Raw genomic sequence first — 57,671 nt, forward strand, 5'->3', positions numbered from 1 at the left:
GCCCGAAGGTCCCCTCCTTTCCCCCGTAGGGCGTATGCGGTATTAGCCATCGTTTCCAATGGTTGTCCCCCTCGACTAGGTAGCTTCCCAAGCATTACTCACCCGTCCGCCGCTCGACGCCAGAGTAGCAAGCTACTCTTCGTTTCCGCTCGACTTGCATGTGTTAGGCCTGCCGCCAGCGTTCAATCTGAGCCATGATCAAACTCTTCAATTAAAATTTGATTTTTTACGTTACTTCTCATTACAAGAAGAAACGACTCAATGAATTTACTGTCATTATGTAGACATTAAATCATGAGTAAGATACTCAATCTTCAAATGCCCACACAGTTTATTTGAATACTAATTTTTAAAGAACGTTTTATCTCAATCACCTTTTGGTGAGAGAACCGCTTCAAAGCGCTGTGCTTCGTTGCGTTAGGGCTGCGCATTCTACGCATTCCCGATTCGAAGTCAACAACTAATTCTAAATAATTTTTAAAACGTTGTTTTGTTCTCTAACCTGCGTCACATCTTCGTTTTAGAAGCTACTCCGCCGTGTCAGTGGATGCGCATTATAGAGATCCAATTTAACTTGGCAAGGGCTTTTTTCGAAAAATTCCAACTAATAATTCACATGTATTTTTTTTAGACTTTAATGTTAAATTACTTGGCGTAATGTTGCTAAGTTAGTACCAAATGATGATTATTGTTTAAAATTCCATGATCTGTTTCATCGCTATTTTTTGTGCAAAGCAATTTAGATTGCTTTATACTCAATGGAATCGGTTAGTTTTGTCGTTCACCAATTTTTAACCATCTTTATTTAGTCGAGCGTTAACATGAAATTCTTCGTTGCCATATTATTATTAGGTTGTGCCTTTACCGCACAAGCCAAAGATATATATCGTTGGACAGATAGCAATGGTGTCACTCATTATAGTTATAAGGCTCCGAATAATGTTCCGGCTGATAAGGTGAAGAAGATCGATATGACCAAACAAGGCCAATATGTTCAAGACAGTAAAAGTAAAACTAACAAGAATCTAAGTAAACAAGAGCAAGAACTAGATCGCATCGCTAAAAAGAATTGCGATATCGCCACCAAGAATATTCAAATCCTCACAACTTTTAATAACATTCAACAAAAAGACGCTGACGGTAATCTAAAAACACTTACCAAAAAAGATAAAGCACAACAACTAAGCCTAGCGAAAAAACAAGCTGAAATGTTTTGTAAAAAAGAACAGCAAAAATAATATTAGAAAGAAGGAAAATGATTACTCATCTTCCTTCTTTAATAGCGACCTATCGTTTAGTAAACACAAAATCCTCATCGACATAACTCACTTCAACACTATCTTTAGCGCCAAAGTTACCCGATAAAATATGTTCAGCTAAAGGATTCTCTAATCCTTGAATAGCACGTTTTAATGGGCGAGCACCGTATACTGGATCGAATCCAATATCTGCTAATGCATTTAGAGCCGATTCATCAATCGATAATTCGATATCCTGCCCTTCTAGTCGTTCAATCAAGTAATGGAGTTGGTATTTAGCAATGTTCTTTATGTTGTCTTTGGTCAACGCATGGAACACAACATTCTCGTCAAGACGATTAATAAATTCTGGTTTAAAGTGCTTCTTAACAACTTCCATGACCATTGAAGTCATATCAGCTTGCTCTAATACACCACCATGCTCCTGTATAAGATCAGAGCCAATATTCGAGGTTAGAATAATTAAGGTATTTCTAAAATCAACTGTGCGCCCTTGACCGTCAGTTAAGCGGCCATCATCCAACACCTGTAATAGGATATTAAATACGTCACTATGAGCTTTTTCAATTTCGTCTAGTAGTAGCACACTATATGGCTTACGACGCACAGCTTCGGTTAGGTAACCACCTTCTTCGTAACCAACATATCCCGGAGGTGCGCCAATAAGTCTAGCTACCGAATGCTTTTCCATAAACTCAGACATATCGATACGAACCATGGCATCGACATTATTAAATAGATAATCAGCGAGTGCTTTACACAATTCTGTTTTACCGACACCTGTTGGGCCTAAGAATAAGAAAGAGCCAATCGGCTTGTTAGGATCGGATAATCCTGCACGTGAACGTCTAATAGCATTAGACACTGCCGTCACCGCTTTGCTTTGACCAACAACTTGCTTTTGGAGATGGCTCTCCATATTTAACAATTTGGTTTTCTCGCCATCGAGCATCTTACTCACTGGGATCCCAGTGGCACGAGAAACAACTTCTGCAATTTCATCGCTGGTTACTTTGTGCTTGAGCAATGTCATTTCTTGCATATCGGCTTGCGAGGCTAAATCAAGTTGACGCTCTAACTCAGGAATTCTGCCGTATTGAAGCTCTGACATGCGATTTAGATCACTGGCTCGGCGGGCAACATCGAGATCTTGTCTAGCTTGGTCTAAAGCTGATTTAATATTTTGAGCGCCAGAAAGCGATGCTTTCTCTGCATTCCATACTTCATCGAGCTCTTTAAACTCTTTTTCAAAATTAGCTAAATCGACTTGCAGCTTATCTAAACGTTTCTTAGAGCCATCGTCTTCTTCATTTGCTAGGGCTTGTTGTTCTAATTTAAGTTGAATTATCTTGCGTTCGAGACGATCTAAGGTTTCAGGCTTAGAATCAATTGCCATCCGAATAGCCGCTGCTGCCTCATCGATTAAATCAATTGCTTTGTCTGGTAACTGGCGATCGGTAATGTAGCGGTGTGATAGCACTGCCGCAGCAACGATACCTGGATCAGTAATTTCTACGGCGTGATGCAATTCATAACGCTCTTTTAGACCACGTAAAATAGCAATGGTGTCTTCAACCGATGGCTGATCGACTTGTACCTTTTGAAAACGACGCTCTAGTGCCGCGTCTTTTTCAACATATTGGCGATATTCATCAAGGGTCGTTGCGCCGACACAATGTAATTCGCCACGAGCCAATGCGGGCTTTAACATATTCCCAGCATCCATAGCACCATCTGACTTACCAGCACCAACCATGGTATGAAGCTCATCAATAAATAGGATCACCTGCCCTTCTTCTTTTGCCAGCTCATTCAGCACCGCTTTTAAACGCTCTTCAAATTCACCGCGATATTTAGCGCCAGCAAGTAATGCCCCCATATCAAGTGACAATACACGTTTATTTTTAATGCCGTCAGGCACTTCACCGTTTACGATACGCTGTGCCAAGCCTTCAACGATAGCAGTTTTACCAACACCAGGCTCACCAATAAGCACAGGATTATTTTTAGTACGGCGCTGCAACACTTGAATAGTGCGACGAATTTCATCATCGCGGCCGATAACTGGGTCGAGTTTCCCTTGTTCAGCGCGCTCAGTTAGATCAACGGTATATTTATCGAGTGCTTGGCGCTGATCTTCTGCGTTTTGATCTTCCACTTGCTGCCCGCCGCGAATTTTTTCTATTGCGTCAGAGACTTTTTTGTCCGTTAAATCAGCCTTGCGCAGGATCTCACCTAACGCCCCTTTGTCGTTAAGCGCCGCAAGAATAAAGAGTTCGCTCGATATATATCTATCTTTACGTTTTTGAGCAAGCTTGTCACAAACATTAAGCAGGTTAACCATGGCGTTAGAGAGCTGAATATCACCATGCACTCCTTCAACTTGCGCCAAACGATCAAGTGATTGCGAGATGCGGCTGCGAATCGTCGAGATATCACATTGACATTCAACGAGCAGCGCACGAGTACTACCGCTCTCTTGATTTAGTAGCGCTGAAAATAAGTGAATAGGTTCAATATATTGATGATCCCTACCAAGAGCGATTGACTGGGCATCGGAGATTGCTAGTTGAAACTTACTGGTGAGACGGTCTAAGCGCATATTCTTCCTCAATATTAACTCACTATACTAGTTAATTGATGGGAACGAATTTTTAGAAAACAAGCGCCAATTGCAAATAAAATGAATAAATAATCGCCGAATTGATTGCGATCAATCTTCAATCCAAATAACTGTTGCCATGCGGCCAGTTTGGCCATCTCGGCGATAAGAAAAGAACTTATCGTCTTGCGTCACAGTACAATAATCGCCACCGCTAATTTGTGTAACACCACAGCGATTAAGCGTGTTCCGAGCAAGCTGATAAATATCGGCTAAGAATTTATCTCCTCGGGCTTTAAAACATTGGTGGTTGTCGGGGTGCTTACTAACAAAGATATCGACAACATCTTGCCCGACTTCAAATTGTTCAGGTCCGATAGCAGGCCCTAACCACACCATCAGTTCACTTGGCGACTCACTAAAATAGTTAAGTGAGTTTTCGACAATGCCATCGGCAAGGCCGCGCCAGCCACCGTGTATTGCAGCGACTTTGGAACCTGCTCGATTGGTGACGAGTAACGGCAGACAATCGGCGGTCATGACACAACAAGGAGTATTAGTTAACCTAGTAAAAGCAGCGTCGCCATCGCAGCTTTGTGGTGTATCGGGGTTTATGTCGACCACATCGATGCTATGCGTTTGATTAAGCCAGATAATATCGTGCGGTAAATATTGATTAATGGCTTGGCGATTAGCACTAACGGCAGCGATATCATCACCGACATGAGCGCCGAGATTATTAGTATCAAACGGCGCCTCACTCACCCCACCTGTTCGTAGGGTGGTAAATGCTTTTATGTGACTAGGTGCCGCCCAATTTGGAATAATCATTATTGTGGCTGATTGTCCAAGGTATCTTGACGAAGTAACTGCGTCATTTGCGCCATATCTTCTGGCACAGGTGCTTGCCAGCGCATTTCTTCACCAGTGATAGGATGTGCTAATTGCAACTTAATCGCGTGTAGCGCTTGGCGTTTAAAATCACGCATTGCATCTAACAGTTCAGGACTTGAGCCCTTAATTGGCTTAGGGCGACCACCGTAGACAGGATCACCTAATAGCGCGTGACGCATATATGACATGTGAACGCGAATTTGGTGCGTACGACCCGTTTCAAGACGCAGACGTAAACGAGTATGTGCTCTGAATTTTTCAGCGATACGGTAGCGCGTAATTGCTTCTTTACCGTCTGGGTCAACTGCCATATGAGTACGACGTGTGGCGTGACGGGCGATAGGCGCTTCAATTTTACCGCCCGCTGTCATTTGACCAATTGCAATAGCCTCGTATTCACGAGTGATATCGCGCTTTTGGATCATTTTCACTAATTTGGTTTGTGCAGGAATAGTCTTAGCAACCACCATTAATCCTGTCGTGTCTTTATCAAGACGATGAACGATACCCGCACGAGGTACATTATCTATTTCAGGGTGATGATGTAACAATGCATTTAATACGGTGCCATCAGGCTGACCAGCACCAGGATGAACAACTAAACCAGCTGGTTTGTTAATCACTAGGATGTGCTCATCTTCATATACAATGTTTAGTGGAATATCTTGTGGCTTATGACGTTCTTCAACTTCAATGAACGCGTCTATTTCGATAATTTCTTCACCCAACACCTTAACGCGTGCTTTAGTAACCACCTCACCATCAACTTTAACGTATCCCGCTAAAATCCATTCTTTTAAACGGCTGCGAGAATAATCACTAAAAAGTTCAGCAATAGCTTGGTCTAAACGTTGGTCACACTGCTCTATAGCCACTTTGGCCATTAAATTGATCGCTTGATTCATTTATATTTCTACATTAAGGGAACTAACGGGCATTGAGTTAATCAAAAAAACCCACGATTAGTCGCTATTGTAGCTTTTATTTTGCCTCAGCTTAATAGATACTTGTCGAATATGTGAGGATTATGAATAAAATGATGTATAAAAAACGTTCACTAGCAACAATTTCGTTAGTTTTAGCGCTTGGTTTAGCAGGATGTTCTAGCCAGCCAGACGAACCTCAAGTTCGTATTACTGCCCCAGAGCAAATGTACCAAAATGCACAAGAAGCATTAGATCAAGGTAATCTTATTAAAGCTACTCGCGTGTTAGAAGCACTAGAGTCGCGTTATCCGTTTGGTCCACAAGCAAATCAAGTTCAGCTTGATTTAATCTACGCCTACTACCGCCAAGGCAATAGTGATCAAGCACTTGCGACTATTGATAGGTTTTTGCGTTTAAATCCAACACACCCTGATATTGATTACGTGTTTTATATGCGTGGGTTGGCAAATATGGCGTCAGATGAAAACATGTTCCACGAATTGTTTAATATCGATCGCAGTGACCGTGACCCGCAGTTTGCTATCCAAGCGTTCCGCGATTTTAAGCAATTAATCGAAACACGCCCAGAGAGTCATTATGCACCTGATGCTCGCCAGCGTATGGTCGCTTTAAAGAATCAATTGGCTAAGCACAATATCGCCATTGCGCAATATTATTTGGATCGCGAAATCTATGTAGCAGCAATTAATCGCGCCAAAGAAGTGTTAACTAGTTATGGTAATACCGCTTCTACCAAACCAGCGCTTGAGATTATGAAACAATCTTATCAAGCACTAAAGCAAGAAGACTTAGCTCAGCGCACTCAACAAGTCATCGACTTGAACTTTCCGCAAGGTTAGCATTTAAAGCTCAACAAAAAAGCGCCACGTTAAAAAACGTGGCGCTTTTTTTATCCATCAATTTATTGTAATTAAATTGCTTCTTCATCTTCTTCGTTAGTACGAATACGAATTACGCGCTCGATATCAGTAACAAAAATCTTACCGTCACCAATTTTTCCAGTAAATGCAGCCCCTTGAATCACTTCAACGCAGCGATCAAGCATATCGTCGTTAATTACGATTTCTAATTTAACCTTAGGCAAGAAATCCACCATATACTCGGCACCGCGATACAACTCAGTATGGCCTTTTTGGCGTCCAAAACCTTTTACTTCAGATACTGTCATCCCTGTCACATCAATATCAGAAAGTGCTTCTCGAACATCGTCAAGTTTAAATGGTTTTATGATCGCTTCGATCTTCTTCATGGTGGATCCCTTAGAAATTTAATTATCTTGCTCAGTGGCTTTATTCTTACATAAATCGAGTGATGTTCAAAAGACATTATTTAATCTAAACTATCGACTTTTATTTCAATAAGAACAAAGACTATGCGCCGATTTATCGCCCTTACTTGTTGTTTACTTTTGTCAGCATTTAGCCATGCGAAAAAAGTAGACGATTTAACCTATGCCAATTACGACGATGTAAAAGTCAGTCACCTTTATTTAGACCTTGCCGTTGATTTTGAAAACAAAGCCCTCAAAGGGTTTGCCGATCTCGACCTAAATTGGGAATCAGCAGCAACGACACAAGTTGTATTAGACACTCGCGACCTGATCATCCACCGCACATTAGCTAAATCAAGCGATGGAAAATGGCACGAAATTAAATTTAACTTAGCACCACGTGACGATGTTATGGGTGCGAAGTTAACGGTCAAGCCGAGCTTCCAAGCGCAAACCCTTCGCGTCTATTACGAATCTACCGACAAGGCATCAGGGCTACAGTGGCTAACACCAGCGCAAACAGCCGGTAAAAAGCAGCCATTTATGTTTAGCCAAAACCAAGCTATCCATGCTCGCAGCTGGATCCCGATTCAAGACACACCAAGCGTACGCATGACTTATAGCGCGCGTATTTACACTGATGAATCAGTACTAGCAGTTATGAGTGCCAATAACGAACCAACAACTGAGCGCGATGGCGATTACTTTTTTGAGATGCCGCAAGCAATTCCGCCATACTTAATTGCCATTGCCGTTGGTGACTTAAAGTTCAAAGCGATGAGCGATATTACAGGTGTTTATGCCGAGCCGAGCATCCTAGATGCAGCAGTTGCTGAATTTGACGATACCCAAGCAATGATTGACGCCACCGAAAAGTTATTTGGTCCATACAGATGGGGTCGTTACGACTTGCTAATTCTCCCACCAAGCTTTCCATTTGGCGGCATGGAAAACCCTCGCCTGTCTTTTATCACACCAACTGTTATCGCTGGCGATAAGAGCTTAGTGAACTTGATTGCCCACGAACTTGCTCACTCTTGGTCTGGTAACTTGGTAACTAATGAAAGCTGGCGCGATCTATGGTTAAACGAAGGATTCACTTCTTACGTTGAAAATCGCATTATGGAAGAAGTGTTTGGCCGTAAACGCGCGGTGATGGAACAGGCACTAGACGCCCAAAATCTTAGAGCACTAGTTAAACGCATGCCAGCGAATGACACTGTGTTATATGTTGACTTACAAAGTCGCGATCCGGATGCGGCGTTCTCAAGTGTTCCTTACACTAAGGGACAATTATTCTTAGTTTATCTTGAACAAAAATTAGGCCGTGAAGTATTCGACAGTTTCATTAAAAATTACTTTAACGAGCACGCATTCGAAAGTATTGGTACTAATGCATTCTACAAATACTTCACAGACAACTTACTGCAAAAATACCCAAGTGTATTAGACAAAGCAGAAATCGAAGAGTGGATTTTTGCTGAAGGTTTACCAACCTTTACGCCAACGCCAACATCACCAGTTTTCGATATTATCGATGAGCAAATAGCGCAAATTAACGCAGGTAAACTAGCGGTTAATGAACTAAATACCAGTGATTGGACAGTTCATCAGTGGCTACATTTTATTAATAACTTACCACGCGATTTAAGTATTGAACTAATGACCGAGCTCGATAGCCAGTTCAAACTAACCACCAGCACCAACAACGAAATTGCTCATGCGTGGTACTTGTTGGCGCTAGGGAATGGTTACAAAGCTATATATGATGAACTCGATGATTACCTCATCGAAATTGGTCGTCGCAAGTTAATTGTTCCGCTATACAAGCAATTGGCAACTACCGAAGAAGGCAAAGCGTGGGCGCATAAAGTCTACCAAAAAGCGCGTCCAGGTTATCACCCGCTCGCACAAGGAACAGTAGATGCAATATTTGAAAAATAACAGAACTAGCAAGATCTGCATATTTTTTTAATTTTTCTACTACATTAAACCTAGTTAGAATAGATATAAGGCACTTTCCTACCAAGATCGTGCCTTATATTTTTGCTAAAATTAATGCTATATTATTAATTAACGCGGTAAATGGACAGCAAGTATATGATTAAGCAAAAGGGTGTCACCCTCATTGAACTCATTGTTGCCATGACGATTATTGTCATTACCTTATTCGTAGGTATTCCCAATTTACATCAATTGGTTAAAAACAATGAGCTAATAAACCAGTCAAATACGGTGGCTAGTTTAATTGCATTTGCTCGAAGTGAAGCGACCAAGCGTAAATCAGACGTTAGACTATGCCGTGGCACTGTTGAAGGTGACAATGCAACCTGCGCAGCCGATGGCAATCGATTGATTATTCTTAACAATGCCGACGCACTTATTCGCACCACTGAAATCAGCAGCAATATCTCAGTTTATTTTCAGAACTTAGCCTCAACAAGTATTACCTTTAACGCTTTGGGCTCACCTGATGACATTGGTGAAATCGTCTTTTGCGACGATCGCGGTGCAGCACATGCGAAAGGCGTTGCACTTAATATGGGTGGTCAGGTACGCTCATTAGTTGAATCAGAAATAAATAATATCTCTTGCTCATGAATACTTTTAGTAAAAAGCGCGGTTTTACATTATTAGAAGTGATGATTGCTATTGCGATATTAGCGATAGGAATGCTCGGTATTGCTGGTTTGCACATCGTATCGATGGAGCAAAATCACGCAGCCTATCTACGCTCACAGGCAATCAATATTAGCCAAGATATTATCGAGCGGATGCGTAATAACCCTGAAGCAGTTGCCGCAGGGGAATTTAACGATGTGAAAAGTGTCGGACAAACTATGCCATCGTCAGATTGTTTAACCGCAGATGAAGGATGCAGTACGACGCAACTCGCAAAAATCGATATCGCCCAATGGGCGCAATTGATTAACAACGTCAACAGCGATAATGCACGTCAGCAGTTGCCTGGCGCCAGTGCAACTGTTAAAGCAGGCGTAAACAACCTGTTTACCGTTCGCGTTGAGTGGGATACCAAAAACTGGCAACAAAATGAAGGCGGCCAAACGACGCGTCAGCGTGCGAAAACTGATTACGAAGTTCAGGTCATTATTAATTAATAATTGAAGAAACACTAAAATAAACATGCGTATTTCCAGCCACAGCCAACAAGGCTTTAGTATCGTCGAACTCCTTATCGCATTAGTGATAAGTGTGGCGACTATTGGTGGTTTGTTTTCGATTTACCTCAACACAAGAACAGCTCAAGAAGTGACAGAAGCGAGCTCTCGTGTTCAGGAGAGTGGCAGATTTGCGATGGAATATCTAAAGCGCGATATTAGGATGATTGGTTATCGCGGTTGCGTCAGTAACAACACTCCCTTGACGACAATAAATTCCAAAGGCATTCCCGCAGGTTACGACCCTATTGCCAGCGAATTAATTGCATATACCATCGACGACGGCTGGGAAACAGGTACCCAGTTTGAAGGAAAAACTGGCATCACATCAATTATCAAAAAAGGCACAGATGCTATTTATATCGCAAGAATGTCTTCAGTTAGCGCACAACTTAGTGAAAATCAGTCGGATAGCTCAGCAAACATCAAAGTGAATCAATCATCCGGTGTCACTTTTAAAAAGGATGAGGTTATTTACATTTCTGATTGTGTTACTGCTGACATTTTCACCGTCACCAATAGCCCAAATACCAAAGACGGTGTGATTACCCTTACTCACGCTCAAGGCACCAACGAAACTAATAATTTAAGTAAAGCCTACCAGAGCAACGCCAATATTGCTCGATATCAGGCTACCCTCTATTTCATCGGTGATACAGGCCGAAAAAACCGACAAGGAGCGCCAATTTTCGCACTCCATCAGACAGTGGTTGATTATGGTGGCGCAACTGCGTCTTATTCAACTCAAGAGTTAATAGAAGGCGTAGAGAATATGAAGATTCTCTACGGCGAAGTATTAGCAAGTGGCAACATCAAATATGTTCGCCACGACAAAGCAGCTAAAACTCCCAACATGCAAGATGTTTCGGCCATTCAATTGGGGTTAATTATTAGTAGCCAAGACGAGGTTCGCACAACTGCTGATACGCAAACATATTACATAGCACAGCAAGCTATTACTCCTCAAACACAAGGTGCTGTTAACGATAAACGTTTACGCCACTCGTTTAATACCACCGTAAAAATTCGAAACAGGCGATTATAGATGACTTCGTTACTCAGCAAACAACGTGGTGCAATATTGGTAGTAAGTTTAGTGGTACTTACAACGGTAACCCTCATTTCAGTAACCGAACTTAGCAAGGCGGGCGAACAGTCGCGCATGACGTCTAATTTTCAACAACAAACCACAACGTTCAATCTTGCCGAAAGTGCCATGTCTCATTCCATGAAGATGATCAGCGAACAAGCGGCATCTAATGAAGAGAATATGGTAGCAATGGGCAATGCGATGACTGCCGATGAGGGTGTTGAAATGACCGTTAATAACACGCAACTTAGCACTGAAAAAATGAAGGTGGCGGTTTCTTATAAAACTGAAACAGTCAATGCTTTGCGCGCTGGGATTTCACTAGATTCGAGTCAAAATGACTTCATGATCCGCAAAGTTAACTTCACTGCAACCAGCACAGCATCTGACCAAAGCTCTGGAGCTACCTCAACAATAGTACAAGGATTTACCTATGAATAAGCTACGTGGTTTCACGCTAATAGAGCTAATGATTGTTGTGGCAATTATTGGCATTTTGGCGAGTATTGCTTATCCCAATTATCGCGACTATGTCGTGCGCTCGGAAGATGCTTTAGCGCAGGCGGCAGTGGTTGAAATTAGCGTTTCACTAGAGCGCTATTACATTGACAACAACAGCTATGCCAATGCAGATACTGCAATGGTTTATCCTAAAAAAGCACCACTTGATGGCAGTTCTGCAACCCATACATTAGCTGTAACTCCACAACACAATGGCGCAGGATACACTATTACGGCGACTCGTATCGACGATACAAGCGTGGTGTATAGCTTAGATGAAACAGGCCTCAAAAAAACCGGTAGCACTATCGGTTGGGAGCATTAACAATGAAACGTTTTAGCCAGTTATGTACCTACTTTTTTATCGGCTTATGCCTCCCTCTGGCTAGTGTTTCACCGTCACACGCTGATGATACGGAAATTTTCTATCTCGGCGATACAGTAACTCCTAAAGTCATGATGGTATTAGATACTTCAGGCTCTATGGCTTTTCACGTTTCAAATAAAAGAAACCGCATCACAGTAATGAAAGATGCATTAACCCAGTTTATCAACGAGGCAAACGGTATAAATGTTGGATTGATGCGCACAAATCAGCGCACTAGTGCTGTTGTTTATCCTGTTTCTAGCTTGGAAACATCGATCCAAGAAACCGTAGAGCGCTTTGATAGACCGATAACTGACGATCGTAACAATGCCTATCAAACAAGCTCAGCAGTTTATGTAAGAACATCTTCTGACAGCAGCTCCTATGAAACATTTAGCTTTAAAGATACTAAATATATTGGCCTTAGATTTGACAACATGATCATTCCGCAAGGCCATCAAGTGGAAGAGGTTTTCTTACAGGTATTTCCTGATCACGGCTGTGACGGCACTTGGTGTGGAAATTTCACCCTCAATATCCATGGAGAAAAAAGCCCCAATTCCGCGCAATTTGATCATAACGATAATGACAATATTAGCAGCCGACCTAAAACTTCAGCATCGGTCGCTGCATATATTACCAATTGGGAAGATAGTGTTAGAACTGAGCCTTACAAACTGTTAAACATAACACCAATAGTTCAAGAAATTGTTAATCAAAGTGACTGGAAAAGCGGTAATGCCCTGAGTTTAATTTTTGATACAAGTTCGCTTAATCAAAGCTGGCACAGCCGTTTAGGCGGTTTTATGAGTACACGTTCATTGTATTTTAGCCCAACTTTGTTTGTTCGTGTCGCGCCCTATAATCGGACTATCAGTACACGTCAAAAACTGATTGAGGAAATGAACAATCAGCGACTTACCAATTATACACCAACAGTTCCAGCGCTCTATGAAGCAGTAAAATATATGACTGGCTCGCGAGTAAAGTCCAACCATAATAGCACGCTAAATACATCCCGTAACGGCGGTAATCCTAACTATATTTACAATCAATTATTTGAGCGAATTCCACATGCCGACAGTTATCAATATGGCCAGATAAATCGACCGCAATATTGTCATGAAAACTGGTTAAACGACGAAGCTTGTCGCCAAATTTACATTAGTGAAAGCGGTGGTACTTTGCGCTATAAAACCCCGTTAACTGATACCTGTGGTGACAATGAGGGGCAAATTGTATTGCTAACAGATGGCGAAGCGACTCACGGCTATGGCGCATACGATAATAATCAATGGTGGCGTAATATGACCTACGATATTAGCCAAACCATTAATAATACTAACAGCGCCTGTACCCAAGAAGGGCCATCTAATCGTGGTTATGCGCAAACCTGTGGTACAACGTTAGCGACCAAAATAAAGAATGGCATTAGCGTAAATGGCTTAACAGATCAGCAGAAAATCAAACTCTATACAATAGGTTTTAACAACGAAGATACCTGGTTACAATCAATGGCGAACCACGGTGGCGGTCAATATAAGACAGCAACTGGTACTTCTGATTTGTTACAAGTATTTAAAGAAATTCAAGCCGACATCATTAAAGAAGCGGTTACCTTCTCTAATACGTCGATAACTCTCAACAGCGCCAATCAGCTTAATCACAATGATAATTTATATTACGCCCTATTTACTCCTAACGAATTGTCTTCTTGGCGTGGAAACCTCAAGCATTATAAGTTGAGTAAAAGTGGCAATGTGGTCGATGTAAACCGAAATGTTGCAACCAACCCCACTACCGGTTTGTTTTTGGATTCGGCGCAAAGTTTTTGGAGCGCAACAGCAGATGGAGCCCAGGTTACAGCCGGTGGTGCTGCTGAGCGTTTACAAACAATAAGTCGTAATATTTATACCAATATTGGCTCAGGCGCTGCATTGACCAAGTTAGTTGAAGGAACCAATAGTACTATTAGCGCTAGCGATTTTGGTTTGAGCTCTGCCACCGATAAAGAAGATCACATCACATGGATGCTGAACAATAAAAATATCGCCGACCCACTACATTCAGCACCTATTGAAATGAGTTATGGTGACGCCGGATCAGTTATCTTCTTTGGTGATAATCAAGGCTATATTCACGCCATTGATGCTACTACTGGCAACGAATTATGGGCGTTTATTCCCAAGGAGTTACTCACAAAACAACCAGCAATTCGTCTCAACGCTAAATCGTCCAATCACATTTACGGCATGGATGGTAACATAGTGAAATGGACAGAAGGTGGACGTAAATACATTGCCAGTGGCATGCGACGTGGCGGCCGTGGTTATTACGCGCTAGATGTCACCGATCGCAACACACCAACACTACAATGGAAGATAACCCCGGATAGCAGCGGTTTTTCTCAACTAGGCCAAACATGGTCAACCCCAATTAAAACCAAGATTAAAAAAGGTTCAGGAGAAAAGAGTGTATTAATTTTTGGTGGCGGCTATGACACCAAGCAAGATTCAGTTACAACTCGCACCGGTGATGATGTGGGCGATGGCATTTATATTATCGATGCCGTTGCTGGCACCATCGAACTCTCGGCGAAAGACCTCGGATATTCAATCCCTTCTGATATAAAAACTATTGATATTGACGGCGACGGCACAACTGACCAACTCTATGTCGGCGATATGGGTGGGCGCGTGTTACGAGCCGATCTCGATGGCAGCAACAAACTCAATGTCGATGCTATCGCTGAAATATCAGGGACTAGTCAGTCGACTAATCGTCGTTTTTACCATGCACCTGATATTTCGGTGATTGAAGGAACTGGTGGCTCTACATTGGCTGTCGCTATTGGCAGCGGCTACCATGCACATCCAAATAACACGGTTATCCAAGATAATTTTTATATGTTCAAACAACCGTTGGCACCTGAGGCCAAACCGACCAAAATTACCAATTCGGATCTCTTGCCAGCAACATTGACTATCGACAACGAACTATTAGCGGCTAAAAAAGGATGGTACCTTCCCCTACACAGCGGTGGGGAAAAAGTATTGGCGTCAAGTTTAACGTTTGAGAGTGCAGTCTGGTTTACAACCTTCCAACCTTCCATTGGCACCAATCGCTGTGTGGTTAAACGAGGCACATCGCGTCTTTATCGCGTAAATATCTCCAATGGTACGCCAAACTATAAAAAAGCAATCCCTACAGTCGTTAACGGCAAAGTCGATGAATCAAATTCATGCACAAATACCACGTGCGGAGAAACAGATCGTTATGTTGAATTACAAAACGGATCAATTCCACCCAGCCCAGTCTTAATTCACGTTAATGATCCGGACGATACCTCAGAAGGAAGTGGTAGTGTGGTGTGTATTGGCACCTATTGTAAAGAACTGCCAAGTCGTAAAAGCCGGATGAATTTCTGGCGAGAAGGCCCGTAAAACAACACTAAAGGCCTACAAAGCCAGCCAGGAAAAAGACAAAAGAACTGTAAAAAAAACAGTACACAAAAGCAATATAACCATATGATTATAAAAAGATAATCATATGGTTAAACTTTTCTAATAACGTTAAAAATCTCTCCTATACTTACCTCAGTCCGTTATTCACGACCATTTCTCTCATGCGAAATTATCACGTGAATAAATCTTAATCTCGACATTGAGGTTGGTATGAAATCATTTCTAAGTTCGCAGCGTGGCGCAGTGTTAGTCGTAAGTTTAGTCGTACTACTAGTAATAACCTTGATCTCGACATCACAACTCAGTAACGCCCAAAGCCAATCTAGAATGGTTAGCAATGCCCAACAAGCAAGTATTACATTCAACAGCGCTGAAAGTGCACTAATTAACGCGCTATCGTCTATCGCTATTCCAAACGTCGATTCACAAAATAATATGAGTGCGATGAACACCTCTATGACTGAAGGAACTGAAGCGACTATTCTTGACAATTCGTTTGATGTAGAAGGACTTACAGTGCGCTTAACTTATAAATCAACGCCTCGGAGCTCGTTGCGTGCAGGTGTATCTCTCGACGCCAGCAATGACGATAATATTATTCGAGATGTAAGTTTCGAAATTACCAGTACGGCTTCATTCAATAATTCAGGTGCCAACGCAACCCTAAGTCGAGGTTTTATTTATGAATAGTGCCAGACTTTGGACAATAATCTGCAGTGCCATTTGTTTGCAAGTTGCATTATTAAAGCCAGTAAAAGCAGACGACACTGAGATATTTCTAGTATCTCAAAAACCCAAGCCTAAAGTCATGATGCTGTTAGATACCTCTCGTTCAATGAAAAATCAGGTTGGCCAAACAAACAAAAGCCGGCTGACGACAATGCAAGAAGCGATAACTGAATTTATCAGGCAGTCTGAAGGCGTTGATATTGGTCTGTCACGGATGAATGAAAACACTGGTGCCGTGATATATCCAGTAACTAATCTAGATGAAACCCTCAGTGAAACTTTTAATCGTTTTAATAGAGTTGCAACTAGATATAGTGATATGGCGGCCGAAACAACTTCTAAATCGGTAAAGCTCGGTAAAGTGGGAAAATTGTCTTTCAAAGATAACAAATTAATAGCATTGCGTTTTGCCAATATGCCATTGTCAAAGAACGATAAAGTCATCGAAGCATTTATTGAACTCACACCAGCAGGAGTAAACTGCTTTGCAACTGGAGGTAGTCTCTGTCCTACGTTCAATATCCCCGTATTTGGTGAGAAATCTGTCAATTCGCTGGCGTTCAACCCAACGAAAGCGAATCTAACAACCAGACCACGCACCTCAAACACTACAAATCTGCGTTTCAATTCACCAGGCTCGCCTCGCGATTGGTATTATAGAGATACAACTAATTTCAAAGGCATAAGACAACCTGCCCACAAGTTAGGAGACTTATCAAATATAATCAACGAGATAACTTCTGTTTCTGGATGGCAGACTGGTAATGCTATAACCTTGATGCTAGATGTTTCAGATATTACCAATGCTCAATTAGGGGGAGTTGCGGGAATTTTATCTGGGCTCAATCCCGTCTTATTTATCCGTACGGAAAAGGACATCAAACGCACGATCACAGGTCGTGAAAAACTTATCGAAGAGTTGTATAACCAACGTTTGACATTTATGACACCGACAGTCCCTGCACTTTTTGACACACTAAAGTATCTGTCTGGTGAAAAGGTAAAAATGTCTGTAAACCCTCATTTTAATGCATCAAGAACGGCAACAGAGCACAATAATTACTGGCGTTATTACGAACGTTTATCACATCCTAAATCATTTAAAAATGGCAACATAAGCTACCCAACAGGCTGCTTTGAAGGCTGGGAAAATAGCATCGATTGCAAAGATATACGTATTGTCCCAACTAATGGTAAGTCCCCTAAATACATTAGTCCGCTAACAGATGCTTGCGAAGAAACAGCAACAGTTGTGGTTCTAACCGATGGTTTTGCCGTGCATAACCCAGGATCTCATCAGACGAATCATTGGTGGTATAACACCATCAATGAAATAAAGAGCTTTCCAGACAACAACCTTGTTTGTCACAACGACAATCGTGGACAAGCAAGTAAGCGTTATCCACTTGCCTGCAGCCAAGAACTGGTTAGCGCAATAAATAAAGGCATTTTCATCGAAGATTCTATTGCAAAAAAATTTATCGACGTTCACACGATAGGGTTTAATGTTTCCGATGCGTGGTTAGAAAAGATAGCTCGGCTTGGTAACGGACAATACTTTCAAGCAAGCGACCATGCAGGTCTTAAAAACGCATTTGAACGCATCCAAAGCAGCGTTTTGTCAAAAACCACAACATTTTCCAGCGCACCTGTTTCCATTGATAGCACGAATCGTCTCAGTCACAATAATGATCTTTACTACACACTATTTCAGCCTACAGATAAAACCAGTTGGCAGGGTAATTTAAAGCGCTACAAAGTCAGTGCTGACGGTAATATTATCGACAGCAACAAGCAAAATGCTTTTGATAAATCAAACAACAGTTTCTATTCATCAGCGGTGAGTTTTTGGAGCAGCAGCGCCGACGGCGATGATGTACTGCAAGGTGGTGTAAGGGAGCACCTTACTGCAGATCGTAAGTTGTTTGTTAACAATGGGAATTCATTAATAAAAATTAAAAATTCAACTGAATTTACCAGTAAATTCACGCCGCAGGATTTTGATGTTGATACAACACAAGAGCGCGACACCATTATTTCGCAAATGCTCTCGAATCAAACCTTGGCAGATCCGCTGCACTCAACTCCCGTTGTTGTTTCATACCCTAAAAAGAATGGCCAATCGCAAAATTCAGTGGTTTTTTTCGGCGATAATCAGGGCTATCTCCATGCAATTGATGTTGAAACAGGACAGGAGCTATATGCGTTTATTCCCAAAGAATTATTAGCCATTCAGGCTAAGATTTTTGCCCAAACCAAAGGTACAAACCATATCTATGGGCTAGACGGAAAAATCAGTAGCTGGAAACAGGGAAACGATTTATTTATTACTGTGGGCATGCGCCGTGGTGGTGCAAGTTACTACACACTCAAAGTTACCAACCGTAATAAACCGACATTGGCTTACGTCATATCCCCTCAAAAGCCTGGGTTCGAGAACTTGGGTCAAACATGGTCGGCGCCTAAAGTTATTAACGTGTCTGTAAATGATACTGTCACTAAAGCACTTATCTTTGGCGGCGGCTATGATAAAGAACAGGATAACGCAACAAGACGTCAAACTGACAACGCTGGCGATGCTATTTACCTAGTCAGAGCGAGTAATGGCAGTATATTGAGCAGCCAAACCGGTTTAGGTTACAGTATTCCCTCAGACGTCAAAGCAATTGATTTAGACGGCGATAAAATTGTAGATCAGGTATACGTTGGCGATATGGGAGGCCGTTTATTACGCTTTAATATGTCTGACGGATATAAATTATCCCAAGCGCAAATTATCGCTAACATCGCAGACAATACTATAAGTGGCAACCGCCGATTCTATAATGCGCCAGATGTCTCTATACTCAAGGGCAGCAATGGCACTCAATTAGCAATTGCCATCGGAAGCGGTTTCCGAGCACACCCTAAAAATAATAGTATTCAAGATGAGTTTTATCTATTTAAACAACCTGTAGTACCTGAAATCAATCCAACTGCAATCACTCATGCTCGTTTAATTGAATCGGTTAAAGACATTGCCGATGACGTATTAAAAACTTACGAAGGTTGGTTCTTTAAGTTATCTAAATCAAAAGGAGAAAAAGTCCTCGCTTCGAGCACAACCGCCGACAATGCGATTTGGTTTACAACCTTTGAGCCGACGCTTGATAGTGGTGGCTGTAGCATTGGTGGTGGCACATCCCACCTCTACCGCATCAATGTCCGTAATGGACTCGCTAACTACAAAAATACCCTTCCCGAAATGGAAAACGGTCAAGCTAAAGTTGAAAATAGCTGTGATAAAACCGAATGCGATATTAGTGACCGTTCTGTCGAACTGGCAAATGCGACTATTCCGCCAGCCCCTGTTCTTATTCACGTGCCTCGCGCATCTGCAGAAGAAAGCGGCACTATGTTATGTGTAGGAACCATGTGTAACGCATTAGAACCGCGAAAGATTAAATCAACATTCTGGCGAGAGGGTCGATAGCACTCTGCCACCACGCTATGGCCGGGGAGGATTAGGAACGTAAGTTGGTCGGCGCCATAAATAAAGGCTGACACAAGTGGCGATGATTAATAACAGGCCTTTCACCCAAACTATCGGCACAAAAAAGATCACACTGGCGCCGATAGAGAGCCAAATTAGAAAAATAGTGCTAATTTTGGCTTTAAGGGTCATGCCACGGCCGCTTTGAAAGTTGCGAATGTAATCGCCAAACCAAGGGTGGTTAAGCAGCCAATCGTGAAATCGCTGTGAACTTTTTGAGAAACAAAAAGCGGCAAGCAACAAAAACGGCGTAGTGGGCAACAACGGCAACACTATTCCGATAATCGCCAATATTACACAAATCCATCCAGCAACAATCAGAAGCCACCGCTTAACAGCACCTTTCATAAAAACTTAATCGTCCTTACCGATCACGTGTACTTGCATCAGCTCACCGGCATACTCAACTTCATCTAAATGATAAACTTTCTTGCGTTTACGGGTTTCCACTAGACCGTTAAGCATTACCTCGCCATTAGCAATACGAATTTTCGCTTCGCCACCACCTTCGACTAGGTTTTCGATTTTTAAGATTTTATACAGCTCAATGGGCTCTTCACGTACTTCCACAACAGTGGCGTGGGGAGCTTGAACTTCAATTTTAGGCTTTTTTCTGCGGCCAATAACCATGCCGATCTCTCTTACATGAAATAGTGGCCGCTAGGATAACGATTTTCGAGGCGTTTGTAACTTATAACGTGAAGAAATTCGTCATCACTTTATACAGCTCTGTGCCTTGATTCACACTCGCCGAGGCAAAATGTAATACTGGGATGCAAGGCTCAGGCGCTCTCACTTGAGTCACGCAACGTTCGTCGCCATAACGTTCGATATTTAACATTTGTACCAAAGGCTCGCCTTCTTCAAGGACTTCGCCAAAAGGTGCTAAATATTCAACCAAGCCGCTTTGCGGAGCATAAAATGCCCGATAATCCTTAAGCATACAAGCATAGCGAGTCATTTGCTTTGGTTGAAATATTGATGAATCAATAGATCCTCTTGCCTGTAAGTAGCTCAGTACGCTATCGGAGTCTTCCTTTGCCGCATCAAGAGAAAGCCATTCTTGAGAGCCGAGTTCAAGAGTAAAGGCATCCACCATCACATCAATCTCCCGCCCCTGTGCTTGATAGGCTTGTTGCAACTGCCACCAAGGACAAAAGCTCGCTTCATCCATCGCGCCATCAAAATCACTAGGAATAAACAGCACATGGGGAATATCAAATAATGTCGCTCTATCTTTTGCGTATTCAGGACAGTACAAATGGCGTGAAGATATCGGTCCCGTATGCAAATCCAATACAATATCAGCATCAAACGCCATACGTTGTAACTGAGCACAGAGCAGCTGACAGGTTTTCGCACCATAAGGGTTATTGAGTTTACTTAATTCCAAGTCTTCAATAATTGCGCGACGAAACTCAGATTTGATTTCGTCGCTGCTCAGATCTGGATTGGCCTTAGCAAACTCGACTGGCAACTGAGCATTAAAGTGATAACCGCGATTCCAATTCTCGCCAGTAATAGGATCGAAACGGCCTAGGGTAAACTCTCCGCTTTTTTGATTGCTACCAATAGGGTTTGCCAAAGGAACTAAGGTAATATCCCCCAAGCAAGTTAGCGATTTAAGTTGTTCTAATAATTGGTAGATTACTGCATTGCCTTGTACTTCAGCGCCATGCATATTCGCTTGGATATACACGTTAGGGCCATTGCCCTGCCCGCGAATTTTATACACAGGAACCGATAGTGCTTGGCCATTTGCCACCACGGCAACCTCTAGTGATGAACGCTCAATCGTTGTCATCTTTACTCTCATTAAATCTAATACAAATAGCTGGATGCTGGTAATGCCGGACGAATAACACTGACTTTTCCATTGCTAATAACTACCTCAGCAGGTAATTCATGACACAAGAAAAACGGCATCGACTCGGTAAAACCATAGGCGCCACATTGCGAAAATATCAAATAATCATCGACAGCTAAATCACTTGGCAAGGCTAACGTACCTAGCTTATCAAGACTGGTACACAGCGGACCATGAATATGGAAAGGCTTTTGCTGTGCACTTGAACTGCGAAGTAAGGTCACAGGAAAAGGCTGATTAGTGATTGCTGGGCGCAGTAAATGATTAATTCCCCCTTGCATCACCGCCAAGTCTTGCTGGTAGTTGTGTTTAATATCCACCACGCGATTAACATAATAACCAAACTCAGCCACGGCAAAGCGACCTAGTTCAAGCCATAACTCCTCAACCCCTGCGGTTCGCTTGATTGCCACCAGCGCCGCTTTCAACGCAGGCCAAGACAAGGTTCGCTCGTCGCCATCATAAGGCACCCCCAAACCGCCACCTAAATCCAATACCTTAAGTTCAAACCCCAAAGTATCGGCAAGGGCTTTTAATGGCGAGATCATCGCTTGCCACAACGAAATTAATTGCTGCGCCTCAAGCATATTGCCCCATTGAAAAATATGCAGCCCAATTACATCGATATTGCCATAATCACTTAATTCAATCGCTTGCCATTCAGCAGCACCCAAGCCAAAAGGTGTCAGTTCATTGCCGCCAAGCGGGTTATCGCTACTTTGCTCAAAACGAAGCTGCACCCGCAATAATACTGAAACTCGCACATCATTTTCTTTGGCTAATTCGTTAATCAACGCCAGTTGATTAACGCTTTCAGCGACAAAAATGTTTACGCCATTAGTGAGAAAATGCTGTATTTGCGCACGTGATTTCGCTGGCCCAGTATTTAAAATATGGGAAGGGTTAACGCCTTGCGCCAATACTTGTGTTAGTTCGCCTGAGCTAGCAACATCAAATTGCATCCCCTGCTGTGCTAAGGTTTGAATAACACTCGACAGCGGATTAGCCTTAACCGCAAACCACAACTTAATATCATCGTTAACCAACTCGCAAATATGCGCCGCTAAACCATCGATATCATAAGCATAGAAAGGCACTTGTTGAGTTTGCGCAAACTCCTCAATTAATGATTGATATTGCGCAATAAACTGTTGCTGATGACTCATTAACGCAGCGCCTGCTCTAACTCTAATGCCGCATCGCTTTGACTGTCGCGATATTTAACGATAATCGGACATTGCATCGACAGTCCTTGCTCTTGTCCCCATTGCGAACTTACTGGACGCGTGCCAGGCACCACAATAGCGTTCTCAGGAATTGGAGCGCCTTTCTCAAGTAGCCTTTCGTTTACCGCATCATACACAGGAATCGACGCCGACAATGTAACATTCGGGGCCAATACCGCGCTTTCTTTAACCACCACGCCTTCAACTAAAATACAGCCAGCCGAGATAAACGCGTTGTCTTCTACCACCACAGGAGACGCACCGATAGGCTCTAACACACCACCAATTTGTACCCCAGCAGACAAGTGAACATTTTTGCCAATTTGCGCACAAGAGCCGACTAGCGCATGAGAATCAACCATGGTGCCGCTATCGACATAAGCACCGATATTAATGTAAGCCGGTGGCATAATAATGACACCCGATGCTACATGGGCGCCGCGGCGTACCGACGAGCCACCAGGCACAAGTCTGACATTGTCATCGCTGCTAAATTGACGTGGTGCTAAGTTGTCTTTATCAACAAAGCCCGCATAGGCGCCGTCATAACCAACATTTTCACCTGCTTTAAAAGAAGCTAAAATTGCTTGTTTAACATCGACATTCGCCTGCCAAACACCATTTTCATCTTTGTTTGCACTACGCACTTCGCCACTTTCTAATTGCTCTAAAACTACTTGCCAATTCATTTCTTAAAACCTTAACTATTTACTACATTATTTAACTGAGTTTGATGCCACTGAGAAATTTGATAATGGGCATCGGTAATCGCGCTGTGATCGCTTAACTCCTCATGAGTTAAAGGCGCTCGCAACAACGGGCTCTTAAGTTGTCCAAGTTGATGCATTAGCACTTTTAACGGAATGGGATTAGCGACACTAAAGAGACTGTTAATGGCATTACGCCATAAGTTAAATCCGCTGTTTTGCGGCTGTGTTAGACATACTTGCACATATTGCTGTGTCGCTTGTGGCCACACATTGGCACATACCGATACCAAGCCACTAGCACCCAGTAAGCTAAATTCTGGCATCAACGCATCATCCCCGCTGTATAGCGCGATATTGGGCAGTGCCTTTTTAAATTCGCTGAATTTAACCGTGCTACCGCTCGCTTCTTTAATCGACCAAAAGTTGGGTTCATCAACTAATTGAGCCAGCGCTTGCGGTGATAACTCAACCCCCGTGCGCGATGGCACGTTGTAAATCATGCACGGCTTATCACTTGCTTGTAACAAGGCTCTAAACCATTGGGTTTGTCCTACGGGTCCCGGCTTTGCATAAAGCGGCGCGGTCAATAGATAGGCATCGATAGGTAATTGATTGCAGGTCTCTATCCACTGGCGCTGCGCAGCCAAGTCAAAACCACCAACACCCACCATCAGCGGCGTATTCGGCGCTAGCTCACAAACATACTGAATGACTGACAGTTGCTCGTCTTGTGTTAGGGCTAAACCTTCTCCGGTACTGCCAACAAGTAAAATGCCATTGCCTGCACTTATCTGTTGCTCTACTAGAAACTTGAGATTATCAAAGTCAATCACACCTTGTTCAGTAAACGGCGTTACCAGCGCTGTCCACAAAGCATAATCAGACACATCAAAATTACGCTGACTCATTAGGCAACTCCTTGTGCATTTTGCTCGAACATCGCGCAATGCAATCTGCTAATGACATTTGTCGCCTGCTCACCATCGACTAAGAAACATAAATTATGCGAGCTAGCACCCTGACAAATCATTCGTACATTGACGTCATTGAGGGTTGAAAATAGACGTGCACCCACGCCATAGCTGGTGTCAATGGCATTACCAATAAGCGCAACTAATGCTAAGTCTTGCTCGACTTTTACCTGACAGATCGCTTTTAGCTCTTCAAGCATCAACGGACTTATCTGAGTTTCACCGCTAGAGTTCGACCCCGTATTATCAAGGGTGATAGCGACACTGACCTCTGAAGTGGTTACAAGATCAACACTGAGATTGTATTTTGCCAATATGGTAAACACGCGTGCTAGAAAGCCCGGCGCGTGTAACATATCCATGCTAGTTACCGTCAACAGCGTTTGTTCACGGCGCAGTGCGATAGCACGATAAACGGGCTTCGACTCAGTTTCATTACGCACCAAGGTGCCACCAGCCTGAGGATCACGGGAAGAGCCCACAAACACAGGAATATTCTGGCGCATCGCAGGGACTAATGTTGAAGGATGAAGAACCTTGGCACCAAAGGTCGCCATTTCGGCTGCTTCGTTAAAGCTGATTTCATCGAGTGCATAAGCTTGCGACGTAATCCGCGGGTCTGTGGTGAAAATACCTGTGACATCGGTCCAAATATCGATTTGACTACAACGAGTCGCCTCACCCAAAATAGCCGCAGAATAATCACTACCGCCACGGCCCAAGGTGGTTGTTTGGCCATGTTCGTCACTGCCAATAAAGCCTTGAGTAACAATTACACCATCATCACCGCAGCTCTCTAATATAGGCTGTAAGCGCTCAGCTGAAAGCCTGGCGATGATATCTACATCGACAGTAGCTTTACCAAAATCACTCGATGTTCGCATCACATCACGTACATCAAACCACTTTGCTTGTGCGCCGCGCTCAATTAATACTTGTGCAAATAACGTCGATGATAGCTGCTCACCGCAACTGAGTAACTCGTCAGTTAATTGCGATTTTACTAAGGTAAGATCGGTTTCTAACTCAGCAATAGACGTTGAAATTGTCGCGATTTTTTTCAGCAACGCGTCGATCTGACTGCGCACAGTATCGGATAACGTTAAATGACCAATGATATTTGATTGAATATCGCTGATTTTGGCAATAGCACTTGTGCGCTGCGCAGCGTCTAGATTGCCTTTACTCAATTCGACAAGAAGATTTGTCACGCCTGAACTTGCGCTAACGACCACTAACTTTGTAGCTTTCGACGCCAACACTATATCGGCACAACGAGTCATTGCTTCAAAGTTAGCTAAACTGGTTCCGCCAAATTTGGCGACTTTGTAACTCATAATAAACTCCGTTAATACCAATTTGATTTAATAAGTGATCAATTTAGACCGTGAAAAATGATCAAGAATTTAATGTAATTGGTATAAAATTAATTAATTGATGAAAAATTAAATAAACGGGGTTTATGGCCAGCACTAACGCAGGAGGCAAACTTGCCTAACCAAAAACGAATGCTTAGCCAGCACGAGTTAAAATTTAAAATGTAAGGATTTAACATGTATCTCTCGAACTGCTGTTAGTTCGGAGAACTCAAGGAATTTGACAAACCGCGACTGTAAAAAGCCACGGTTTATACAAAGACCAGAAGCTCTCCACCAATAAAATTAGGTGACAGTCACTAAGGATTCAGCCTTAATGCCCGAAACAACTATTGTCCAAATCAATAATCGTCTCTCGGCGCTAGACCCCATCACTACACATCACAAAGGTTTGGACCTCTAAATGTAGCTACCTGGCTAACGCTCCTCTTCTGGCCTTTCTTCGCGCCGTTTTTTGAACCACGCGGAAAAAGAAAGGTTGCGGGCATTTAACCACCACAAGACACACTTCGTCAACCGCTTATTTATGTCATTTGACTATTGGCTAATACGAAAAAGACTTATCGAGGATTGGGGAATAATTTTGATGGTGCTATGCTCTGACCTATCTTTTTCAAATAACGCTTTGTGTAATAACGCCAAATCATGCTAACCATTAATCAAATTTCACTCCCTTTAGAAAACGATCAAAGCCTCGAGATCAGTCACTTAACTCTCGACACTGCGACATCGCTGTTAATTTGTGGCGACAACGCCTGCGGAAAGTCACTATTGGGCCGCCTTATCCACGGCGACATACCTATTGAATTTAGTGATAAAGGCGTGATTAACATCGATAAACCGCAACAAACTGAGCTGGTGAGTTTTGATGTTGAAGAAACAATATTGGCGGTGGACAGATATTTTGATGACAGTGAAAACGTTGAAGGAGGTATAGATTGGGGGCGCACTGCAGGCGAACTTATCGGCGACAGTCAGTATTCACATAGTATCATTGAAAGTTTGGGGATTAGCCACTTAATCGACAAGCCCTTTAAGGTGCTTTCGACGGGACAAGTACGTAAGGTACTGCTCGCAAGAGCCATTGCTGCTCAGCCACAGTTATTGATCCTTGATGAGCCCTATGCGGGCCTAGACATCGCTTCACAACAGCTATTGTCACAGACGCTGACTCAACTCATTGATAATGGCCAGCGCATTATCATTATCGATTTTTATCACAACGAACTGCCTAAAAACCTCGACAAAGTTCTCTTAATGGATAAAGGAAAGCTCGCCATTTTCGGTGATAAAGATGATGTATTAAACAGCGGACTATGGCACAAACACAATACTATTGACGTCAATTTGCCCCATCACCTCCCCGATTGTCATCTCTACGATCACTTAGATCCACAACAAGCATTTGCGTCATTAAAAAATGTCAGAGTGAGTTTCGAGGACAACACAGTTTTTGAAAACCTCGATTGGCAATTTAAACCTGGACAACATTGGCGTTTAGTGGGACCAAATGGTTGCGGTAAATCAACATTATTAAGCCTTATCAATGGCGATAGCCCCAAAGCCTACGGGCAAGATATCACGCTATTTGGTCGCAAACGCGGCAGTGGAGAAACCATTTGGGATATTAAACGCCACTACGGAGTTGTAAGCGCCCAATTTCATCGCGATTATCGCGCGAGTACCAGTGTGTTAGGCGCGATAGTGTCAGGCTTTTTTGACACTATCGGCTTGTATGACACGCCAAGTGATACGCAAATAGACATCGCTAAGCAATGGCTTGAACTGCTTGGTCTCAGCGCACTTGAAAAACAACCTTTTTCACAGTTATCTTATGGAGAGCAGCGCTTAGTATTGATCGCCCGAGCTGTGGTAAAGCTACCACTCATTTTGATTTTGGACGAACCTTGTCTTGGACTTGATAATCAGCACCGAGCGCAGGTATTAGCCTTGGTTGATTACATTACGCGACACAGTAATACGCATGTGTTATTTGTAAGCCATGATAGTCGAGATAAGTTAGCTTGTTTAACTCACCAGCTGGAGTTTGTTGAAAGCGACAACGGTTATGAGATAAAGCAATATGCTTTTTAAAAATAGCCTTTAAAAGGTAAAAGTCTTTAAATTGATGGAGGTTGCAGCATGAATGACAAGTCCCCCAACTTTTGGCAAGTGTTTGTTAGCGTGTGTGCAGCTATGTTTGGCGTGCAAAATGACAACAATCGTATCAGAGACTTTTCCAATGGCAACTTCATTTACTTTGCGATTGTGGGGGTTGTTTTAGTGACTCTTTTCGTGCTGGCACTCATCTTTTTAGTTCAGCTCGTGTTGCCAGCTAATTAACCCGTGTTCAGGTTAATTAGCTACCTTAAAAATGACTTAAATGAAAATCACTTAAAGTTGAACAATTTCTTTAAAGGAATTGGCCATTTGTTTCATATCAACCGTTGGCACCTCTCCAGCGATGTGCTGTGGTTTAAATTGCGCTACATAACGTCCTTGAGGGTTGATAAGCGCGATAGATGCGCTGTGGTTTACCGCATAATCATCACTTTTTTTCACAGCGACAATACCGTAAGGAAGATAGAGGTTTTGCGCGAAGGGAAAGAGTTTATCGTGAGTTGTTGTTAGCCCAAGAAAACGTGCATCAAAGTAGTTAACATATTGATGTAATCGCTCTGGCGTGTCGCGCAGTGGATCAGCAGATACAAAAGCAACTTGCACATCTGCAGTCGCTTCTAGATCATCAATCACCGCCTTTACACGAGTAAGTGTCGTTGGGCAGACATCTGGACAATAGGTGTAACCAAAAATCACAAAGGTCCATTTGCCAGTCAGATCGTTATTCGTAAAGTCGCCATTGTGTGTAGCTAACACAAAATCATTAACGGATTTTGCAGGCGAAAATAAACGGTAGTCTCCTTTATCAATAACCTTAGCTTGCGTGTTAGTTACCGGTTTTTCTTCAACAATATATAACTTGGTTATCACCCCTAAAACAATCAATGACGTTGCTGCTATCGCAAATATAATTTTCTTCACGTTGCCTAGTACCTTGGTTACATCACATAATGATCTAATAAAATAATGACAAACAATAACATAAGATGGGTAATCGAGTATCTAAAAACCGACATCGGCGAGCGTTTTTTAGGCGTAAATTTGAGTTGCCAAGCGACATAAAAGAAACCAAAGTTAAGCACACTAGCACCTACAAAATATAACAATCCCGACATGCCCATGAGATATGGCAATAATCCCACCGCCATGAGCAGTACGGTATAGAGTAAAATCATGGTTTTGGTAAATTCAACCCCGTGAGTCACAGGCAACATCGGCAACCCTGTTTTGCGATAATCCTCTACTCGGTCTACTGCTAACGCCCAAAAATGCGGCGGCGTCCATGTAAAGATAATCATCACTAATAGCAAACTATTACCGTCAATGCTTCCAGTAATCGATGTCCAGCCAAGTAGTGGCGGCGCCGCACCAGCAATACCACCAATCACTATATTTTGCGGTGTCGCGCGCTTGAGCCAAAGGGTATAAACCACGGCATAACCAAGCATGCTGATAAAAGTAAGCACGGCTGTGAGTGGATTAACCAGCCACCATAAAACAACACTTCCCACCACGGTAATTAATACGCCAAAAGCAATTGCATGATTAAGGGAAACCTTGCCCGTTGGCAATGGGCGACGGTGGGTGCGCGCCATTTTAATATCGAGATTGCGATCGATACAGTGATTAAACACCGCGCCAGCACTCGATAACAAGCCGATACCAATACAGCCCCAAAGCGTCAGCCATAAGTCAGGCAAACCATCAACACTTAAACACATACCGACAATGGCCGTCAGTAGCAGCAACATAATGACCCTTGGCTTCGTGAGTTCGTAGAACGCACGCCAATGACTGATTAAGCTCCAAACAAAACTATGCTCACTACTAATGGTATCTGTCGCGACACTAGTTTTTGCCATAATTGATTCCTTAGCCGATACGAGAGAGTTTTAATAAGCGTTTAATATCTAATAACATGTCATGTGATTTTTCTAAGCGTTGCTGTTTAGTGCCGTTTAGCCGGTAACGCATCACAAAATTTCCCAATGGATCAACAATCACCACGCTATCTTCAAGTGTTTCCAGCGGTGCTTTTAACAGTTGCTGCTTAAAGTCGATACCCTGTAAATTTTCAGTGTCTGAATTAATACTATCTAGCGTTAATGAACCAACGTTTACCCGCTCTTGTAGGCGCCCCAAGGCCCGATACGTCTGCGTCACAAAGTACAATTGCTGCTGACAGTGTTCATCGCAAGCTTGATTAGTCAAATAGAGTAATTGCCACTTCTTAGCCTCAATGGGTGATTTAGCGATCTGCTCAAAAGTGGATGTCATATTTAACAGCTCACCACCATTGGTTTTAACGTCCCCTTTATAATTAGACGCCAACAGGATTTTGGCAGCAATCACCGGGATCAAAAACGCTAATATCATCAGTATTAGCTGACTATTTTTACGTTTACTCGCTTGTTGCTTCATTGCACTCTCCCGATAATTCACTGCGGCGTTGATTGCTACCTGACATCACTTGTCGCCATATAAATACACCGCTCAACACCAGCAAGGTAAAGGCTAGTGCAAACCACTGAAACGCATATCCACGATGTTTTTCTGGTGTCATGCGATTAACCCACTGCCAGTTCTTGTGATAACCAAAATTACTGTCTTTAGAAAGCCTGATCATCGATGGGTATATTGTCCGTCCATAAATATGCTCAATGGTTTTACGATCAAACTGCGCAACAACTAGCGGAAAATTCGTCTGCTCGTATTCTGAGTTAGCAATAAAAGGATTTAATTGCGGCACATAGAGATAGCCAACTATTTGCTTTTGATTAGGCCATCTTGTGAGTTGTGGTAATTGTTGTCGCGAGCTGCCGGCTGCAACCCATCCCAAATTAACCATCACCCATTGTTTTACATCGCTACTCTTGATCCGTTCGATCTGCTCAACCTGCGCAATCTGCGGCGTTACCAGTTCGTTAATTATCAAAGGAACTAACACTTCATAACCCACTTTGCCGTCAACAATTTTATTATCCAATAACAGGGTTTTATCAAAATCCAACCGACCTTGAATAACCACCTTTTGCGATTGCTGTAGCTCACTATCAAATGCTTGAGGCAATGCGTAAATCGGTTTGGCCATTGCAGTCTGACGCAGTGTCATCGAATATTCTTTAAATTCCGCTTTATTTAGTTGCCAAAATCCCAAACGCATCAACACAACAAATAGCAAGATTAGACCTACAATTGCCACTGTGTTAATTGCAATACGTGTGATTGCCAAGCGTCTGGTTGTCATATAGATTGGTATTACCCTCTATTTGCTAGGAAGCATCATAAATGTGGCCAATAAAACTACTGTTTGTCGCGATATTTATCTTTATTTTATTGAGCTTATTTCAAGCGCTTTCCATTATGCGTAATCCACAGGCAGACATTTCAATGAGTAAATTTATTGGCCGCCGTCTGCTTTACTCTGCGCTATTACTCATACTAATTATTCTCGCCATGGCATTTGGTTTAATTACCCCAAATCCGCGCCCGTATTAGTTCTTTTGCTTTAAATGACATAAACAAAGAAGAACAATCCTAACCACACCACATCGACAAAATGCCAATACCAACTAGTCGCTTGAAAGGCAAAGTGACGTTCTGGTGAAAAATGCCCTTTTATTACACGCACTAACATCACAAATAACATCAAGGTGCCAATGGTGACGTGTAAGCCGTGAAACCCAGTGAGTAAAAAGAAGGTATTGCCATAGGTGCCAGCGCTTAAGGTTAGTCCCATTTCACGATAGGCATGCACATACTCTTCTGCTTGTAAAAATAAAAAGATACCCCCCAAAATAACCGTTGCTAGCAATAACCAAGTCAGCTGTTTACGCTTATTCTGCTCGAGGCCAACGTGGGCAAAGTGCAGTGTGATTGAAGAGGCTAAGAGAATAATGGTGTTGTATAGCGGCAGACCTTGCCATCCCATCGCTTGCGTTGTGTCACCTGCGGGCGTTGTGGTTAAAGGCCATATTGCTTCGAAATTTGGCCATAAGACTTGCCCCGTCATTTCGTTATTTGATGCTCCACCAAGCCAAGGAATGGCGATAAATCGAATGTAAAAGAGTGCGCCAAAAAAGGCGGCAAAAAACATCACCTCCGAGAAAATAAACCAACTCATGCCTTGCCTAAATGAACGATCCATCTGCGCACTATACAACCCCGCGTCTGACTCTTTGATCACATCGTTAAACCAGCCGAACATCATATATAAAATAATCACGATGCCTATCGTCAATAACCAGCCGCCACTTGTCGCCTCACTCGTCATTTGCTGCACTGTCATGCCCGCGCCAATGGCAATGAAAAGCAAACCAATGGCACCAATAATAGGCCAGTGACTTTGGGCAGGTACATAGTAATTTGTCGTTTGTTGTTCCATGTTCACACCTTTAAGGTTTATAACGCCGCCTGTAAATCGGTCGCTTTCACTGAGTCGGGATCAGTCACATTAAATAGCGTATATGACAGGGTTAACGTTTTGATGTCTTGTGGGATCTCGGTGGATACGAAAAACACCAGTCCCATATCCACCGATTCGCCGGATTTTAAAATTTGTTGCTGAAAACAAAAACACTCGGTTTTGTTTAAATACAAGGATGCGACGCCGGGCGACACAGAAGGGATCGCTTGCCCGGTAATGAGCTCACCACTTTGATTACTCGCCAAAAACTTAACGACTTTGCTCTCTCCTGGATGGACATCGATATAATTCACGTGTGGCTTAAATTGCCACGGCATTCCTGGGGCCACTGAGGTGGTAAACTGCAAACGTACAACTCTGCTTTTATCCACCAGTGTTGCTTGTTCTCGATTATTGTTAACTAGGCGGCCATTAATTCCGGTTATTTCACAAAACACGTCATACAGCGGTACTAGCGCAAAGCCAAATCCAAACATCAACACAATTGCGACGCCGAGCTTAACAACTAACCGTTTGTTTTTAGATTTAATATCAGCAGGTTCCAAGTTATCACTCATAACGTTACTTCACTTGTGGTGGTGTAGTGTGGCTGTGATAAGGCGCTGGTGATGGCATATCCCACTCTAAGCCCTCAGCGCCTTCCCAAGGCTTAGCAGGCGCTTTTTCACCGCCGCGAGCACACTTAATAACCACTACTAAGAAAATTAACTGAGATAGACCAAAGGCAAAGCCGCCTAAACTTACTAATTGATTAAAATCAGCAAATTGCAGCGCATAATCAGGTACCCGTCGCGGCATCCCTGCAAGCCCTAAGAAATGCATTGGGAAAAACAGCACATTAACGGAAATCAGCGATGCCCAGAAGTGGAGCTTACCGAGCTTTTCGTCATACATATGTCCAGTCCACTTAGGCAGCCAGTAGTAGGCCGCCGCCATAATGGAAAAGATAGCGCCAGTCACTAGCACATAGTGAAAATGAGCGACGACAAAATAGGTATCGTGATATTGGAAATCCGCGGGGGTTATTGCCAACATGAGTCCAGAGAAGCCGCCAATGGTAAACAGCACGATAAAGGCGATAGCAAAGAGCATCGGCGTTTCAAACGTGAGAGAACCTCGCCACATAGTCGCTACCCAGTTAAAGACTTTCACCCCTGTTGGCACCGAAATTAGCATAGTGCAATACATGAAAAACAGCTCTGCCGCTACCGGCATTCCCGTGGTAAACATGTGATGCGCCCACACGATAAAAGATAACAATGCTATAGATGCAGTCGCGTAAACCATCGACGAATAACCAAAGAGTTTCTTACGAGAAAACGCCGGAACTATGGCAGAAATAATACCGAAAGACGGCAAGATCATTATATAAACTTCAGGGTGACCAAAGAACCAAAAGATATGTTGAAACAACACAGGATCACCACCGCCAGCGGCAGAGAAGAAGCTGGTACCAAAGTATTTGTCCGTCAGCACCATGGTAACAGTCGCAGCAAGCACAGGCATTACAGCAATTAGCAAAAACGCCGTAATGAGCCATGTCCAAACAAAAAGCGGCATTTTCATGTACGTCATGCCCGGCGCGCGCATATTCACTATGGTCACTACCACGTTAATCGCCCCGAGAATTGATGATATCCCCATAATATGCACTGAAAATACGAAGAGTGCAGTGCTATCAGGCGCATAAGTCGTGGACAGTGGCGCATAAAACGTCCAGCCAAAGTTAGGGCCGCCCCCTTCCATAAACAGTGAAGACAGCAAGATGGCAAACGCCATCGGTAAAATCCAAAAGCTCCAGTTATTCATACGTGGCAAAGCCATATCTGGCGCGCCAATCATCATCGGAATTAGCCAATTAGCAAGACCAGTAAACGCTGGCATAACAGCACCAAAAACCATGATTAGGCCATGTACGGTGGTCATTTGATTGAAAAAATTCGGATCGACAATTTGCAATCCCGGTTGATAGAGCTCAGCTCGGATCACCATCGCCATAGCACCACCAATCAAAAACATCGCGAAACTGAAAATCAAATACATGCTGCCAATGTCTTTGTGATTAGTGGTCAGTATCCAGCGCATCATGCCTTTTGGCTTATGATCGTGATGTTCGTCGTGTTGCTCTGTTGCTGATAATGTACTCATTATTTCGCCCCCTTAACGGCATCAACTTCACTGACCTGAATAACTTCACCCGTGTTATTGCCCCATGCATTACGCTCATAGGTGATAACTGCCGCCAATTCTTTTGCCGTCAGTTGATTTGCGAATGCTTGCATCGCCGTACCGGCCCGTCCATTGACCACCATATCAATATGAGCAGCCTTATCATTAAGCACCATAGGACTATTTTTAAGTGCAGGGAAAACGCTTGGGATCCCCATTCCATTGGGTTGATGACAAGCAGCACAACGGCTGATATAAATTTGCTCACCGATTTTCATCGACTCTTCCATGGTCAATGTTGACGCCAGCGCTTTTTCAGCATCGAGTTTAGCTTGTGCGACTTGTTGTTTTTGCTGCGCAATCCATACGTCGTATTCATCTTGCGTAACGGCTTTAACAACCACTGGCATGTAACCATGGTCCTTGCCACAAAGCTCAGCACATTGACCGCGATAGATCCCAGGTTCATTGATAATGGTCCACGCTTCATTGATAAAACCGGGGTTGGCATCTTGTTTTACTGCAAAGGCAGGCACCCACCAGCTATGAATGACATCATCAGCAGTGACTAGAAACCTGACTTTCTTTCCTATAGGTAATACCAGAGGTTTATCGACCTCTAGCAGATAGTGCTCGCCCTTTTCGACATCGAGATTTTTACCATCACGGTTGTCAAACTGCTCAGGTGGTGTCGCCAGTAAACTGTAGAAACCGAAGTCGTGATCGAAGTACTCATAGTGCCATTTCCACTGTGAGCCGGTTATTTTGATAGTGATGTCTGAATTGGAATTATCTTCCATTTCGATAAGTGTTTTCGTCGCGGGAATAGCCATACCAATGAGGATCAAAAACGGAATCACCGTCCAGATAATCTCGACTTTGGTACTTTCGTGAAATTGCGCCGCAACCGCGCCTTTGGACTTGCGATGCTTGATAATGGCGTAAAACATTACCCCAAAAACAACCACCCCGATCACGCAACAGATAATTAGAATCGTCATGTGTAAGTCATACACACGCTGACTAATATCTGTTACTCCCCTTGTCATATTGACATTGCTTGGTGTCGCAGATGCATAGCTAGCCATCAGCCCTAGCACTGCGCTTATTATTATTCTATTTTGCACAAACTCACCCTAATTTCATTGATTAAACAACGGGTAACATGAGTTGCACTTCACCTAACAATAATAAACTCTCGTCACCACAGGATAGTCTTACATGCCGCATTGGCTTTTTTTAATATGACTGATTTTTCGATTTACGCAACCCCAATTGAGTACTTTTTCAACAATAAATTTCCATAAAAAACAAAGATGTCAATAATTAATTGGTTTATATGCGACTAAAGACTTGCATTTGATCAATATTTATTCGATAAATAAATGTAATTAATATTTTTGAGAAGCAACAACGTTTTATGAATTAGGTAACAGCAACAAGCGGCAGATTGAAAAGAAACCGCCAAAATAAAAAAGGTGACACTATGATTTTATCGCATATCTGGGGCATTTACACACATCCTAAACAAGAATGGAAACTCATTGCTGATAGGCATGAATCCTTTATTAATTCTCTTTCTCATACACTCTTTATTGCACTCATTCCCGCCATTTGTGGCTATTATTCTTCAGTCCATATCGGATGGAGTATAGGCGCAGGTAATCCCATATTTCTCACCCATGAATCCGCATTAGCCATGGCAATTCTGATGTACGGCGGATTGGTTGGTGGCGTTTTAGCGCTGGGGTTAATGGCTCACTGGATGGCCCATAGTTTCGGTGCTAATCCATCCCACGTTCAGGCCATCGAAGTTTCTGCATATACGGCAACACCGCTTTATATGGTCGGTTTTGCCACGCTCTATCCTGAGTTGTGGTTTGTAATGTGTGTCGGGTTAGCGGGCATAGCCTATTCGGTATACATGCTGTACACAGGCGTACCTATAGTGATGGGAATTCATGAAGATCGCGGTTTTATTTACGCCAGTAGTTTAGTCACCGTCGGACTTGTCTTTATGGTGAGTATGTTAGGACTAACAGTATTTGCATGGAGCTCAGGCATAGGACCCGCATTCGTCCACTAACCCTTATTCAGTTGTACCCTTAAGTGCGCTAGCAATAGCGCGCTTTATTTTTCTCTAGAGTCTCTCTCTTGCTCTCATGGCTGCCTCTTTTCTGATTATCTCAGGCAGCCCTTTTTTCATCCCCAAATTTTCTATTCATCTAGTACATTCTAGAACACATAAAAACTTCTATCGCAACTGCACATTTCCATTACTCAGTTTCTATCCTGAAATTTTGTCTTTCTCATGATTTGGATACACTCGCCAATTAATCCATACGACACATGCAAGCAGTAAAGCGCCAAAAAGATTGTGTGCAACGGCGTTATAAAGCGGTAGATGTAGCCACACATTTAAGATCCCAAGGCTGACTTGAACAACGAGTAATGCCAGCAAAGCAATAGCGTGGTTGCGTAACTGTCCGCGCCAAAGCATCACTATGAGTCCAACAATACACAGTGTTGCTATCAATGCTCCGATCCGATGAGACATATGAATAGCAATACGCGCGCCGCCGTCTAGTTGTCCGCCGAGATAATTCGGGCCAATTTCCTGTAAAATATTAAACCCTATTGCAACATCATTGCTTGATATCGAAGACAGATTACAAAGTGGTAATTGCGTACAGGCAAGCGCCGCATAATTAGAGGTAACCCAACCGCCAAGGGCTATTTGTGCGAATACGATTACCAGTGTCGTAGCAGCAAGAGGTCGTAACCATCGAGATAGTTCTATTTCAAACCTATTCCTAAAACCTCGGAGGTATAACAACAGTAGTAAACACAAAGTGGTAAAACCACCTAACAAGTGCAAAGTCACAACTTGTGGCCACAATTTTAACGTCACCGTCCACATGCCGAATAATCCTTGTAAAATGACAAAGCATAATAAAAAGACGCTGTGTTTGATCGGAAATAAAGGCAGTTGACGACGAACTTGAAATCCCATCACCACAATAACAATACATAGTAAGCCAAGACTACTAGCCAAATAGCGATGGGTCATTTCAGGCCATGTTTTGGTGAGATCTACAGGAATTTCAGGAAAGGCCAGATTGGCGCGATTGATTTCTTCACCAGATGATGGTGCCCAAGCATGGCCATAACACAGAGGCCAATCGGGGCATCCCAGCCCAGCGTGAACTAAACGAGTATAGGCGCCAAGCGCAATAACTAACAAAGAAAAGCAGGTGGCAATTACAATAATGCGTTTTAGCACCAATTGGGTGTTCATTCACAATACCTCACTCGCGGTTAGATAACTCCAAGTTAGCAAATACTTTATTATTTTCAAATAATAATCTTGTTCGCCTTTATTATGAGTGCTACTTTATTGCCTCAAATTTAAGCTGATGGACAACAACAATGACAATAAAAATCCCCCTCCTATTAGCTGGTTTGGCAACGGCAATTAGCGCCAATGCACAAGCCTCACAAGAACTTATTCAAAAACATCTAGGCGCCGAAAAATCGCCACGCTTACAATCACTTTCTATTGCTAACAATGGCAATGTCTGGGCCAGTGGAACGAAAGGACTCGTCGTTGTTAGTACCGATAATGGCAGCACTTGGCAAACCAAACCTGTTCCAAATAGTGATGATTTACAATTTCGCGATATTTGGGCGCAAGACGATACTGTTTATCTATTGGCAGCTGGCGAAGGCGAAAAATCCCAGCTTTATCGTAGTGACGACAATGGCGACAGTTGGCAATTGCAATACACTATGAAAAATCCTAAAGGGTTTATTAACTGTTTTGATTTCTGGTCAAAAGATCACGGCATCGTGTTTGGCGATAGCATTGACGATAAAGTCTTTATGTTAGAGACCAAAGACGGCGGTAAAAACTGGAATCAGATGCAATCGGTGCCACTCGCCCAAGAAGGCGGCGAAGGTGGTTTTTCAGCGAGTGGTAGTTGTGTTCGCATTGGCAGTGACAATGAAGTTTGGGTATCAACCGGGGCAACTAAGCACGCCAGATTATTGCGCTCATCAGATTATGGCCAAACATGGAATAGCACACCACTCCCCTACCCAGATGGTAAAACCGCAGGTCTATTCTCAGCAATTCCAAACTCAAAATGGACCTTTGGCGGTCGTATGAATACGCCAGTAGTGACTGGCTACAAACTCAATGAAGGACAATGGCAACCGACTAAAAACATCGGATTAAAAGGCGCGATCTACGGCAGTGACAGCTATGGCGACAATGTAATCGTTGTTAATCCTGATGGCGCGGCACTATCCACCGACAATGGTAAAAATTGGCAGCGTATTAGCGATAAATCATTTTGGGTAGTAGAATTTGATAAACTAGGTACGGCGTGGCTTGCTGGACCGCAAGGCCGTATTAGTAGCATTAGCTTTAACAACTAAGGATTTAACATGTTAAAAGGCGCAGGTGGAACCTCAGGCGGGTTCGGTTTATTTTTCATTGGCTTGATCATGATGTGTGGTGGCTTTTATATGCTACTTAACGCCATAACGGTTACTTCATCATTTGGTATGGGCATGCGCCTTTACGGATTTTCCGCAATGGGAAGTTCATTTAATATTACGACCGGGATGATTATGATCCCCTTTATGTTTGGCGTAGGATTAATATTTTACAATGGACGAAATGTTCTAGGTTGGATCTTAACGCTGGGCTCTATTACCGCATTAATCTTTGGAGTGATTAGTTCAATACGATTTTCGATGCGCACCATGACCTCTTTCGATTTAATCGTAATTTTAGTGCTGGCTATCGGCGGTTTAGGTTTGTTTCTACGCTCACTAAAAGCACTCGATAAAGCGCTACCAGATGAACCTGAAGAAAAACTCATCAACAAAAATTAGCGCAACGTCCCTATCAAAAAACTCAGCCTCAATATTGAGGCTGTTTTTAATTCCCTTTCATAGTCAATTTAGCCACTATTTATCTTTATCCTTGGGCTGCCACATTGCGGCATTTTGTTCCATCATCTTAGTGAACATATTCATCGGACTAGCATCGACAAGGTTTTTCATCATGCCTTGCATCGACTCTTGCTGCTCAAGGAACCTTGCCATACTTTGCTCGAGATATTGCCTAACGAATACCTGCATATCGCTATCGTAAAAGCGAATTAATTGCTTGAGCAGCGCATCTGTTAGCAACGACTGATTATCATTGGTTTCTGATTCACTAATAATTTGCAGCAATACCGTTTTTGTTAAATTACTACCATCTTTAGAACTAACAATCTCAAACTCGGTGTGATTCATCACTAGCTGATGAATATAATCCAAATTTACGTATTGACTAGTAGATGTATCATACAAACGGCGATTTGGATATTTTTTAATAGTAATCAAAGGGAAACCTCAATATTTCATTGTGTCGCTATCATATACCCAAGCAACCTAAAGATGCCAGTCTTGTGCAAGGAGTAACAGCGCTTTATTTTCCATCTAACCTTACTCTGACATAGCGTCCTGGCGCATCTTCAATCGCTGGAAACGCTTTGGTACGCCCAACTGCTCTCGCTTTAACTTGTGAACCCGACTTTTCGCTTAGCCACTGCTGCCAGTGAGGCCACCAAGAGCCATCGTGTTTTGTTGCACCAGCAAACCATTGCTGAGCATCTTCTTTTAATTCTTCACTTGTCCAATGTGGATATTTACCGCCATCAGCTGGATTGATAACACCTGCTAAATGCCCAGATCCCGCAAGTACAAAAGTCGTATCGCCAGAGACTAATTGAGTGCCTTTATAAGAGCCTTGCCAAGGTACAATGTGATCGGCAATTGTCGACAAGAAATAGCATGGGACATCGATCTTTGCTAAATCGATAGCAACACCATCAATAGTAATGCCACCCGCTTCTTTAAGCTGATTAGTGACATAAGTGCTCGATAAATATTGCTTAAACGCCGCTGCTGGAAAATTGGTTGGATCACTATTCCAATACAATAAATCAAAAGGTGCGGGATCTTTGCCCTTGAGATAATTATTGACAAAGTACGACCAAAAAAGATTATTTTCCCGCAACATACTAAAGCCTAACCCTAGGATTCGGCCGTCAAAGTAGCCCTTCTCGTCTGCGGCTTGCTCGATGGCTGGCATATTATTGTCGGAAAGATAAACCCCCACTTCACCCGGCTCAGAAAAATCGAGCAAGGTAGTAAAAAGCGTAAGAGAGTTAACCCGTTCATCGCCTTTAGCACGTAAATAAGCAACGGCAGTCGTTAGCAAGGTGCCGCCAACACACCAACCCACCATATTCACTTTGTTGGTCTTAATGATCTTTTCCACCACGTCTAACGCGGCAATAGGACCACGTTTCATATAATCACCAAAATCTTTATCTCGGTAACTGTCATCAGGGTTTACCCAAGAAATGATAAATACGGTGTGGCCTTGAGCCACTAACCAGCGTACTAACGACTTTCGCTCGTTGAGATCTAAAATGTAATATTTATTGATAAAAGGCGGGGTAATTAAAATCGGTTGCTTATGGACTTTTTCGGTGGTGGCGTTGTATTGGATCAGTTGAATAAACTCGTTTTCATAAACCACCTTGCCCGGTGTTGTCGCCAAGTCCTTACCTAAGGTAAAAGCATCAGCATCTGTTTGGGTCACGCTAAAAGCGTCAATTGGACTGCGCTGAAGATCTTCCATAAAGTTATCGAGACCACGAGTGAGATTCTCACCTTTGGTTTCAACGATTTCTCGACAAACTTCAGGGTTAGTTAAAATACTATTGGTTGGCGATACGGCATTAATATATTGGCGGGTGTAGAATGCCACTTGTTCGGCGACTTTAGGATCAGCAAACTGCATCGATTCGAGCGTATTGTTGAGCAACTGAGAGTTTAGCAGATATGCTTGCTTAATATAGCTATAGACAGGATTGGACGACCATTGCTCGTCGACAAATCGTTGATCGCCTTTTTCTTCTGCCACAACAGGCGCTGCGCTCTCCCCCAGCATTGATTTAGTTGCGCTTTGCCACAGCTGCATTTGCTGCTCCATAAACGCCATTTGATTATTGATTAGTTTAGCGCTGTCGACGTTAGCGCTATTTAGCCACTCGTTAAACTGATTAGCATCGTAATTACTAGCGCCAAGCTGCTCACTTCCTTGCATCGTTTTATTTAATACTTGCTGAAACTTTTGATTAAATACTTCACTAAACTGCTCTATGTATTCCAATACATTCACGTCTGTGGTTTGTTTCACAATCCCTCTCCCAATCAAAAAACCAATTTTTATTGCACTGCAACATATTATATGTTGACGAAAAAATAATCCACTGCTTATAATTCAAACAACAATGCTGCGACGCAACACAAACATCATTAACATCACACGGGAAAGGAGTCACATCATGAGTTTCACACAACAGCAAACACTGGAAGATTGTTTCTCATCATTTAACAATCAACTGGCAATAAACATCGACTTTTTTAAACAGTTGGGGCAGTTGCAACAACAGCTAGCAAGTCAACTAATATCAGAGCAACAAACCTTTATAACAGCCCTCTCCAAGCCTGATGATTTGGCGAGTATCAACGAAAAAACACAGGCTTTTACTGGCGAGGTTAGTAAGAGCGTTGTCGAATGTTTCAATCAAGTCGTTGACTCAACTAACGCGCTATATCGCGATAGTATTGCAGTCTATGGCCAGTCGAATCTAGAGAAAAAATCAGCTAATTCTGACACAAGTAATACTCCACAGGCGCCTGTAAAAAAATTAGCAAAAACCACGACAAAATCTGCAACACCAGCCGCCACAAAACGTAAGTCTCCGGCTAAAACAAACACCACTAAAGCCAATAAGCGCAGTACAGTCTCTACAAAAGCAAAAGTAGCACCGAAAGCTGAATCACACACGGTAAAACAAGTCGCCAAGAAAACGTCTGCGCCAGTAAAAAAACCAGCAACCAAGACAGCTAAAACAACTGAGACAACATCAGCTGCATCTAAGCCGTCTGCCGCTAGCAAAGCCACGGCTAAGCCAGCAACAGCCCAAAAATCATTGGCTAAATCACTGGTTAATGCGGCGAAAGAAAAATAATTTGCTGCATCGCAACAAAAACACTTGACGCTCGTTTTTTAAGCGGATAATATTCAAACAACTTCCATGCTGCAGAGCAGCAAATTAAATTTAGGACGCACTGACATGTTAGATAAAATGAATGAACAACTTCAAAGCTCAATGAAACCAGTTACAGATTTAGCAACACTTAACGCAAAAGCCCTTGAGCAATTAGCAACACAGCAAAGCAGCTTATTTTCAACGCTAATGTCTGGCGGCATTGCATTTGCACAGAACTCAGCAGAGCAAAAAGATGTTTCTGCAATGCTAGAAGCACAAAAATCTTACGCACAAGACGTACAAGAAACCGTGCTTAAAGCAGCGAAAGAAAGTTACGCGCTGATCTCTGAAACTCAAGAGAAGTCTGGTGAGTTAATCAAAAAAGCAATGGAAGAAGCACAAGCTTCAGTTGCTCAAGCGGCACAAGCGGCTAAATAGGTATACCTGCCTCTCTCCTTCCCCCTTTTTGGAGAGAGGCTTTTTTATCCCACCGCGGCACTAAGTATCACAACTTTCGAAAGCAGTACTTTCGCCAATCGCCTAAATAAGAAAAAAGAAACACAAGGTCATAGCATGCGATATCAAAGTTACGATTATTTCTCTCGCAGCGCGCAACTATTTCACGATGGATTCAGCGCTATTCACGACGTGAGTTGTCATCCACTCAATCCGTTTTCCTATACACCGATTGGGCGACTGACCAATGCCGTATTGGAATCGAGCATGCGACTAACAAGGCGCTATGACAAACTCGACTTCTCTATCGACAGCATCACTATTGGTGACAATCAGGTAAAGATTGTCGAAGAAATTGTCGAAAATAAAGTATTTTGCGATCTCTTAAAATTCTCGGCGCAAGATAACATTGTGCGGGATAAAGTATTGCTAGTGGCACCGCTCTCAGGTCACCATGCAACACTACTCAAAGGCACCGTAGAAGGTCTGTTGGTTGATCACGACGTATATATTACCGACTGGCAGGATGCGCGTGATATTCCATTGAGCAATGGTCCTTTTAGTTTTGATTGCTATGTTACCTACCTTATCGAGTTTCTTGAGTTTTTAGGCGACGATGTTCACATGGTGGCAATCTGTCAGCCGACCGTGCAATCGCTCATTGCAACAGCGGTTTTAGCAGAGCGAAATAGCACAGCAACACCAAAATCGCTAACGTTAATGGCTGGCCCTATTGATGTATCGAAATCAGTCACTCGAGTTAATGAGCTCGCCCATCAAAAACCACTCGACTGGTTTAAAAACAACGCCATTATGACGGTTCCAGCTGGCTACCCAGGTGTTGGACGCAAAGTCTATCCCGGCTTTTTACAGCTTGGTGGATTCCTCTCAATGAACCCAGAAGCTCATGCTAAAAAACACATGCAGTTCTTCCAAAACATCTTGTTTGGTGAACGAGAAGATGCTGAGCGTTTTCGCGCGTTTTACGATGAATACATGGCGGTATTGGATATGCCGGCAGAATTCTATTTAGAAACTATCGAGCGCGTCTTCCAAGGTAATGAATTAGCCAATGGCAAAATTACTTACCGCGGTAAGCCTGTAGATTTTAGCGCCATCAAAGACACCGCATTACTTACGGTAGAAGGTGAGATGGATGATATTGTTGGCATCGGTCAAACCCGTGCTGCACAAGATATTTGTCCAAATATCCCACAAGACAAACGCCAGCATCACGAACAAGAAGGCGCAGGTCACTACGGTATATTTAGCGGATCGAAGTTTAGAAAATATGTCCGCCCGATGATGACGGAATTCATCAAAAAATATAGCTAAAATTAGCAAGGCCTAAAAAACTAAAAAAGCTAGCGCGATTCTCATTGCGCTAGCTTTTTCTTTAGCGTAGCAAACAGCAATTAATACATGTGTTGGCCGCCATTAATTGACAAGGTAGAGCCGGTAATAAAGCCGCCGTTATCACTTACCAAAAACTCAACGGTGCGTGCGATGTCTTCTGGTGTACCTAAACGGCCCACAGGAATAGTCGCAATAATCTTCTCTAATACTTCTGGCGGTACCGCGCGCACCATATCTGTATCAACATAACCAGGCGCCACTGCATTCACTGTAATACCTTTGGCAGCATTTTCTTGTGCTAGCGCCTTAGTAAAACCGTGAATACCAGATTTGGCAGCCGCGTAGTTTACTTGACCGTATTGACCTGCTTGGCCATTAATTGAACCGATATTAACAATACGTCCGAAGCCATTTTTACGCATATTATCGATAACAGCACGACACGTATTAAAACAAGATGCTAAGTTGGTTTGAATAACCGCATCCCACTGCTCGAAATCCATACGGTGCATAGTTCCATCGCGCGTAATCCCCGCATTATTCACTAGCACTTCAATTGGACCGAAATCAGATTCAATTTGCGCAATAGCGCTCGCCGTAGCTTCAAAATCTGATACATCAAATTTACATGTCGGAATTCCAGTTCGCTCAGTAAACGCTTTGGCCGACTGTTCATTACCAGCGTAACTGGCGATAACTTCGTAACCTTTTAACTTTAATTTTGTGCTGATCGCTTCACCAATACCACGTGTACCACCAGTAACTAATGCAACTCTACCCATTTCAACCTTCCCTTTTCGATTAATAGTTTCAATTATTGACGACTGCGTCCTGTCTCATTACGCAGTGTAATTTTGAAATATGACTTTTTAATGTCAGCACTCATCAAACCTAAGTTCAAAGTGTAATATTCGTACTAAAACCAACCAAAAATGATTAATTAACAAACAAAAGTGCAGTAGAAAGGGTAGCAGTAAAGTTTTAAATCGCTATTAGACGATTGTTGACTGATTAAAAAAACAGCGGTTTAGATCAAATAATGACAATAGGCAGCCTGAATACTGGTTAACTAGGGCCTGCGGGACTTATGATGGGAAACTCGTTGAATAACCATAACGATTAATGCCAAGGCGCACCAACCGACAACGAAAATGGCGATGACTAAGGGAAACGGTAGCGAAGAAAACAATAATAATGCTAGGCAAATAATAGTGAAAACTAAAAACAGATAATGAGAAACTGGACGCTTCATATGCAACTAAACCAATGGCCAGTAATAATGAATCGCTTGTAAAGAAATTGCCGCAAACACGCCAGCTAACACATCGTCAATCATGATGCCAAAACCGCCCTTGACGTGGCGATCGAGTAGCTTAATGGGCCAAGGTTTTACGATGTCAAAAAAGCGAAATAATACAAAACCAACTACCAACGGCAACAAGCCGACAGGCGCTGCGATCATGGTAATCAACATCCCTGCCACTTCGTCCCATACAATGGCGCCGTGATCATGCACTTCCATATCTTTGGCAGCTACGTCACAAATCCAAAAGCCTGTAATAGTTACTATCGCAGTCACGACCAAAAAGACGGGCCACGATAGGTTCATCATCAAAAAATACAGTGGTAACGCGGCAAGGGTACCGAAAGTACCAGGCGCTTTTGGCGCGAGGCCAGTGCCAAAACCCAATGCAAGAAAGTGAATAGGATTTTTTAAAGATAATTTAGCTAAGGCTGGATCGGCGTGTTTCAAAAGTGTTCAAAGCCTTTAAATTGATGATTTAATGTCTGATTGTCGCGCTGGAAATTAACTCCTTCGCCGCTTTGCATCTGGCCAATACAAGCAAAAGGAGTATTGGTGTGCATCAAAGCGCTTTCAATACTGCCAAGTGCCGCAGGCGATACAGTAAAACACAGCTCGTAATCTTCACCGCCAGAAAGTGCTAAGCGCAGCGCTTCATCGCTAGAAACATTGTTTGTTAATAGTTCTGATAACGGCAAAGCATCAACATCAACCACAGCCATACAGCCTGATTGCTTAGCAATGTGTCCCAAATCAGACGCTAGGCCATCAGAAATATCAATGGCAGAGCTGGCGATAGTGCGCAGTGCGTGTCCCGCTAACAAACGCGGTGTTGGATAATAGTGCTTCTTAACTGCGGCAGCGCTATCTGACTCAGACAATTGCACATTCCCCAACAAGGCCTGTAATCCCAGTGCTGAATCGCCAAGGTTACCCGTGACACAAATCCAATCGCCAATGCGGGCATTACTGCGCAGCATTTGCTGATCTTTGTTGACCTGCCCCTGCACAGTAATGGTCACACTTAGCGGCCCTTTCGACATATCGCCGCCAATGAGTTCAATACCGTAATAATCAGCGGCTTTAAAAAAGCCATCGCTAAAATCACTGACCCAAGCTTCATCGATTTGTGGCAATGTTAGGGCAAGAGATACCCAAGCTGGATTAGCACCCATCGCCGCTAAATCACTCAAATTGGCAGCGAGGGCTTTAAAGCCTAATGCGTGAGCAGGAATATCTTCAAAAAAGTGCACACCGCTGACCAAGGTATCTGTGGATACCGCGAGTAATTGTTCAGGATTTGCTTGTACCAACGCGCAATCGTCGCCAATGCTTTTAATCACATCGCGACGCTTAGTTTGACGCTCGGTAAAATAGCGTTGAATTAATTCAAACTCACCACAGGCCATGGCAAAAACCTATTTGATATTGCGCAGGCGAGCTACAGTTTTATCTAACACACCGTTAACGAATTTGTGGCTATCATCCGCAGCAAAGGCTTTCGCCAACTCGATTGCTTCGTTAATAATCACTTTGTAAGGCGTGTCATTTTGGAATTTCAATTCGTAGGTAGCAAGACGCAATACAGCGCGATCAATATGATCAACGTCTTCAGCGTTACGTGCTAAATAAGGACGGTATGCATCATCAATGTCGTCAGTTGAAGCAATAACGCCAGTTAGTAGCGCTCTAAAGTACTCAACATCAACCCCTTTGATATCTTGATTCGTTAAAAATTCTAACTCAATTTCACTAGCGCTATTGCCAGATAATTGCCAAGAATAAATCGCTTGCAGCGCAAGACGACGGGCTTTACGACGCTCTGATGGTTTCATATCTATTTAATTTCCTGTGGAGTATTACGGTGATGCAACGGTGCGGCAGCACTTAGCTACCGCCAACCAATGATTAAGCGTCTAGCGCTCGCATCACATTGATCATTTCTAATGCGCTCAGTGCAGCTTCGCCGCCTTTGTTGCCCATTTTAGTACCAGCACGCTCGATAGCTTGCTCGATAGAATCAGTAGTCAATACGCCAAAAGTTACTGGCACATTGTACTGCATAGCTACTTGAGAAAGGCCTTTGTTACACTCACCGGCAACAAAATCAAAGTGTGGTGTACCACCGCGGATCACAGCACCTAAGGTAATAATGGCGTCAAACTCACCTTTTGAAGCAACTTTTTGAGTTGCTAGTGGTAATTCAACGGCACCTGGAACGCGAACAATAGTGATATCGTCATCGCTCATGCCACCAGTGCGTTTTAATACATCTAAAGCACCTTCAACTAACGAATCAACAATAAAGCTGTTGAAACGAGAAACTACGATTGCCACTTTTGCATTAGTGACGCTTAGGTTACCTTCAATAATGTTCATCTTATTACCTTATTAAGAATAGGATTTGAGGGCCTCTCAAAAAAGAGGCGCAATGATAACACAAGCGCAATGCGCTACGCATTATCAATCTTTTGCATGGGATCACTTAATCGCAATCCCATTAAATTAGTTATCTAAAACTGGTGATTACTCGCAAATGTAATCTACAACTTCTAAGCCGAAGCCAGAAAGTGCGTGATAGCGTTTCACTGAGCTCAATAGATTCATCTTATGGACGCCTAAATCAGCCAAGATTTGTGAACCGACACCAACACGGCGCGATGTGCCCTGCCATTTTGCAGTCACTGGTTTTTCGCCTTTGTCTTCAAGATCAAATGCGCGTACTTGCGCGATTAACGAATCGTTTGATTCGTTATTGGCTAACAATACAAGTACACCGCCTTCATCACTAATGCGCTGCATGGCTTTATCAAGTGGCCAGCTGCGGTTTTGTGCGCGCTCGCTGCCAAGCAAATCATTAAACGTATTTTGTAAGTGAACGCGAACATTGGTTACGCCGTCACTATCTACATCACCTTTCACCATTGCATAATGCAATTCATCATCGATAGTGTCGCGGTAAGTGACTAAGTTAAACTCGCCGTATTTTGTTGGCAATTTACATTGCGCTTCGCGAACAATAGTGGTTTCGTTAGCATTGCGGTATTCGATTAAATCAGCAATGGTGCCGATTTTAATGTCATGCTCTTTGGCAAAGATTTCAAGATCTGGACGACGCGCCATAGTGCCGTCTTCTTTAAGAATTTCTACGATAACTGACGCAGGTTCAAAACCTGACAAACGCGCTAAATCACAACCCGCTTCAGTGTGACCAGCACGCGTTAAAACGCCGCCATCTTGCGCCATCAATGGGAATATATGTCCCGGCTGAACAATATCACTAGCTACAGCGTTTTGCGCGACAGCAGCTTGTACGGTGCGTGAACGATCGGCAGCAGAAATGCCAGTTGTTACGCCTTCAGCGGCTTCAATAGCGACAGTGAAGTTAGTCGCAAATTGTGCTTTATTGGCATCAACCATCAGTGGCAGATTCAAACGTTCACAACGTTCTTTGGTTAAGGTTAAGCAAATTAAGCCACGGCCATGAGTCGCCATAAAGTTAATTGCTTGCGGAGAAATCTTATCTGCTGCAATGATCAAGTCGCCTTCGTTTTCACGATCTTCATCATCCATCAAGATAACCATCTTGCCCTGTTTGAAGTCTTCTAAAATTTCTTCAATTGTATTTAATGCCATGATCTAGCCTTAACCTTAGTAGCTACCGAAATGTCGGCGCAGATTATACATGTGTTCGAGTGGTGAACCAATGTATTTGATTGATTATAAATCGTCTTCAAAAGTATAAAAAACACAAAACTAAAAACAGTCTTTCGTCTTATACTGCTCTATATGTTTATTATAAGCATTCAGCGCGGCCCAACCCCGTCATTTAGCGTCTTAAATTAGAAATTGACCAATACAAAAATCAGGGATGATTTTTGAGTATTTGCCGCAGGGATGCGGATCAAATACGGTATTGAACAGGCAATTTATCATTTAAGAATCAACGCTAAATCACGGGTCGCCTTTCTTTTGGTTACTTTTCTTTGGCGAAGCAAAGAAAAGTAACTGGTGTGCTAGAGATTATTTCAAATAAGCAATCTGAATCTAACAAGCACACCAAATAATACCCAGGTATCGAAATTTTCGTTTAATTGAGTAACTCTAATTCTTAGTAATCTAAAAACGATTTACTTTAAAAAACCACTACGGGCCAGTAAATCCATATCGATATTACTCGATTTTTCATCACTCGCTGACACCTGCATCAAGCGCTCTAAATAGCGGGCAATTTGATCGACTTCGACATTGACCTTAGTGCCAACTTCAAAATACTTAATCGTTGTTTCGTCACTCGTATGAGGCACTATTGTCAAGCGGAACTTATCGCCGTCTAAGCCATTAACTGTCAAACTAATACCATCGATAGTAATCGAGCCTTTTAAGGCGATATAACGCATTAACTGATGCGGCGAACAGACCCAATAATCCATTGATGAACCATTGTTGCTAATTGACTCAATAGTGCCTATGCCATCGACATGGCCGCTCACCATGTGCCCACCTAAACGCGTCGTTGGTGTCACCGCTTTTTCAAGATTAATGACTTGTCCTAACTGATAATTAGCGAACCCTGTTAACGATACAGTTTCCCCCGATACATCAGCCACAAAGCTATCACCGTTTAAAGCAACGACGGTTAAACATACACCGTTGCTAGCAATGCTATCACCGAGTTTGACATCGGATAAATCTAACTTACCCGTTTTAATTTCAACGCGATAACCGTCGCCTTGCGCACTCATTTGACTGAGGGTGCCAACGCTTTCGATAATTCCAGTAAACATAATTTGCCTGTTTAGTCTTCGAGGGTAGCGCGAATGCGGATATCACGCCCTAGCATGCGAATATCTGAAATAGATAACTCACGTAGCTTATTCATGTGGTCAATGGCGGGTAAATTCAAGAGGCCTTTGTTATTTGTGCCCATTAATTTTGGCGCTTGATAGATAATTAGCTCATCACATAAATTCGCTTCTACCAGCGCGCCAGCGAGTGTCGCACCAGCTTCAACCCAGACACTGTTAATTTCACGAGCGCCAAGATGTTCCATCACTTGCTGTAAATCGATTTTGCCTGCACCTTCGAGCACTAATTGCTCGACATGTTCTGGCCAATCACAATCGTCTTTAACGCGGCGAATGAGCAGAATTGGCGACTCGATTGCCACCATTTTATGGTTAGGTGTCACGCGATTTTGACTATCGATAACGACGCGCAGCGGCTGTCGTAATTGCTGCGCTGATAATTCATTTTGCAGTGAACCTAGCTCATCGTAGCGCAAGTTTAGACTCGGGTCGTCCACCAACACCGTATTAGCACCGGTAAGAATAGCGCAGCTTTGGGCGCGAAACTTTTGCACGTCAACCCGCGCATCACTGCTGGTAATCCACTTGCTCGTACCATCGCTTAGCGCTGTGCCACCATCAAGAGTTGCGGCCATTTTGATTGTCACAAAGGGACGTTTTCTTTCCATGCGGCTCAAAAAACCAGGATTTAACGCGCGAGCTTGTTGCTCTAACACACCACTTGTGGTTTCAATGCCCGCCTCTTCCAGTATTGAAATACCGCGTCCCGCTACTTTAGGATTTGGATCCACCATCGCAATCACAACGCGCTTAACACCAGCACTAACTAATGCCACGGCGCAAGGCGGCGTGCGCCCGTAGTGACTACAAGGCTCTAACGTGACGTAAGCGGTTGCGCCTTGGGCATTTTGTCCTGCTTGCGCTAACGCATTGACTTCGGCGTGCCCTTCTCCGGCTTTTTGGTGATAACCTTCGCCGACAATGACATCGTTTTTTACCAACACACAGCCGACATTAGGGTTGGGGGTCGTTGTAAAGCGACCTTTCTTGGCCAAATTGATAGCGCGTTGCATATAAGTAATATCGGCAACACTGGCAGATTGAGACATGAAAAAATTTCCGAGTACTTTACTTCCGAGTATGTAAAAAGAAGGATTAGTCTGATTTGCCGAGTTTAGCGATTTCCTTACCAAACTCCTCAACATCTTCAAACGCGCGATACACTGACGCGAATCGGATATAGGCAACTTTATCCAAACGTTTCAACTCGTCCATCACAAGGTTGCCAACAAAAGTTGATTGTACTTCGCGCTCACCTGTAGCGCGTAATTTAGATTTGATCACGTGCAGTGAATTTTCTATCGCTTCAACACCCACTGGGCGACGTTCTAAAGCGCGTGCCATACCACTACGCAGTTTTTCATCATCAAATGGCTCTCGCGATCCCGTTGTTTTAATGATTTTAGGCATCACAAGTTCGGCTTGCTCAAAGGTGGTAAAGCGTTCCTGACAGCCTGTACACTGACGACGACGTCTTACTTGGTAGCCATCGGACACCAGTCGCGAGTCAATTACTTTGGTATCGCTAGTGCGGCAAAAGGGACAATGCATACTTTTTACTCATAAATATTAATCAGGCAAACTGACTTGTTATTAATATTAAAATCAACTTACCTGATCACACTCATAAATCAACGACTATTTTATGATTACCCAGATACAAAAACGGCCGCAAAGAGCGGCCGATTATACCTAATCAACACGGCGCGTCTAACTCAACGCCGCGCAAGCGATCAAATATTATGCGTAAACTGGTAAACGTTTACAGATTTCAAGTACTTTAGTGCGTACTTCATCGATAACAGCTTCGTTATTGATGTCATCTAAGATGTCACAAATCCAGCCTGTTAAAGCTTTAGTATCAGCTACTTGGAAACCACGACGAGTAATCGAAGGCGTACCTAAACGAAGACCTGACGTAACAAATGGTGAACGTGGATCGTTTGGTACAGAGTTTTTATTTACAGTGATAAACGCACGGCCTAATGCAGCGTCTGCATCTTTACCTGTGTACTCTTTACCAATAAGATCTAGCAGTAATAAGTGGTTGTCAGTACCGTTAGATACTACTTTGTAACCGCGCTCTTGAAGAACTTCAACCATCGCATTGGCGTTATCTAATACTGCTTGTTGGTAAGCTTTAAATTCTGGTTGTAAGGCTTCTTTAAACGCTACCGCTTTTGCAGCGATGATGTGCATTAATGGACCACCTTGGCCGCCAGGGAATACTGCTGAGTTTAACTTCTTCTCAACTTCTTCGTTTTCACGTGCAATGATTAAACCGCCGCGTGGACCCGCTAGCGTTTTGTGGGTTGTAGTCGTTACAACATCAGCAAATGGTACTGGATTTGGATATAGGCCAGCAGCTACAAGACCAGCTACGTGAGCCATATCAACGAATAAGTAAGCGCCAACTTTATCAGCGATCTCACGGAAACGCGCCCAATCAACAACACCAGAGAACGCTGAGAAACCAGCGATAATCATTTTGGGTTTGTGGGCTAATGCTTTTTCTTCAACCTCTGCGTAGTTGATATCACCGTTTTCGTCTAAGCCGTATTGCTCAGCGTGGTAAAGTTTACCAGAGAAGTTTACGTGAGAACCGTGAGTTAAGTGACCACCGTGCGCTAGGCTCATGCCTAATACAGTATCGCCGTGGTTTAATAATGCTAAGAATACCGCAGAGTTCGCTTGTGAACCTGAGTGCGGTTGAACGTTAGCGTAATGTGCACCAAATAGCTCTTTAGCACGCTCAATCGCTAATACTTCAGCTTTATCAACATACTCACAGCCGCCGTAGTAACGCTTACCTGGGTAACCTTCTGCATATTTGTTCGTTAATTGTGAGCCTTGAGCTTCTAAAACGCGCGGGCTACAGTAGTTTTCCGAAGCGATTAGTTCGATGTGCTCTTCTTGGCGAGTCGTTTCTTGGCTAATTGCTTCAAATAATTCTGGATCAAAATCCGCAATATTCATATCACGTTTAAGCATCTAAGTACTCCAATGTAAAATCGGTTAATAAAAATTTGCCCGTATTCTACCTATCCCCGTCGCTAAATCCTAGTGAAAGTGTGACTTTTATCAAACAAATTACACAGCTCAAACCAGCGGTCATCTCGATACTTAGTCATCAAAAAATATGGACATTTTTAGATAAGAATCAAAGCGATGAAAGTGTATTTTGAGAGTGGCTGTTACTTAGCTGACATCAACGCTCCTAAAAAAAGACCATCAAACCAATTGAACATACACAAATTCAAATATACAATATTTCACATGTTCAATTTCATCGAGTTTTAACATGGGTATTTTCGAGCGCTATTTATCATTGTGGGTTAGTTTGGCCATCGGGCTAGGCGTTGCATTAGGGTTATTAATGCCATCGACATTTGGCTACATTGCCGAACTTGAGATTGCCAACGTAAACGTCTTAATTGCCCTACTCATATGGCTAATGATTTTTCCGATGATGCTGCAAATTGATTTCAGCGCAATTAAGGATGTTAAGAATCAACCACAGGGCTTGCTATTAACCTTAGTGATCAACTGGTTAGTCAAGCCGTTTTCAATGGCGCTATTGGGTTGGCTATTCTTCGAAGGTATTTTCGCTAGCTGGGTCGACCCACAGTCGGCGAAGGAATATATTGCAGGCATGATTTTACTCGGTGTCGCGCCTTGTACTGCAATGGTCTTTGTGTGGTCACATCTCACCAATGGCAATGCTAATTACACCTTGGTACAGGTTTCCTTAAATGACATCATTATGATTTTTGCATTCGCGCCTATAACCGCATTTTTACTGGGCATTAGCGACATCATCATTCCATGGCAAACCTTACTGGTATCTGTTGTGTTATACGTTATTTTGCCACTGGCTGCAGGTGTATTCATTCGCGCACAACTCAATAAAAAACATCAAACCTCTGCAATCGATCAGCTGATCGCCAAACTAAAACCATGCTCAATCATCGGCCTATTGGCAACCATCATTTTGCTGTTTGGTTTTCAAGCCGACACCATTGTCAGTCAACCACTGACAATAGGTTTAATTGCAATCCCGTTAGTGATTCAAACGTATGGAATTTTCTTTGTCGCCTATTTCGCTGCCCGTTGGTTTAAATTACCCCACAATGTGGCTGGCCCAGCCAGTATGATAGGCACATCTAACTTTTTTGAACTCGCTGTCGCTGTCGCCATTTCGCTATTTGGTCTTCACTCGGGTGCAGCACTGGCTACTGTTGTCGGTGTACTGGTGGAAGTGCCAGTCATGCTCTCGTTAGTCGCCTTCGTCAATAAAACAACCCATTGGTTTAACACACCAGCTCAAGCTTAGGAGAAGTAATATGCCAACCCATCCATTTGATACTTTGCAATTAGCCAATGGCGCTAAATTGATTTTTACCCCTTGCCCAGGCACGAAAGACACTTCTTTAGAACAAGCCGTAGCAACGCTAAAAGAAGCAGATGTATCACATATTATTTCTGTGATGTTTAATGCAGAGTTAGAAAAACTCAATGCTGTAACGCTACCAGACACAGCCAAAGCACAAGAAATCAATTGGTTACAATGGCCAGTTTCCGATGAAGCAGGCCCAGAGACCGCTTTTGAAGATGCCTACAATGCATCGATTGCTCAGGTGCTAGAAGCCCTGGCCAACAAAGAAACCATTGCCGTGCATTGTAAAGGTGGCTCTGGACGCACAGGGTTGGCGATTGCCTTAATATTAAAAGCAATGGGAATGGCCAACGAAGAAATAATTAGCAAAGTACAAGCGCTGCGTCCAAAAGCCTTAAAACATCCAGTGCAGTTGGCCTATTTCGAATCATTTGTTCCTTACAGCCAGTAATCATCATCTCCGCTTGTTATTGCAAGCGGAGCCTCATTCCCTTATCGCCTAAAACCATTTTCTAAACACCATCAACAAAGCAATAATAAAGCACTAGCCAATTTAAATTAATTAGTCTTATTTGACAGGATAACGGCAAAATATACTGATATTTTCGTAAAATAACGGTAAGGTGACTATAATCATAATATAGTTAGTAAGTGCTTGATGATATTAATATTTACTTCGTAAATCATCCTTAATACCATAGCATTTTGATGTCTTTCTTTGTAATGATTTTGTATTAATTATTTCGATGGTTTTTGGGGTGAGGCATGAGGCTAAAACTATTAGCGTTCATTTTTTTATTATTGGGGATAGTGCCTAATTTAATTGCTAGCGAGAAGTTGGCGCTGTCGGATCCTTATACTCGAGTCTCACTCGATTCTTATGTTTCTTTTATTAACGTTAGCAATCCTTCTGCCGACAAACTCAACTATCAACAACTCAATAGCTTAAAGTGGCAGCAAGACGATGGCGCGTTTAACGTCGGCTACAGCAAAGACGTTTGGTGGCTCAAGGTGGATGTTTCCACTCAAGTCACAAATACCAGTGTTTATTTGTTGGAAGTCAGCTATCCCGTTTTAGATTTCCTCGACGTTTACCTTGTAGATCATCAAAAAAAATCAATTGAGCTCATAAAACAATTAGGCGACAAACTCCCCTATTTTGAGCGCCAAGTAAATACCACCAACTTTTTACTACCTTTACATTTTGATGTCGGCAAAGATTACTCCATCTTGTTAAAAGTTCACGGTAGCAGCTCATTGCAAGTCCCCATGACGCTGTGGCATCCCATTAGTTATCACGAACACAACCAATCACTGTCCATTGCCAATGGTGTTATTTGGGGCGCTTTATTAGTGATGGTGTTCTATAACTTAGTGATATTTTTCCGCACTCGCGATAAAAGCTACCTCTATTACGTTTTATACGTATTTTCGATGGTTATGTTTTTGTTTTCCCTCAAAGGCTACTCTTTTCAATATTTATGGCCGGAACAAACCTATTGGAACGACCGAATTATCGTACTCTTTCTCAGTGGTATTGTTCTGTTTGCTGGACTCTTTACCGAGAGTTTTTTACAGATCAAAGAGCGAATGCCAAAGTTTTATTACGTGGTCGTCGCCATCTATATCGGTTCTTTTATTTCGATGCTAATCGCGCCATTCGTCGAGTTTAGAACAAGCGTAATTTACGCGATATCCTTATCTATCTTTGGCTGCTCTTGCGGATTGTTTATCGGTACCTATTTATGGCGCCAAGGTGTGAAAGCCGCAAAGTACTACACCATTAGTTGGTGGGCAATGCTGTGTGGCGGCATAGTTTTGGCACTAAATAAGTGGCAAATCATTCCAGTAAATATGCTGACCGAAAACTTTATTTTAATAGGCTCAGTGTTCGAAGCCTTTCTCCTAAGTTTCGCTCTTTCAGAAAAATACAACGAAGAAAAGCAATTACGCCTTGAAGCGGAACACGCCTACGCCGTCGCTCAAGAGAACATTAATGCTCAACTAAACGTCAAAGTAAAAGAGCGCACAGCACAACTTGAAGAGGCATTGCAAAAACTCAAACTCATTAGCGAAACAGACGCATTAACAGGGCTTAACAATCGACGCTGCATCGACGACTTAATACAGCAACGATTTGAATACTGTATCGAAAATCAAACCTATATCGCTATTGTGATGCTCGATATCGATTTCTTTAAGAGCTTTAACGATAAGTACGGCCACCAAACCGGTGACGATTGTTTGATCCACGTCGCGGGATTATTGAAAAAAGTCGCCGCAGAAAACGAGTGTGTTTGTGGCCGCCTTGGTGGTGAAGAGTTTAGCTTAATCATCGAAGACAGCGACAAGCACACCTGCCGTGATATTGCGCAGCAAGTGGTAGATATTATCGAACAGTCTAAATTTATGTTTGAAGATAAGATCTTAAAGGTCACCATCAGTGCTGGCATCTCCTTAATAGTG

The 57,671-nt window shown here is 42.9% G+C and carries 54 protein-coding genes, 1 rRNA gene, 1 pseudogene and 1 riboswitch (1 of these 57 running past the window's edge); of the genes and pseudogenes, 23 read left to right on the forward strand and 33 right to left on the reverse strand.

All coding sequences use genetic code 11. From position 1 onward, the window contains the following. A 16S ribosomal RNA gene (locus tag MHM98_RS04395) occupies positions 1-214 on the reverse strand; the annotation flags it as partial. A 607-nt stretch (positions 215-821) separates the two neighbouring features. On the opposite strand from MHM98_RS04395, the gene MHM98_RS04400 reads away from it, so the two are divergent. Continuing rightward, positions 822-1,238: a DUF4124 domain-containing protein gene (locus MHM98_RS04400; protein WP_239438065.1), complete on the forward strand. Its 417-nt coding sequence runs from the start codon at positions 822-824 to the stop codon at positions 1,236-1,238. Positions 1,239-1,287: 49 nt separating this feature from the next. Here MHM98_RS04400 and clpB read toward each other — a convergent pair whose 3' ends face one another. The 3 genes from clpB to rluD all read right to left on the reverse strand — a co-directional run bounded on the left by clpB (position 1,288) and on the right by rluD (position 5,660). Beyond that, entirely contained in the window at positions 1,288-3,861 is a 2,574-nt protein-coding gene (gene clpB, locus MHM98_RS04405) for an ATP-dependent chaperone ClpB (RefSeq protein WP_239438066.1), read from the reverse strand. A 111-nt stretch (positions 3,862-3,972) separates the two neighbouring features. Beyond that, positions 3,973-4,692 (reverse strand): peptidoglycan editing factor PgeF, encoded by a 720-nt coding sequence (gene pgeF, locus MHM98_RS04410; protein WP_239438067.1) that lies wholly within the window; start codon positions 4,690-4,692, stop codon positions 3,973-3,975. Next, positions 4,692-5,660, reverse strand: a complete 969-nt coding sequence (gene rluD, locus MHM98_RS04415) for a 23S rRNA pseudouridine(1911/1915/1917) synthase RluD (protein ID WP_239438068.1) — start codon at positions 5,658-5,660, stop codon at positions 4,692-4,694. The genes pgeF and rluD overlap by 1 nt, the downstream gene beginning before the upstream one ends. Before the next feature lie 131 nt (positions 5,661-5,791). Between rluD and MHM98_RS04420 the strand changes: the two genes are divergently transcribed. Then, positions 5,792-6,541: an outer membrane protein assembly factor BamD gene (locus MHM98_RS04420; protein ID WP_239438069.1), complete on the forward strand. Its 750-nt coding sequence runs from the start codon at positions 5,792-5,794 to the stop codon at positions 6,539-6,541. A gap of 71 nt (positions 6,542-6,612) precedes the next feature. Here the strand turns inward: MHM98_RS04420 and MHM98_RS04425 are convergent, their stop codons facing one another. After that, positions 6,613-6,951, reverse strand: coding sequence for a P-II family nitrogen regulator (locus MHM98_RS04425; protein WP_239438070.1), 339 nt, complete (start codon positions 6,949-6,951; stop codon positions 6,613-6,615). Between the two features lie 123 nt (positions 6,952-7,074). Between MHM98_RS04425 and MHM98_RS04430 the strand changes: the two genes are divergently transcribed. The 9 genes from MHM98_RS04430 to MHM98_RS04475 all read left to right on the forward strand — a co-directional run bounded on the left by MHM98_RS04430 (position 7,075) and on the right by MHM98_RS04475 (position 19,774). Then, on the forward strand, positions 7,075-8,916 hold the full coding sequence (locus tag MHM98_RS04430) for a leukotriene A4 hydrolase C-terminal domain-containing protein (RefSeq protein ID WP_239438071.1): 1,842 nt from the start codon (positions 7,075-7,077) through the stop codon (positions 8,914-8,916). 156 nt (positions 8,917-9,072) lie between these two features. Then, positions 9,073-9,573 carry a GspH/FimT family pseudopilin gene (locus tag MHM98_RS04435; RefSeq protein WP_239438072.1) on the forward strand — a complete coding sequence of 167 codons (501 nt, stop codon included), beginning with the start codon at positions 9,073-9,075 and terminating at the stop codon, positions 9,571-9,573. Then, positions 9,570-10,091 carry a type IV pilus modification protein PilV gene (pilV, locus tag MHM98_RS04440; RefSeq protein WP_239438073.1) on the forward strand — a complete coding sequence of 174 codons (522 nt, stop codon included), beginning with the start codon at positions 9,570-9,572 and terminating at the stop codon, positions 10,089-10,091. Before MHM98_RS04435 ends, pilV begins: the two co-directional genes overlap by 4 nt. A 25-nt stretch (positions 10,092-10,116) precedes the next feature. Then, positions 10,117-11,196, forward strand: coding sequence for a PilW family protein (locus tag MHM98_RS04445; protein ID WP_239438074.1), 1,080 nt, complete (start codon positions 10,117-10,119; stop codon positions 11,194-11,196). Beyond that, positions 11,197-11,682 (forward strand): PilX N-terminal domain-containing pilus assembly protein, encoded by a 486-nt coding sequence (locus MHM98_RS04450; RefSeq protein WP_239438075.1) that lies wholly within the window; start codon positions 11,197-11,199, stop codon positions 11,680-11,682. It abuts the gene before it with no gap. Then, a complete protein-coding gene (locus MHM98_RS04460; protein WP_275441410.1) occupies positions 11,675-12,067 on the forward strand; it encodes a type IV pilin protein in 393 nt (130 codons plus the stop codon). The genes MHM98_RS04450 and MHM98_RS04460 overlap by 8 nt, the downstream gene beginning before the upstream one ends. A gap of 2 nt (positions 12,068-12,069) precedes the next feature. Further along, entirely contained in the window at positions 12,070-15,552 is a 3,483-nt protein-coding gene (locus MHM98_RS04465; protein ID WP_239438076.1) for a PilC/PilY family type IV pilus protein, read from the forward strand. A gap of 231 nt (positions 15,553-15,783) precedes the next feature. Beyond that, positions 15,784-16,263, forward strand: coding sequence for a PilX N-terminal domain-containing pilus assembly protein (locus tag MHM98_RS04470; RefSeq protein ID WP_239438077.1), 480 nt, complete (start codon positions 15,784-15,786; stop codon positions 16,261-16,263). Beyond that, positions 16,256-19,774 (forward strand): VWA domain-containing protein, encoded by a 3,519-nt coding sequence (locus MHM98_RS04475; protein ID WP_239438078.1) that lies wholly within the window; start codon positions 16,256-16,258, stop codon positions 19,772-19,774. Before MHM98_RS04470 ends, MHM98_RS04475 begins: the two co-directional genes overlap by 8 nt. A 15-nt stretch (positions 19,775-19,789) precedes the next feature. Here MHM98_RS04475 and MHM98_RS04480 read toward each other — a convergent pair whose 3' ends face one another. The 7 genes from MHM98_RS04480 to lysC all read right to left on the reverse strand — a co-directional run bounded on the left by MHM98_RS04480 (position 19,790) and on the right by lysC (position 25,945). Beyond that, positions 19,790-20,182, reverse strand: a complete 393-nt coding sequence (locus tag MHM98_RS04480) for a YbaN family protein (RefSeq protein WP_239438079.1) — start codon at positions 20,180-20,182, stop codon at positions 19,790-19,792. A 6-nt stretch (positions 20,183-20,188) separates the two neighbouring features. Then, positions 20,189-20,464, reverse strand: a complete 276-nt coding sequence (locus tag MHM98_RS04485; protein WP_239438080.1) for an RNA-binding S4 domain-containing protein — start codon at positions 20,462-20,464, stop codon at positions 20,189-20,191. 61 nt (positions 20,465-20,525) lie between these two features. Next, positions 20,526-21,638, reverse strand: coding sequence for a succinylglutamate desuccinylase/aspartoacylase family protein (locus MHM98_RS04490; protein ID WP_239438081.1), 1,113 nt, complete (start codon positions 21,636-21,638; stop codon positions 20,526-20,528). 17 nt (positions 21,639-21,655) lie between these two features. Beyond that, positions 21,656-22,867: a PLP-dependent decarboxylase gene (locus tag MHM98_RS04495; RefSeq protein WP_239438082.1), complete on the reverse strand. Its 1,212-nt coding sequence runs from the start codon at positions 22,865-22,867 to the stop codon at positions 21,656-21,658. Beyond that, on the reverse strand, positions 22,867-23,616 hold the full coding sequence (locus MHM98_RS04500) for a 2,3,4,5-tetrahydropyridine-2,6-dicarboxylate N-succinyltransferase (protein WP_239438083.1): 750 nt from the start codon (positions 23,614-23,616) through the stop codon (positions 22,867-22,869). The genes MHM98_RS04495 and MHM98_RS04500 overlap by 1 nt, the downstream gene beginning before the upstream one ends. Before the next feature lie 11 nt (positions 23,617-23,627). Next, positions 23,628-24,545, reverse strand: a complete 918-nt coding sequence (dapA, locus tag MHM98_RS04505; protein ID WP_239438084.1) for a 4-hydroxy-tetrahydrodipicolinate synthase — start codon at positions 24,543-24,545, stop codon at positions 23,628-23,630. After that, on the reverse strand, positions 24,545-25,945 hold the full coding sequence (gene lysC, locus MHM98_RS04510) for a lysine-sensitive aspartokinase 3 (RefSeq protein ID WP_239438085.1): 1,401 nt from the start codon (positions 25,943-25,945) through the stop codon (positions 24,545-24,547). The genes dapA and lysC overlap by 1 nt, the downstream gene beginning before the upstream one ends. 297 nt (positions 25,946-26,242) lie before the next feature. Continuing rightward, a riboswitch (Lysine riboswitch) is annotated at positions 26,243-26,423 on the reverse strand. 206 nt (positions 26,424-26,629) lie between these two features. Between lysC and MHM98_RS04515 the strand changes: the two genes are divergently transcribed. Both MHM98_RS04515 and MHM98_RS04520 read left to right on the forward strand, forming a co-directional pair. Continuing rightward, positions 26,630-28,078, forward strand: coding sequence for an ATP-binding cassette domain-containing protein (locus MHM98_RS04515; protein ID WP_239438086.1), 1,449 nt, complete (start codon positions 26,630-26,632; stop codon positions 28,076-28,078). 48 nt (positions 28,079-28,126) lie between these two features. Next, positions 28,127-28,327: a DUF2970 domain-containing protein gene (locus MHM98_RS04520; protein WP_239438087.1), complete on the forward strand. Its 201-nt coding sequence runs from the start codon at positions 28,127-28,129 to the stop codon at positions 28,325-28,327. Positions 28,328-28,378: 51 nt separating this feature from the next. Here MHM98_RS04520 and MHM98_RS04525 read toward each other — a convergent pair whose 3' ends face one another. The 4 genes from MHM98_RS04525 to MHM98_RS04540 are packed head-to-tail and all read right to left on the reverse strand — an operon-like array spanning position 28,379 to position 31,352. Further along, on the reverse strand, positions 28,379-29,026 hold the full coding sequence (locus MHM98_RS04525) for an SCO family protein (RefSeq protein WP_239438088.1): 648 nt from the start codon (positions 29,024-29,026) through the stop codon (positions 28,379-28,381). A 17-nt stretch (positions 29,027-29,043) separates the two neighbouring features. Continuing rightward, a complete protein-coding gene (gene cyoE, locus MHM98_RS04530) occupies positions 29,044-29,967 on the reverse strand; it encodes a heme o synthase (RefSeq protein WP_239438089.1) in 924 nt (307 codons plus the stop codon). A gap of 10 nt (positions 29,968-29,977) precedes the next feature. Continuing rightward, positions 29,978-30,526 carry a hypothetical protein gene (locus MHM98_RS04535; protein ID WP_239438090.1) on the reverse strand — a complete coding sequence of 183 codons (549 nt, stop codon included), beginning with the start codon at positions 30,524-30,526 and terminating at the stop codon, positions 29,978-29,980. Further along, the gene (locus MHM98_RS04540; protein WP_239438091.1) at positions 30,507-31,352 is read right to left on the reverse strand and encodes an SURF1 family protein; all 846 of its coding nucleotides are present in this window, start codon (positions 31,350-31,352) and stop codon (positions 30,507-30,509) included. The genes MHM98_RS04535 and MHM98_RS04540 overlap by 20 nt, the downstream gene beginning before the upstream one ends. Positions 31,353-31,393: 41 nt before the next feature. On the opposite strand from MHM98_RS04540, the gene MHM98_RS04545 reads away from it, so the two are divergent. Then, a complete protein-coding gene (locus MHM98_RS04545; RefSeq protein WP_239438092.1) occupies positions 31,394-31,603 on the forward strand; it encodes a DUF2909 family protein in 210 nt (69 codons plus the stop codon). Positions 31,604-31,613: 10 nt separating this feature from the next. Here MHM98_RS04545 and MHM98_RS04550 read toward each other — a convergent pair whose 3' ends face one another. The 4 genes and pseudogenes from MHM98_RS04550 to coxB form a co-directional block, all read right to left on the reverse strand. Further along, entirely contained in the window at positions 31,614-32,489 is an 876-nt protein-coding gene (locus MHM98_RS04550; RefSeq protein WP_239438093.1) for a cytochrome c oxidase subunit 3, read from the reverse strand. 17 nt (positions 32,490-32,506) lie between these two features. Continuing rightward, entirely contained in the window at positions 32,507-33,088 is a 582-nt protein-coding gene (locus MHM98_RS04555) for a cytochrome c oxidase assembly protein (RefSeq protein WP_239438094.1), read from the reverse strand. 4 nt (positions 33,089-33,092) lie between these two features. Continuing rightward, positions 33,093-34,679, reverse strand: coding sequence for a cytochrome c oxidase subunit I (gene ctaD, locus MHM98_RS04560; RefSeq protein WP_239438095.1), 1,587 nt, complete (start codon positions 34,677-34,679; stop codon positions 33,093-33,095). Positions 34,680-34,699: 20 nt separating this feature from the next. Further along, a pseudogene (gene coxB / locus MHM98_RS04565) lies at positions 34,700-35,788 on the reverse strand (cytochrome c oxidase subunit II); the annotation flags it as partial. A gap of 398 nt (positions 35,789-36,186) precedes the next feature. On the opposite strand from coxB, the gene MHM98_RS04570 reads away from it, so the two are divergent. After that, the gene (locus tag MHM98_RS04570; RefSeq protein WP_239438096.1) at positions 36,187-36,786 is read left to right on the forward strand and encodes a Yip1 family protein; all 600 of its coding nucleotides are present in this window, start codon (positions 36,187-36,189) and stop codon (positions 36,784-36,786) included. A 201-nt stretch (positions 36,787-36,987) separates the two neighbouring features. Here MHM98_RS04570 and MHM98_RS04575 read toward each other — a convergent pair whose 3' ends face one another. Beyond that, complete coding sequence (locus MHM98_RS04575) at positions 36,988-37,998, reverse strand: COX15/CtaA family protein (protein ID WP_239438097.1); 1,011 nt, start codon at positions 37,996-37,998, stop codon at positions 36,988-36,990. A gap of 131 nt (positions 37,999-38,129) precedes the next feature. On the opposite strand from MHM98_RS04575, the gene MHM98_RS04580 reads away from it, so the two are divergent. Together MHM98_RS04580 and MHM98_RS04585 are read left to right on the forward strand one after the other, a co-directional pair. Continuing rightward, on the forward strand, positions 38,130-39,140 hold the full coding sequence (locus MHM98_RS04580; RefSeq protein ID WP_239438098.1) for a YCF48-related protein: 1,011 nt from the start codon (positions 38,130-38,132) through the stop codon (positions 39,138-39,140). A gap of 9 nt (positions 39,141-39,149) precedes the next feature. Beyond that, positions 39,150-39,602, forward strand: coding sequence for a hypothetical protein (locus tag MHM98_RS04585; protein WP_239438099.1), 453 nt, complete (start codon positions 39,150-39,152; stop codon positions 39,600-39,602). Positions 39,603-39,677: 75 nt separating this feature from the next. Here MHM98_RS04585 and phaR read toward each other — a convergent pair whose 3' ends face one another. Then, positions 39,678-40,100 (reverse strand): polyhydroxyalkanoate synthesis repressor PhaR, encoded by a 423-nt coding sequence (phaR, locus tag MHM98_RS04590; protein ID WP_239438100.1) that lies wholly within the window; start codon positions 40,098-40,100, stop codon positions 39,678-39,680. Between the two features lie 85 nt (positions 40,101-40,185). After that, positions 40,186-41,967 (reverse strand): class I poly(R)-hydroxyalkanoic acid synthase, encoded by a 1,782-nt coding sequence (gene phaC, locus MHM98_RS04595; RefSeq protein ID WP_239438101.1) that lies wholly within the window; start codon positions 41,965-41,967, stop codon positions 40,186-40,188. Between the two features lie 148 nt (positions 41,968-42,115). On the opposite strand from phaC, the gene MHM98_RS04600 reads away from it, so the two are divergent. The 3 genes from MHM98_RS04600 to phaZ all read left to right on the forward strand — a co-directional run bounded on the left by MHM98_RS04600 (position 42,116) and on the right by phaZ (position 44,617). Beyond that, entirely contained in the window at positions 42,116-42,805 is a 690-nt protein-coding gene (locus tag MHM98_RS04600) for a hypothetical protein (RefSeq protein ID WP_239438102.1), read from the forward strand. A 105-nt stretch (positions 42,806-42,910) separates the two neighbouring features. Then, the gene (locus tag MHM98_RS04605) at positions 42,911-43,264 is read left to right on the forward strand and encodes a phasin family protein (RefSeq protein ID WP_239438103.1); all 354 of its coding nucleotides are present in this window, start codon (positions 42,911-42,913) and stop codon (positions 43,262-43,264) included. 135 nt (positions 43,265-43,399) lie between these two features. After that, positions 43,400-44,617 carry a polyhydroxyalkanoate depolymerase gene (gene phaZ, locus MHM98_RS04610; protein ID WP_239438104.1) on the forward strand — a complete coding sequence of 406 codons (1,218 nt, stop codon included), beginning with the start codon at positions 43,400-43,402 and terminating at the stop codon, positions 44,615-44,617. An 80-nt stretch (positions 44,618-44,697) separates the two neighbouring features. Here phaZ and phbB read toward each other — a convergent pair whose 3' ends face one another. The 10 genes from phbB to glyA form a co-directional block, all read right to left on the reverse strand. Next, the gene (phbB, locus tag MHM98_RS04615) at positions 44,698-45,420 is read right to left on the reverse strand and encodes an acetoacetyl-CoA reductase (protein WP_239438105.1); all 723 of its coding nucleotides are present in this window, start codon (positions 45,418-45,420) and stop codon (positions 44,698-44,700) included. A 476-nt stretch (positions 45,421-45,896) separates the two neighbouring features. Continuing rightward, positions 45,897-46,391, reverse strand: coding sequence for a phosphatidylglycerophosphatase A (locus tag MHM98_RS04620; RefSeq protein ID WP_239438106.1), 495 nt, complete (start codon positions 46,389-46,391; stop codon positions 45,897-45,899). Beyond that, the gene (thiL, locus tag MHM98_RS04625) at positions 46,388-47,350 is read right to left on the reverse strand and encodes a thiamine-phosphate kinase (protein ID WP_239438107.1); all 963 of its coding nucleotides are present in this window, start codon (positions 47,348-47,350) and stop codon (positions 46,388-46,390) included. The genes MHM98_RS04620 and thiL overlap by 4 nt, the downstream gene beginning before the upstream one ends. A gap of 9 nt (positions 47,351-47,359) precedes the next feature. Beyond that, a complete protein-coding gene (gene nusB / locus MHM98_RS04630; RefSeq protein ID WP_239438108.1) occupies positions 47,360-47,776 on the reverse strand; it encodes a transcription antitermination factor NusB in 417 nt (138 codons plus the stop codon). 73 nt (positions 47,777-47,849) lie between these two features. Beyond that, entirely contained in the window at positions 47,850-48,320 is a 471-nt protein-coding gene (gene ribE, locus MHM98_RS04635) for a 6,7-dimethyl-8-ribityllumazine synthase (protein WP_239438109.1), read from the reverse strand. Between the two features lie 147 nt (positions 48,321-48,467). Then, complete coding sequence (ribBA, locus tag MHM98_RS04640; RefSeq protein ID WP_239438110.1) at positions 48,468-49,577, reverse strand: bifunctional 3,4-dihydroxy-2-butanone-4-phosphate synthase/GTP cyclohydrolase II; 1,110 nt, start codon at positions 49,575-49,577, stop codon at positions 48,468-48,470. A 494-nt stretch (positions 49,578-50,071) separates the two neighbouring features. Beyond that, positions 50,072-50,728 (reverse strand): riboflavin synthase, encoded by a 657-nt coding sequence (locus tag MHM98_RS04645; RefSeq protein WP_239438111.1) that lies wholly within the window; start codon positions 50,726-50,728, stop codon positions 50,072-50,074. 11 nt (positions 50,729-50,739) lie between these two features. Beyond that, complete coding sequence (gene ribD, locus MHM98_RS04650) at positions 50,740-51,858, reverse strand: bifunctional diaminohydroxyphosphoribosylaminopyrimidine deaminase/5-amino-6-(5-phosphoribosylamino)uracil reductase RibD (protein ID WP_239438112.1); 1,119 nt, start codon at positions 51,856-51,858, stop codon at positions 50,740-50,742. Positions 51,859-51,904: 46 nt separating this feature from the next. Further along, the gene (gene nrdR / locus MHM98_RS04655; RefSeq protein WP_239438113.1) at positions 51,905-52,360 is read right to left on the reverse strand and encodes a transcriptional regulator NrdR; all 456 of its coding nucleotides are present in this window, start codon (positions 52,358-52,360) and stop codon (positions 51,905-51,907) included. 189 nt (positions 52,361-52,549) lie between these two features. Continuing rightward, entirely contained in the window at positions 52,550-53,800 is a 1,251-nt protein-coding gene (gene glyA, locus MHM98_RS04660) for a serine hydroxymethyltransferase (RefSeq protein ID WP_239438114.1), read from the reverse strand. 310 nt (positions 53,801-54,110) lie between these two features. Here glyA and arsB point away from each other — a divergent pair, with 310 nt between their 5' ends. The 3 genes from arsB to MHM98_RS04675 all read left to right on the forward strand — a co-directional run. Beyond that, positions 54,111-55,142, forward strand: a complete 1,032-nt coding sequence (gene arsB / locus MHM98_RS04665; RefSeq protein WP_239438115.1) for an ACR3 family arsenite efflux transporter — start codon at positions 54,111-54,113, stop codon at positions 55,140-55,142. A 10-nt stretch (positions 55,143-55,152) separates the two neighbouring features. Continuing rightward, complete coding sequence (locus tag MHM98_RS04670) at positions 55,153-55,656, forward strand: tyrosine-protein phosphatase (RefSeq protein WP_239438116.1); 504 nt, start codon at positions 55,153-55,155, stop codon at positions 55,654-55,656. A gap of 314 nt (positions 55,657-55,970) precedes the next feature. Then, positions 55,971-57,671 carry the 5' portion of a diguanylate cyclase gene (locus MHM98_RS04675; protein WP_239438117.1) on the forward strand. It continues 183 nt past the right edge of the window, so 1,701 of the gene's 1,884 nt are visible here — the first part of the coding sequence; its start codon is at positions 55,971-55,973; its stop codon lies beyond the right edge, outside the window.

The sequence above is a fragment of the Psychrobium sp. MM17-31 genome, assembly GCF_022347785.1.
Lineage (GTDB): Bacteria > Pseudomonadota > Gammaproteobacteria > Enterobacterales > Psychrobiaceae > Psychrobium.

Bases quoted from the DNA above. Each gene is read 5' to 3' on its own strand.
- MHM98_RS04400 (WP_239438065.1), top strand. From the start codon at position 822: ATGAAATTCTTCGTTGCCATATTATTATTAGGTTGTGCCTTTACCGCA.
- clpB (WP_239438066.1), bottom strand. From the start codon at position 3,861: ATGCGCTTAGACCGTCTCACCAGTAAGTTTCAACTAGCAATCTCCGAT.
- pgeF (WP_239438067.1), bottom strand. From the start codon at position 4,692: ATGATTATTCCAAATTGGGCGGCACCTAGTCACATAAAAGCATTTACC.
- rluD (WP_239438068.1), bottom strand. From the start codon at position 5,660: ATGAATCAAGCGATCAATTTAATGGCCAAAGTGGCTATAGAGCAGTGT.
- MHM98_RS04420 (WP_239438069.1), top strand. From the start codon at position 5,792: ATGATGTATAAAAAACGTTCACTAGCAACAATTTCGTTAGTTTTAGCG.
- MHM98_RS04425 (WP_239438070.1), bottom strand. From the start codon at position 6,951: ATGAAGAAGATCGAAGCGATCATAAAACCATTTAAACTTGACGATGTT.
- MHM98_RS04430 (WP_239438071.1), top strand. From the start codon at position 7,075: ATGCGCCGATTTATCGCCCTTACTTGTTGTTTACTTTTGTCAGCATTT.
- MHM98_RS04435 (WP_239438072.1), top strand. From the start codon at position 9,073: ATGATTAAGCAAAAGGGTGTCACCCTCATTGAACTCATTGTTGCCATG.
- pilV (WP_239438073.1), top strand. From the start codon at position 9,570: ATGAATACTTTTAGTAAAAAGCGCGGTTTTACATTATTAGAAGTGATG.
- MHM98_RS04445 (WP_239438074.1), top strand. From the start codon at position 10,117: ATGCGTATTTCCAGCCACAGCCAACAAGGCTTTAGTATCGTCGAACTC.
- MHM98_RS04450 (WP_239438075.1), top strand. From the start codon at position 11,197: ATGACTTCGTTACTCAGCAAACAACGTGGTGCAATATTGGTAGTAAGT.
- MHM98_RS04460 (WP_275441410.1), top strand. From the start codon at position 11,675: ATGAATAAGCTACGTGGTTTCACGCTAATAGAGCTAATGATTGTTGTG.
- MHM98_RS04465 (WP_239438076.1), top strand. From the start codon at position 12,070: ATGAAACGTTTTAGCCAGTTATGTACCTACTTTTTTATCGGCTTATGC.
- MHM98_RS04470 (WP_239438077.1), top strand. From the start codon at position 15,784: ATGAAATCATTTCTAAGTTCGCAGCGTGGCGCAGTGTTAGTCGTAAGT.
- MHM98_RS04475 (WP_239438078.1), top strand. From the start codon at position 16,256: ATGAATAGTGCCAGACTTTGGACAATAATCTGCAGTGCCATTTGTTTG.
- MHM98_RS04480 (WP_239438079.1), bottom strand. From the start codon at position 20,182: ATGAAAGGTGCTGTTAAGCGGTGGCTTCTGATTGTTGCTGGATGGATT.
- MHM98_RS04485 (WP_239438080.1), bottom strand. From the start codon at position 20,464: ATGGTTATTGGCCGCAGAAAAAAGCCTAAAATTGAAGTTCAAGCTCCC.
- MHM98_RS04490 (WP_239438081.1), bottom strand. From the start codon at position 21,638: ATGACAACGATTGAGCGTTCATCACTAGAGGTTGCCGTGGTGGCAAAT.
- MHM98_RS04495 (WP_239438082.1), bottom strand. From the start codon at position 22,867: ATGAGTCATCAGCAACAGTTTATTGCGCAATATCAATCATTAATTGAG.
- MHM98_RS04500 (WP_239438083.1), bottom strand. From the start codon at position 23,616: ATGAATTGGCAAGTAGTTTTAGAGCAATTAGAAAGTGGCGAAGTGCGT.
- dapA (WP_239438084.1), bottom strand. From the start codon at position 24,545: ATGAGTCAGCGTAATTTTGATGTGTCTGATTATGCTTTGTGGACAGCG.
- lysC (WP_239438085.1), bottom strand. From the start codon at position 25,945: ATGAGTTACAAAGTCGCCAAATTTGGCGGAACCAGTTTAGCTAACTTT.
- MHM98_RS04515 (WP_239438086.1), top strand. From the start codon at position 26,630: ATGCTAACCATTAATCAAATTTCACTCCCTTTAGAAAACGATCAAAGC.
- MHM98_RS04520 (WP_239438087.1), top strand. From the start codon at position 28,127: ATGAATGACAAGTCCCCCAACTTTTGGCAAGTGTTTGTTAGCGTGTGT.
- cyoE (WP_239438089.1), bottom strand. From the start codon at position 29,967: ATGGCAAAAACTAGTGTCGCGACAGATACCATTAGTAGTGAGCATAGT.
- MHM98_RS04535 (WP_239438090.1), bottom strand. From the start codon at position 30,526: ATGAAGCAACAAGCGAGTAAACGTAAAAATAGTCAGCTAATACTGATG.
- MHM98_RS04540 (WP_239438091.1), bottom strand. From the start codon at position 31,352: ATGACAACCAGACGCTTGGCAATCACACGTATTGCAATTAACACAGTG.
- MHM98_RS04545 (WP_239438092.1), top strand. From the start codon at position 31,394: ATGTGGCCAATAAAACTACTGTTTGTCGCGATATTTATCTTTATTTTA.
- MHM98_RS04550 (WP_239438093.1), bottom strand. From the start codon at position 32,489: ATGGAACAACAAACGACAAATTACTATGTACCTGCCCAAAGTCACTGG.
- MHM98_RS04555 (WP_239438094.1), bottom strand. From the start codon at position 33,088: ATGAGTGATAACTTGGAACCTGCTGATATTAAATCTAAAAACAAACGG.
- ctaD (WP_239438095.1), bottom strand. From the start codon at position 34,679: ATGAGTACATTATCAGCAACAGAGCAACACGACGAACATCACGATCAT.
- MHM98_RS04570 (WP_239438096.1), top strand. From the start codon at position 36,187: ATGATTTTATCGCATATCTGGGGCATTTACACACATCCTAAACAAGAA.
- MHM98_RS04575 (WP_239438097.1), bottom strand. From the start codon at position 37,998: ATGAACACCCAATTGGTGCTAAAACGCATTATTGTAATTGCCACCTGC.
- MHM98_RS04580 (WP_239438098.1), top strand. From the start codon at position 38,130: ATGACAATAAAAATCCCCCTCCTATTAGCTGGTTTGGCAACGGCAATT.
- MHM98_RS04585 (WP_239438099.1), top strand. From the start codon at position 39,150: ATGTTAAAAGGCGCAGGTGGAACCTCAGGCGGGTTCGGTTTATTTTTC.
- MHM98_RS04600 (WP_239438102.1), top strand. From the start codon at position 42,116: ATGAGTTTCACACAACAGCAAACACTGGAAGATTGTTTCTCATCATTT.
- MHM98_RS04605 (WP_239438103.1), top strand. From the start codon at position 42,911: ATGTTAGATAAAATGAATGAACAACTTCAAAGCTCAATGAAACCAGTT.
- phaZ (WP_239438104.1), top strand. From the start codon at position 43,400: ATGCGATATCAAAGTTACGATTATTTCTCTCGCAGCGCGCAACTATTT.
- phbB (WP_239438105.1), bottom strand. From the start codon at position 45,420: ATGGGTAGAGTTGCATTAGTTACTGGTGGTACACGTGGTATTGGTGAA.
- thiL (WP_239438107.1), bottom strand. From the start codon at position 47,350: ATGGCCTGTGGTGAGTTTGAATTAATTCAACGCTATTTTACCGAGCGT.
- nusB (WP_239438108.1), bottom strand. From the start codon at position 47,776: ATGAAACCATCAGAGCGTCGTAAAGCCCGTCGTCTTGCGCTGCAAGCG.
- ribE (WP_239438109.1), bottom strand. From the start codon at position 48,320: ATGAACATTATTGAAGGTAACCTAAGCGTCACTAATGCAAAAGTGGCA.
- ribBA (WP_239438110.1), bottom strand. From the start codon at position 49,577: ATGGCATTAAATACAATTGAAGAAATTTTAGAAGACTTCAAACAGGGC.
- MHM98_RS04645 (WP_239438111.1), bottom strand. From the start codon at position 50,728: ATGTTTACTGGAATTATCGAAAGCGTTGGCACCCTCAGTCAAATGAGT.
- ribD (WP_239438112.1), bottom strand. From the start codon at position 51,858: ATGTCTCAATCTGCCAGTGTTGCCGATATTACTTATATGCAACGCGCT.
- nrdR (WP_239438113.1), bottom strand. From the start codon at position 52,360: ATGCATTGTCCCTTTTGCCGCACTAGCGATACCAAAGTAATTGACTCG.
- glyA (WP_239438114.1), bottom strand. From the start codon at position 53,800: ATGCTTAAACGTGATATGAATATTGCGGATTTTGATCCAGAATTATTT.
- arsB (WP_239438115.1), top strand. From the start codon at position 54,111: ATGGGTATTTTCGAGCGCTATTTATCATTGTGGGTTAGTTTGGCCATC.
- MHM98_RS04670 (WP_239438116.1), top strand. From the start codon at position 55,153: ATGCCAACCCATCCATTTGATACTTTGCAATTAGCCAATGGCGCTAAA.